Genomic DNA, 49,143 nt, shown 5'->3' with positions numbered 1-49,143 from the left:
CGGCCCATCGTGGGCTTGCCTGCGAAGCGGCCGGCACAGGCCGCAAGACCCTTGATCGTTTCAGTGCTTTCGCCACTGCCATTCAAGGGTTATTCTTGAGCTCACATCCATTGCCGTCGGGCGGCTAAAAACGACCTTGAACGCACCCATAGAACCCCATCGTTTCATCCTCGAACCTTTCGAGGCCCACCGTTTCGCCAACTTGTGCGGCCAGTTCGACGAGCACCTGCGCCTGATCGAACAACGCCTGGCCATCGAGATCCGCAACCGCGGCAATCAGTTCGAACTGATCGGCGAGCCCAAGACCACTTCCGCTGCCGAACAGCTGCTGCGCCGCCTCTATCGCGAGGCCAAGGCCACTGACCTGTCGCCGGAAACCGTCCACCTGTACCTGCAGGAGTCGACCGTCGAGAACATCGACAACCCGGCGGTCAACGAGGTCAGCGTCTCGTTGCGCACGCGCAAGGGCAATATTCGCCCGCGCGGCGTCAACCAGCAGCGCTACGTCAAGGAAATCCTGGCCAACGACATCAACTTCGGCGTTGGCCCGGCCGGTACTGGCAAGACTTACCTGGCCGTGGCCTGCGCCGTGGACGCCCTGGAGCGCGAACAGGTGCGCCGCATCCTGCTGGTGCGCCCGGCGGTCGAGGCGGGCGAGAAGCTCGGCTTCCTGCCCGGCGACCTGGCACAGAAAATCGACCCGTACCTGCGCCCGCTGTATGACGCGCTCTACGAAATGCTGGGCTTCGAGCACGTGGCCAAGCTGATCGAGCGCCAGGTGATCGAGATCGCCCCGCTGGCCTACATGCGTGGCCGCACCCTGAACAACAGCTTCATCATCCTCGACGAGAGCCAGAACACCACGCTCGAGCAGATGAAGATGTTCCTTACCCGCATCGGCTTCGGCTCGACTGCGGTGATCACCGGTGACATCACCCAGGTCGACCTGCCGCGTGGCACCAAGTCGGGCCTGGCGCATGTGATCGAAGTGCTCAGGGACGTTCCGGGTATCAGCTTTACCCATTTCCAACCCAAAGATGTGGTTCGTCACCCATTGGTGCAACGCATCGTCGAGGCCTACGACCGCTTCGAAGGCCGTCAGGCCCAGCCAGAGGCACCCGGCAAAGATGCTTGAACTCGACCTGCAACGGGCCACGGACGCCGCCGCCCCTGATGATGCCGCCTTCCGCCGCTGGTGCGAGCTGGCCCTTCGCCAGCGCACAGCCGACTCGGAAGTGACCATCCGCCTGGTCGATGAAACCGAAGGCCGCGAGCTGAACCACACCTACCGGCACAAGGACTACGCGACCAACGTGTTGTCGTTCCCCGCCGACGTGCCCGATGACCTGCTCGATATCCCATTGCTGGGCGACCTGGTGATCTGCGTGGCGGTGGTCGAGCGCGAAGCCGCCGAACAGGGCAAGGCCCTGGAGGCGCATTGGGCGCACCTGGTAATCCACGGCTGCCTGCATCTGCTCGGTTACGACCACATCGACGATGAAGAAGCCGAGGAAATGGAAGCCCTGGAACGAGAATTGCTGGCAGAACTGGGCCACCCGGACCCCTATGCCGACGACGAAACCGATTCAATCACACACTGACACTGCAAGGATCACGAGTAACCGCCATGAGCGAAGATCGATCGAGCAACGGGCAAAAGTCCTGGTTGGGTAAACTGACCCAGGCTTTTGCCCATGAGCCGAAAAACCGCCAGGAGCTCCTTGAGCTGCTGCGCGAAGCCCATCAGAACAAGCTGCTCGACAGCGAAGCGCTGACCATCGTCGAAGGCGCCATCCAGGTCGCTGACCTGCAGGTGCGCGACATCATGGTGCCGCGCTCGCAAATGATCAGCATCAAGGCCAGCCAGTCGCCTCGCGAGTTCCTGCCGGCGGTGATCGACGCCGCGCACTCGCGCTACCCGGTGATCGGCGAAAGCCATGACGATGTGCTGGGCATCCTGCTCGCCAAGGACCTGCTGCCGCTGATCCTCAAGGAGAACGGCGACAGCTTCAACATCAAGGACCTGCTGCGCCCGGCCACCTTCGTGCCCGAATCCAAGCGCCTGAACGTGCTGTTGCGCGAGTTCCGTGCCAACCATAACCACATGGCCGTGGTCATCGACGAATACGGCGGTGTGGCGGGCCTGGTGACCATCGAAGACGTGCTGGAACAGATCGTCGGCGACATCGAAGACGAGCATGACGTCGAGGAAGACAGCTACATCAAGCCGCTGCCCAGCGGCGACTTCCTGGTCAAGGCACTGACGCCGATCGAGAACTTCAACGAGTTCTTCGACAGCAGCTTCTCCGATGACGAATTCGACACCGTTGGCGGCCTGGTGATGAGCGCGTTCGGGCACCTGCCCAAGCGTAACGAAACCACCGAGATCGGCGCCTACAAGTTCCGCATTCTCAATGCCGACAGCCGGCGGGTACACTTGCTGCGCCTGACACCGATCACCCGCTAAGGACAATCATGCGTTGGATCACCCGCCCCGGCTGGCCCGGTAACCTGCTGGCCATGGCGGCCGGCGCTTCCACCCTCCTGGCCCTGGCGCCATTCGACATCTGGCCGCTGGCCCTTTTGTCCATCGCCCTGCTCTACCTTGGCCTGCGCGAGCTCAGCCCGCGCCAGGCCATGGGCCGTGGCTGGTGTTTCGGATTCGGCCTGTACGGCGCCGGCACCTGGTGGATCTACGTCAGCATGACCACCTACGGCGGCGCCTCGCCGCTGCTGGCGATCCTGCTGCTGTTGGCGTTCTTCGCCGCCCTGGCCTGGTTCTTCGCCCTGCCCGCGTGGCTGTGGGCGCGCTGGCTGCGGCGCAATGAGGCGCCACTGGCTGATGCCTTGTGCTTCGCGGCCCTGTGGCTGCTGCAGGAGGCCTTCCGCGGCTGGTTCCTCACCGGCTTCCCTTGGCTTTATGCGGGCTACAGCCAGCTCGACGGCCCGCTGGCGGGCCTTGCGCCGCTGGGGGGTGTATGGCTGATCTCGTTCACCCTGGCGCTTAGCGCCGCCTTGCTGTGCAACTTGCCCCGCCTGCGTGCCCGGCCCTCGTTCCTGGCCGTCGCCGGCGTGCTGCTACTGGCTCCCTGGCTACTGGGCATGGCACTCAAGGGCCACGCCTGGACCAAGCCTGCCGGCGAGCCGTTGAAGGTGGCCGCCATCCAAGGCAACGTCGCCCAGGACCTGAAGTGGGACCCGGCCCACATCGACGCCCAGCTGGCGCTGTACCGTGACATGAGCTTCACCTCAAAGCCGGTAGACCTGCTGATCTGGCCCGAAACTGCGGTACCGGTGCTCAAGGACCAGGCCCAGGGCTACATCGACGTGATGGGGCGCTTTGCCGCCGAGCGCCATTCGGCGCTGATCACCGGCGTGCCGGTGCGTGAGGTGGTGCACCACCAGCGCCGCTACTACAACGGCATCACCGTGACCGGCGAAGGTGACGGCACCTACCTCAAGCAGAAGCTGGTGCCCTTCGGCGAGTACGTGCCCTTGCAGGACATGCTGCGCGGCGTGATCGAGTTCTTCAACCTGCCCATGTCGGACTTCGCCCGGGGCCCGGAAGACCAGCCGTTGCTGCAGGCCAAGGGTTACCAGATCGCACCCTACATCTGCTATGAAGTGGTCTACCCCGAGTTTGCCGCCAGCCTGGCAGCGCGCAGCGACCTGCTGCTGACGATCAGCAACGACACCTGGTTCGGCACCTCGATCGGCCCGCTGCAGCACCTGCAGATGGCACAGATGCGCGCACTGGAAGCCGGCCGCTGGATGATCCGCGCCACCAACAACGGTGTGACCGCGCTGATCGACCCGTTTGGGCGCATTACCACACAGATCCCGCAGTTCCAGCCGGCGGTGCTGTATGGCGAGGTGGTGCCGATGCAGCAGCTGACGCCTTATCTGCAGTGGCGTTCGTGGCCGCTGGCGATTGTCTGTGTGCTGTTGCTCGGGTGGGCGTTGCTGGCAGGGCGGATTGCCAAGACTGTTTGACTGCGCCTTCCTTTAATGACCGGCACCGTCTTTGTAGGAGCGGCCTTGCCGGGGCGCCGGACCGGTCGGAAAGGGCTGCGTAGCGGCCCCAGCGATCTTTTTTGCGCCACAGAACCTGGGGCCGCTACGCAGCCTTTCGCGACGCAAGGCCGCTCCTACAAAGACCGGGCAGCTCCGAGATCAGTAGAACAACCGATACCCCACCAACCCCACCGCTTCATTAAGCAACTGCCCGCTCTGCCACATCGCCCGGCTTTCCGGCAGCAACCCGGCAAACGGGCGGGCATGCTCGCGCCCGAGGAAGCCCATCGGTGCCGGCACCACGTCGAAACCTGCCTGCTCGAAGCTCCAGCGCGAACGCTGCATATGCCAGGCCTGCGTCACCACGACCACCCGGCGAATACCCAGCGGCTGCAGAATGTCCGCCGTGAACCGGGCATTTTCCCAGGTGGTGCGGCTGGCCTGCTCTTGCCATTTCACCTCGACCGCAAAATCCTCACGCAAGCGATCGGCCATCAACCGCGCTTCACTGGGCGGCGTGCCATAGTGCAAGCCACCACTGGTCAGCACCGGCAAACCCGAGGCCTTGGCCAACCGTGCGGCAAAGCGCATGCGCTCAAGGGCCGTTGCGGTGGGCTGGTCATCGCCACCCCAGGACGGGTCACCGCGCTCGCGCCCTGCGCCCAGCACGACAATGGCATCCGCCCTGCCGGCAAGGCCCGCCCATTCGCTGACCGCCAGCGGCGGCTCGGTCTCCAGCAGGCGCGCCGATTCCTGCACGGCAAGCGGCAGGCTCATCAGCCACAAACCGCCAAGGCCCACAGCGAAGCACAGCCCGGCCAGCCGTGGGCGCCGCTTGCGCAGCCACCACGCCGCCAACAGCAGCAGCAAGAGGACGCCAGGCGGCATCAGCCATTGTTTGATGAAGAATCGGATCGGCATCGGCCACACCTCCATGGAAGGCGTGCAGCCTAAGAGGATCGACGCCGGGCAACAAGTGTGCGGCCGGCGACGATCGTGAGAAGTGTATTGAAGAACCGGCGCGCGATGGCCTGCGGCTGGCGTCCTGAACGGCTAACGATGTGGCAGCGTCCTGGATCTCGCCGTGCTGGCGGGGCGTTTCTTGTCCTTGAGCCAGATGATCTTGGCCGTTGTCGGCTCCGCTTGCGGGTAACTGCCGGCACAGGCATTTTGGCGCTCCGGGAGGGTGTCCAGGTACGCCTTGATCACTTCGAACTCTGCGTGGCTAAGGCCACGCAACTCCAGCTCGGCTGGCATCTCGTCGCGCAATCTTACCGATGTCCTGGCAACTTCCAGCGCCAGGCCAAGGCGGTCGATCAGGCGTTCGTAAAGCTCCGGTTTGATTGCGGGTAGCTGCGTCTCTCCCATCCGTTCACCTCATTGAAGGTCAGAATATCTCCCCCCACACCTGAGCTTAGCGTCACTCTAAAAAGCAGCCGCTTGCCGCGACCAGCGGCCATTAGCAATCAAGGTTTCCCACGATGCGCGGCGCTGCTGTATGCTACGGCGTTCACTCTAAACGACACCGGAGTACCGGTTGCAGCGAGGTTCCGCTGCCTGGAACAAGGTCTCTTCTCTCTCAGCCAAAAGTAGCCATGCACGAACAATACACGCCCCGTGATATCGAAGCCGCCGCCCAGAACTTCTGGGACGAGCAACAATCGTTCGCTGTTACCGAACAGCCAGGCAAAGACACTTACTATTGCCTATCGATGTTCCCGTACCCGAGCGGCAAGCTACACATGGGCCACGTGCGCAACTACACCATCGGTGACGTGATTGCCCGCTACCAGCGCATGCTGGGCAAAAACGTCCTGCAGCCGATGGGCTGGGACGCCTTCGGCATGCCCGCGGAAAACGCGGCGATGAAAAACAACGTCGCCCCGGCCAAGTGGACATACGAAAACATCGATTACATGAAGACCCAGCTCAAGAGCCTGGGCCTGGCCATCGACTGGGCACGTGAAGTCACCACCTGCAAGCCGGACTACTACCGCTGGGAACAGTGGCTGTTCACCCGCCTGTTCGAAAAAGGCGTCATCTACCGCAAGAACGGTACCGTCAACTGGGACCCGGCCGACCAGACCGTGCTCGCCAACGAGCAGGTCATCGACGGCCGCGGCTGGCGTTCGGGCGCGCTGATCGAAAAGCGCGAAATCCCGATGTACTACTTCCGCATCACCGACTATGCAGACGAGCTGCTGGAAAGCCTCGACGAGTTGCCGGGCTGGCCTGAACAGGTCAAGACCATGCAGCGCAACTGGATCGGCAAGTCGCGCGGCATGGAAGTGCAGTTCCCGTTCGACCAGGCCAGCATCGGCCACGAAGGCACCCTCAAGGTCTTCACCACCCGCCCCGACACACTGATGGGCGCCACCTACGTCGCGGTCGCCGCCGAACACCCGCTGGCCACCCAGGCCGCCCAGGGCAACCCGGTGCTGCAGGCGTTCATCGACGCGTGCAAGAGCGGTAGCGTCGCCGAGGCCGACATGGCCACCCAGGAGAAGAAGGGCATGCCCACTTCCCTGTTCGTCGACCACCCGCTGACCGGCGAGAAGCTGCCGGTATGGGTCGCCAACTACGTGTTGATGCATTACGGCGATGGCGCCGTGATGGCCGTGCCGGCCCACGACGAGCGCGACTTCGAGTTCGCCCATAAGTACAACCTGCCGGTCAAGGCCGTGGTGCGCACCAGCGCTGGCGATGACGTCGGCAACGAGTGGCTGGCCGCCTATGGCGAGCATGGCCAGCTGATCAACTCCGGCGAGTTCGACGGCCTGGACTTCGCCGGCGCCTTCGACGCCATCGAGGCCGCCCTGATCCACAAGGACCTCGGCAAGTCGCGTACCCAGTTCCGCCTGCGCGACTGGGGCATCAGCCGTCAGCGCTACTGGGGCTGCCCGATCCCGATCATCCACTGCCCGTCCTGCGGCGACGTGCCGGTACCGGAAGACCAGCTGCCGGTCACCCTGCCGGAGAACGTGGTACCGGACGGCGCCGGCTCGCCACTGGCGCGCCTGCCAGAATTCTACGAATGCACCTGCCCGAAATGCGGCACGGCGGCCAAGCGCGAAACCGACACCATGGACACCTTCGTCGAGTCGTCCTGGTACTTCGCCCGCTACGCCTCGCCAAACTACGATCAGGGCCTGGTCGACCCGAAAGCGGCCAACCACTGGCTGCCGGTCGACCAGTACATCGGCGGCATCGAGCACGCGATCCTGCACCTGCTGTACGCGCGCTTCTTCCACAAGCTGATGCGTGACGAAGGCCTGGTCACCTCGAACGAACCGTTCAAGAACCTGCTGACCCAGGGCATGGTGGTCGCCGAGACCTACTACCGCGTCGCCAGCAACGGCGGCAAGGACTGGTTCAACCCGGCCGACGTCGAAATCGAGCGGGACGCCAAGGCCAAGATCATTGGTGCGCGCCTGAAGACCGACGGCCTGCCGGTTGAAATCGGCGGCACCGAGAAGATGTCGAAGTCGAAGAACAATGGCGTCGACCCGCAATCGATGATCGAAGCCTACGGCGCCGACACCTGCCGCCTGTTCATGATGTTCGCCTCGCCACCTGACATGAGCCTGGAGTGGTCCGACTCCGGCGTCGAAGGTGCAAGCCGCTTCCTGCGCCGTGTCTGGCGCCTGGCCCAGGGCCACGTCAACCAGGGCCTGCCGGGCACGCTGGATGTAGCCGCGCTGGACGACGCGCAAAAAACCATCCGTCGCGCCATCCATGCCGCCATCAAGCAGGCCAGCACCGACGTGGGCCAGCACCACAAGTTCAACACCGCCATCGCCCAGGTGATGACCGTGATGAACGTGCTGGAAAAGGCCCCGCAAGCCACCGAACAGGACCGCGCCCTGCTGCAGGAAGGCCTGGAAGCCGTGACGCTGCTGCTGGCACCGATCACCCCGCACATCTCCCACGAGCTGTGGAAGGCGCTGGGCCACGACCAGGCGGTCATCGATGCTGGCTGGCCAGCGGTCGACGAGAGCGCGCTGGTGCAGGACAGCATCGTCCTGGTGGTACAGGTCAACGGCAAGCTGCGTGGCCAGGTCGAAATGCCGGCCGCCGCCAGCCGCGAGGAAATCGAAGCCGCCGCCCGCAGCAACGAGAATGTCCTGCGCTTCATCGATGGCCTGACCATCCGCAAGGTCATCGTGGTGCCGGGCAAGCTGGTCAACATCGTCGCCAATTGATGGCACGCCCGCCCGCAGCCACTGCGGGCGGGCGGTACAGGCCCAAGAGGGAGCAACAACATGATCAAACGCAATCTGCTGGTAATCGGCCTGGCCGTTTTGCTCAGCGCCTGCGGTTTCCAACTGCGCGGCACCGGCTCCACCGAGCTGAGCGTCAAGGAGATGGACGTCAGCGCACGTAATGCCTATGGCGAAACCGTGACCGAACTGCGCCAGGTGCTGGAGCGCAGCGGCGTCAACGTGCACGCCGGCGCACCGTATCGCCTGGTCCTGACCAACGAGCAGGAAAACCAGCGCGCCGCGACCTACAGCGGTGGCAGCCGCTCGGCCGAGTACGAGCTGACCACGGTGCTGAACTACAGCATCCAGGGCCTGAACAACCTGGAACTGCTCAGCGACAAGCTGGAAGTGCGCAAAATCTACGTGCGTGACGCCTCCAACATCACCGGTTCCGAGCAGGAAGCCAACCGGGCACGTGAAGAAATGCGCCGCGACCTGGTCAACGCCATGGTTGTACGCCTGCAAATGCTGACCCCGGCCCAACTGGACGAGCTGCAGGTCAAAGCCGACGAACGCGCCAAAGCCGAAGCCGACGCGCTGGAAGCGGCCCGCAGCCAGCAGGCTGAAACGCCGCAGCAGTCGCCACTGGAAGTTCCGGGCAACTGAGCCCGCGCGGGGCACCCCGGTGCCCCGCCTGTTTCCGATGAAACTCGCCCCCGCCCAACTCAACAAGCACCTGCAAGGCGCTCTGGCACCGGTCTACGTGGTCAGTGGCGACGACCCGTTGCTGTGCCAGGAAGCCGCCGACGCCATCCGTGGCGCCGCACGCCAGCAGGGTTTCGACGAACGCCAGGTGTTCAGCGCCGACGCCAATTTCGACTGGGGCACCCTGCTTCAGGCCGGTGCCAGCCTTTCCCTGTTCGCCCAGCGCCGCCTGCTGGAACTGCGCCTGCCCTCTGGCAAACCCGGGGACAAGGGCGCTGCCGCGTTGATGGAATACTGCGCCAACCCGGCCGAGGACACCCTGCTGCTGATCAGCCTGCCCAAGCTCGACGGCAGCGCGCAGAAGACCAAATGGGGCAAGGCCCTGATCGAAGGCGCCCACTGCCAGTTCATCCAGATCTGGCCGGTAGATGCCCACCAGCTACCCCAGTGGATCAACCAGCGGCTGTCGCAGGCGGGCCTTTCGGCGCAGCGTGATGCGGTCGACCTGATTGCCGCACGCGTCGAAGGCAACCTGCTGGCCGCCGCCCAGGAAATCGAAAAGCTCAAGCTGCTGGCCGAGGGTAACCAGATCACCGTGGAGACGGTGCAGTCGGCAGTCGCCGACAGCGCCCGCTTCGATGTCTTCGGGCTGGTCGATGCCATTCTCAATGGCGAAGCCGCGCATGCCCTGCGCATGCTCGAAGGGCTGCGCGGTGAAGGCGTGGAGCCACCGGTGATTCTGTGGGCGCTGGCCCGCGAGCTGCGGCAACTGGCCGGGCTGGCTCAGCAGTTCAGCCAGGGCGTACCGCTGGACAAAGCCTTCAGCCAAGCACGACCACCGGTGTGGGATAAACGCCGCCCGCTAGTCAGCAAAGCACTGCAGCGCCTTTCCGCGCAGCGTTGGGCCCAGCTGTTGCAGGATGCCCAGCGTATCGATGCGCAGATCAAGGGGCAGGCCGAGGGGTCGCCTTGGACGGGGCTGGCGCGGCTTTCGTTGTTGATGGCGGGGCAGCGATTGGTGCTTCCTTCGCAATAGCCGGGCGCGCTGCGCGCGCCTTTCGCGACTCAAGGCCGCTCCTACGAGCATCACGTTGCCTCCCATAAACACAATCAATTGGCCCGTAGTAGCCCAGGGGCCTACAGTGCGCCCCGAAAGCCACCCATCGGGAACCTGCACCATGAGCAAAAAGCCGAAAAAGCACGGCCCCAACAAGGCCAAGTCAATCGTCGCCCAGCCCCTGTTCCGCTGCCGCCAGGAACAACCAGACAAGGGCAAAGGCAGCTACCGCCGCGAAGCCTTCCAATCGAGAGATTGGGAGGCTTCTTACTTTTTGGCCGCATGAAAGCATCGAAAGCGCAGGCATGGTATGGTCGGCACCTGACCTGAAATTCTGGATCTGTGCATGCTCTTCAGTCTTCTCCCCCGTTGGAAATCCCGTCAGCTGATCGCGGCCTCCAGCTTCATCCTGCTCGTCGCCTGTGCGGAAAAACCCACCGCCGCCGATGCCTTGCCGCTGGCCCCTGCCCAGCCCGCTCCAGTGGTGAACCTGCCCGGTACAACGCCCGACGCCAGCACTGAGATCCAACCCCTGCAAACCTTCGCGCAATGGCAGGCTGGCTTCCGCCAACAAGCGCTGCAGGCCGGTATTTCGCCGAACACCTTCGACCGTGCATTCCTCGGTGTTACCCCCGACCTGGACGTGATCAAGGCCGACCGCAGCCAGCCTGAGTTCAGCCGGCCGGTGTGGGAGTACCTTGAAGGCGCCCTGTCGCCACTGCGTGTGCGCAACGGCAAGAAACTGCTGGAGCAGAATGCAGAGCTGCTGACCCGCCTCGAACAGCGCTATGGCGTGGATCGCCAGGTGCTGGTTTCGGTCTGGGGCATGGAAAGCAACTTCGGCCAGTTCCAGGGCAGCAAGTCGGTCATTCGCTCGCTGGCGACCCTGGCCTACGAAGGCCGCCGCCCGCAGTTCGCCCAGGACCAGCTGATTGCCGCCCTGCAGATCCTGCAGAACGGTGACATCCAGCCGGAGGCCATGCGCGGTTCGTGGGCCGGTGCAATGGGCCAGACCCAGTTCATTCCGACCACCTACAACACCCATGCAGTGGATTTCGACGGCGATGGCCGCCGGGACATCTGGAACAGCACCCCGGACGCCCTGGCTTCGACCGCGCACTACCTGCAGAGCTCCGGCTGGAAGCGTGGCCAACCCTGGGGCTTTGAAGTGCAGGTGCCGGCAGGTTTCGACTTCTGGCTGGCCGACGGTTCGCTGCGCAAGCCGGTGGGCGAGTGGTTGCAACTGGGCGTGACACTGCCAGCCGGCACCCAGCTGCCGGCCAACAGCAATCAGCTGTCCGCCGCCCTGCTGCTGCCTGCGGGCGCTCGCGGCCCGGCGTTCCTGGTACTGGACAACTTCCGCGCGATCCTCAAGTACAACAACTCATCGTCCTATGCCCTGGCAGTGAGCCTGCTGGGTGATCGGTTCTCGGGCTGGGGGTTCATTGCCGGCAGCTGGCCGAAAGAGGACCTGCCCCTGAGCCGCAGCGAACGCATGGAGCTGCAGCACCTGCTCAATGCCAGCGGGCATGACGCGGGCAATGCCGACGGCATCATTGGCGCCAATACCCGCAAGGCCATTCGCACCGCCCAGCAGGGGTTGGGTTGGCCGGCGGATGGGTATCCGACGCACAAGCTGCTTGAGAGCTTGCGTCAGCGTTGAGGCAGTTGGGGCTGCGGCGCAGCCCCATCAAGCCCTGAACAGATCCTGCTGCAACACCAGGCTCATCTTCTCGCTGTCCAGCACCACCTCGGCCCCCAGCGGCAAGCACACATTCGGATCGCAATGCCCACTGCGCCACCCGGCTAGCACCGGCACACCCAGCGGCCCGAAAATGTCCTGCAGCAACGGCGTCATGGCCGCCACGGTAATACCGGCGAAATCCCCCACCAGCACCCCCTTCACCCCCGCAAGCTTGCCCGCCAGGCGTAACTGGGTCAGCAAACGATCCACGCGAAACAGCGGCTCGTTGACGTCTTCGATGAACAAGATGCAGCCCTGCGTATCGATCTGGGCCACAGTGCCCAGGGTCGCACCCAGTATCGACAGGTTGCCGCCCAGCAAACGCCCGCTGGCAACACCCGGCACCACGCAGCTCAAGGCAAAGTCTGGCGGATGAGCGATCGCATCCCCCGCCCCTACCTGCCCCATCAACTGGGCCACCAGCGACGATTCGGTCGGTTGTTGCTTGGCGCCCAGCAGGTCGGCATTGAGCATCGCCCCATGGAAGCTAATCAACCCGGTCTTGCGGTAGATGGCCGTGTGCAGCGCGGTGATGTCGCTGTAGCCGATCAGCGGCTTGGGATTACGCCGAATGAGCTCAAAATCGAGCCTATCGAGCAAACGCATGCTGCCGTACCCCCCGCGCATGCACACAATCGCATCGATGGCCGGGTCGGCGAAGGCATCGTGTAGGTCCTGCAGACGTTGCTGATCGGTGCCTGCGAGGTAGCCCTGGGCCTGTTCCACCCCCGGGTAGATGCGGCAACGGTAGCCACGTTCGGCAAACCATTGGCTAGCTTTTTGCGCATCCAGCCGTGCCGGCCCGGCCGGGGCGACGATGGCAAAGCAGGCGTTTTCCCGCAAGGCGGCGGGCAGGCGGGATTCAAAGGTTTCGGCGCAATTCATCGCAACTCCTTGCAGCGCATGGCACAAAAACAAAAATGCCGATGCCGCCTTTCGGCGCGCATCGGCATGTGTGGCTCAGACCAGGCTCAGAGCTTGATCTTGGCTTCGTGAGCCTGCTGGTCGGCATGGTACGAAGAACGCACCAGCGGGCCGGAGGCGACGTTCTTGAAGCCCATCTTGTAGCCTTCCTCGGCGAACCAGGCGAAGGTGTCGGGGTGCACGAAACGCTGCACCGGCAAGTGGCTGCGCGAGGGCTGCAGGTACTGGCCGAGGGTCAGCATGTCGATCTCATGCTCGCGCATGCGCTGCATCACTTCGATGACTTCTTCGTCGGTCTCGCCCAGGCCGAGCATCAGGCCCGATTTGGTCGGCACGTGCGGCACCATCTGCTTGAACTTCTGCAGCAGGTCCAGCGACCAGTCGTAGTCCGAACCGGGACGCGCTGCCTTGTATAGGCGCGGTACGGTTTCCAGGTTGTGGTTGAACACGTCCGGCGGCTCTTGCGCGGTGATCTGCAGGGCGACATCCATACGGCCACGGTAGTCCGGGACCAGGGTTTCCAGCTGCACGCCCGGCGACAAGGCGCGGATCTCGCGAATGCAGTCGGCGAAGTGCTGGGCACCACCGTCACGCAGGTCGTCGCGGTCCACCGAGGTGATCACCACGTACTTCAGGCGCAGGTCGGCGATGGCGACCGCGAGGTTTTTCGGCTCATCGACATCCAGTGCCTTCGGCCGGCCGTGGCCAACGTCGCAGAATGGGCAACGACGGGTGCAGATGTCACCCATGATCATGAAGGTCGCGGTACCGCCAGAGAAACACTCGCCCAGGTTCGGGCAGGAGGCCTCTTCGCAGACGCTGTGCAGCTTGTGCTTGCGCAGCAGTTGCTTGATGCGGTCTACCTCGGGCGAAACCGGGATGCGCACGCGGATCCAGTCGGGCTTCTTCGGCAGCTCATCGGTGGGGATGATCTTCACCGGGATGCGCGCCACCTTGTCGGCGCCACGCAGTTTGACCCCAGCTTCCACCTTCTTCGGCGCAGGGCGCGGGGTGGCATCCAGGGTAGGTATCAGGTTCGGCACGGCTTCTTGCACAGTTGTCATATTCAGTCGATTCCGCCCGTGAGGGTCGTCTGCTCAGCGTAGTCGAGGTGCTTGACCAGCTGTCCGCGCAGCCTTGTCCTGACCTCGTTGAGTTCGATCGGGCCTGCCTGATCGCGTAGCTGGGTCATGGCCAGCCCCGCATAGCCGCAGGGGTTGATTCGGCGGAATGGCGCAAGGTCCATGTCCACGTTCAGGGCAAGGCCGTGGAAAGAACGGCCGTTGCGGATTCGCAGGCCGAGGGAGGCGATCTTCGCTCCATCGACATAGACACCCGGGGCGTCGGGCTTGGCCGCGGCCTGGACATCGTAACTGGCAAGCAGGTCGATCAGGGCCTGCTCGATGCGGCTGACCAACTCACGTACACCAAACCCCAGCCGCCGTACATCCAGCAGCAGGTAGGCCACCAGCTGACCGGGGCCATGGTAGGTCACCTGGCCACCGCGGTCGGTCTGCACCACCGGGATATCGCCCGGGATCAGCAGGTGCTCGGCCTTGCCAGCCTGGCCCTGGGTAAAGACCGAAGGGTGTTCGACCAGCCAGATTTCGTCCTGGCTGTCGGGCCCACGCTGCTCGGTAAAGCGACGCATGGCTTCCAGCACCGGTTCATAGGGCTGCAGGCCGAGATCGCGAAAACCGAGACAGGCGGACATCAGAGCACCATTTTCACGATGCCGGTAGCACGCAGGGCGCTATTGATATCGTGCAGCTGATCCTCGCTGGTGGCAACGATGTGCAGTTGCACCGTGGTGTACTTGCCTTCCTTGCTCTGGCGCTCGGCCAAGGTCTGCATGTCGACCTCAGCATATTTCTTCAAGATCTCGATGACCGTGTCCTTGAAATTGACCACGGTGTCACCGATCACCTTGATCGGGTAATCGGCGCAGGGGAATTCGATCTTGTGCGACTTGACGTCAGGTTCGCTCATGGCGGAAACGGCCTCGTAAGCCGTGGCAACAACAACGCTCCCGCATGCACAGCGGGAGCGTGGCAGGTCACGTTATCAGTTGAACAACCCGTAGAAGAATAGACGGATGCTATCCCACATACGGCGGAAGAAACCACCTTCCTCGACGCCATCGAGGGCGATCAGGTCGGCGCTGTGAACCACGTTCTCGTCCAGTTTGACTTCTACTTTGCCGATCACGTCACCTTTGGCGATCGGCGCGGTGAGCTGCGGGTTCATGGTCATCGAAGCTTGCAAGCGCTTCAATTGGCCTTTAGGCATAGTCATGGTCAGGTCGTTGGCCAGGCCAGCCTTGACTTGGCTGGTGGCGCCCTTCCAGACCGGAGCCTGCGTCAGCTCGGTGCCCTTCTGGTAGAAGGTCTGGGTTTCGAAGAAGCGGAAGCCGTAGGTCAGCAGCTTCTGGGTCTCGGCGGCACGGGACTGCTCGCTGTTGGTGCCGAACACCACGGCGATCAGGCGCTGGCCGTCACGTACGGCCGAAGCCACCATGCAGTAGCCAGCTTCGTCGGTGTGGCCGGTCTTCAGGCCATCGACGGTCTTGTCGCGCCACAGCAACAGGTTGCGGTTGGGCTGCTTGATGTTGTTCCAGAAGAACTCTTTCTGCGAGTAGATCGCATAGTGGGCCGGGTCGACGTCGATGATCGCACGCGCCAGCAGGGCCATGTCATGCGCCGAGGAGTAGTGCTCCGTGTTCGGCAGGCCGGTCGGGTTCATGAAGTGGCTGTTGGACATGCCGAGGTCGGCAGCTGTCTTGTTCATCATGTCGGCGAAGGCGTCTTCGCTGCCGGCAATGTGTTCGGCCAGGGCGACCGAAGCATCGTTACCCGACTGGATGATGATGCCGTGCAGCAGGTCGCTGACCGTGACCTGGCTGCCGACCTTGATGAACATGCGCGAACCGCCGGTACGCCAGGCGTTTTCGCTGACGGTAACCGGATCGTTTTCACCGATCTGGCCACGGCGAATGTCCAGGGTGGCGATGTAGGCGGTCATCAGCTTGGTCAGGCTGGCCGGCGGCAGACGCTCGTCACCGTTGTTCTCGACCAGCACGTTGCCGCTGGACGCGTCCATGAGTACGTAGGACTTGGCTGCCAGTTGCGGTGGTGCCGGCATCATTTGCTCTGCCGCGAAAGCAGCAGGCGTGATCATCAGCAGTACGGGCAGGCAAAGTCGTTTGGCAAGGTTGGTGATGTTCATCCGTCTCTCGAAAATCGCTAATGGTCTGAGATGTTCCCTGGGCCACATCGTGTACCCAGCGCCAGTCAGTCTAGTTTTAAGGCCTTGGGCCGTGCCCACGAAGTGCGGCTTTATGTCGCTGCGGGCAAAAACGGCCATTGTACATGCGCGCGCCCGGCAATTCATGACAAAACCGACAGCAAGAGTCTCAAGCTTCAGCTGCAAGCCAAAAGGCAAAGCGGGCGCGCGCAGGCTCTTCTTGCAGCTTGCAGCTTGCAGCTCGTTGCTTGTAGCTGAGGTCAGTCTGTGACCAGCTTGGCCTGCCCCAAGTTCGCCAGGCGAATGCTGTCTTGCGCCTGCTGGATCTCACCTTGGCTGCCGATCGGCCCCAGACGCACGCGGTGCAGCGTCTGCTGGTTACGCACGATGGAGCTGATGAACACCGGCGCGCTGACCATGGTGCTCAGCTTCGAACGCAACAACTCGGCGGCGTCCGGGTTGGCGAAGGCGCCCACCTGCAGGAAGCTGCCGCCGTTGCCCGCCGGCACATTGTTGCCGCCGACTTGCACGGGCACGACAGGCGCCGCATGCTGTTGCGCTGGTGGGGTCCACTGCTCGACGCGGCCGGTGCTGGCCGGGATCGACTGGGTCTGCGCGACCTGAGGCTCCTTCAGCACCAACGGTGGCTGCTGGCCACGCTGGGCCCACCATTGTTGCGGGTCGATACCCTCGACACGCACATGCGCGGTGCCGATTTCGGCGTAGCCGAGCTTTTTCGCCGCCGCGTACGACAAGTCGATGATGCGGTCGGAATAGAACGGGCCACGGTCGTTGACCCGCAAGACCACGCTGCGGCCGTTGGCCAGGTTGGTCACCCGCACGTAGGCCGGCAGCGGCAAGGTCTTGTGCGCGGCGCTCATGCCGTACAGGTCATAGAGCTCGCCGTTGGCGGTGTTCTGCCCGTGGAACTTGGTGCCATACCACGACGCGGTACCCTCGGCGCGGTAGTTGCGCGACTCCTGCATCGGGTAGTAGGTCTTGCCCAGCACCGTGTACGGGTTGGCCTTGTAGTTGCCAGTGTGCACCGTCGGCGTGGCGTCGGGGATCTTGTTCACATCCACGTCCCACCACGGCGCACCGTCCTTGTGGGCACGGTTGATGTCCAGCCCGGGCTGCGTGCGCACGGTGTTACCGCTGCTCTGCGGGGTCGGGCGGCTGGAAGAACAGCTGGCCAGGGCCACGCCGACGGCGAGGCAAGTCAGCAGCTTGAAAGCGTTGGTAGAGATGATTGCGCGCATTACTTGACGCCCCGTGCTTGGACCAGCTGTTCCGAAAGCTGATGCACCGCCATGGCATACATCACGCTGCGGTTGTAGCGAGTGATTGCGTAGAAGTTCTTCAGGCCCATCCAGTACTCGGGGCCGTTTTCGCCCTCCAGGCGGAAGGCGGTAACCGGCAGATCATCGCGCAGCGCATCATGACTTGACCAGCCCAGCGCCCGCAACTCTCCGACCGTCTTCACTGGCTCGATACCGGTGGTCAGGCCTTCGTCGGCCCGCTCGCCCTGCACCATGGCACGGCTGACCACGCCCTCGCCGGCCACCCAGCCATGGCGCTTGAAGTAGCTGGCGACACTGCCGATGGCATCGTCCGGGTTGTTCCAGATATTGATGTGGCCATCGCCGTCGAAGTCCACGGCATAGTTGCGGAAACTGCTCGGCATAAACTGCGGCAGGCCCATGGCACCGGCGTAGGAACCCTTGAGCGTGAGCGGGTCAAGCTGCTCTTCGCGGGCCAGCAGCAGGAACTCGCGCAACTCCTTGCGGAAGAATTCGGCCCGCGGCGGGTAGTCGAAGCCCAGCGTCGACAGGGCGTCGATCACCCGGTAATTGCCGGTATTGCGGCCAAAGAAGGTCTCTACGCCGATGATCGAGACGATGACTTGCGCCGGCACCCCGAATTCCTGCTCGGCACGGGCCAGCACCGCTTCGTGCTGGCGCCAGAAGTCCACACCGCGGGCGATGCGCGCGTCGGTGATGAACATCGGCCGGTAGTCCTTCCACGGTTTGACCCGTTCGGCCGGCCGCGAGATGGCATCGAGGATCGACTGCTTACGCTGCACTTCGCGGAACACGCCGGTCAGCTGCTCACTGGCAAAGCCATAGTCACGGGCCATTTCGCCAACGAACTCGGCCACCTGGGGCGAGCCATCGTAGTCGCCGGCATGGGCCAGCTGGACAGCGCCGAACAGGCCCACCGCACCGATCCACGGCGTACAACGGGCAGCCCAGTTACGCACTGCTTGCATTAAATTCTTCACCTTATTCAAACCTGTGCGATCCATTTACGGTGCGTATGGATCGACATCAGAACGCCAAACGCTGACAGCAGCGTCACCAACGAAGTTCCGCCATAGCTGATGAAGGGCAGCGGCACGCCCACCACGGGCAGAAGGCCGCTGACCATACCGATATTGACGAACACGTATACAAAGAAAGTCATCGTCAGGCTGCCCGCCAGCAGCTTGCCGAACAGGGTCTGCGCCTGGGCCGTGATCATCAGCCCGCGGCCGATCAGCAGCAGGTAGACGATCAGCAGCAGGCAGATGCCGACCAGGCCGAACTCCTCACCCAGCACCGCAATGATGAAGTCGGTGTGGCTCTCGGGCAAAAAGTCCAGGTGCGACTGGGTGCCCAGCAGCCAGCCCTTGCCAAATACGCCGCCCGAGCCGATCGCGGCCTTGGACTGAATGATGTTCCAGCCGGTGCCCAGCGGGTCGCTTTCCGGGTCGAGGAAGGTCAGCACGCGCTGCTTCTGGTAGTCGTGCATGACGAAGAACCACATGGCAACCGCCACTGGCACCGCGGCGGCCACCACGCTGACGATCCAGCGCCAGCGCAGCCCACCCATGAACAGCACGAAGGCACCGGAGGCGAGAATCAGCAGCGCCGTGCCCAAGTCAGGCTGGCGGACGATCAGAATGAACGGCACGCCGATCAGCACCAGGCTGATCGCCACATGCTTGAGGTGCGGCGGCAAGGTGCGCTTGGACAGGTACCAGGCGATGGTCGCCGGCATGATGATCTTCATGAACTCCGAGGGCTGGAAGCGGATCACCCCCGGGATGTTGATCCAGCGCGTCGCACCCATGGCGTTGTGGCCCATGACGTCCACGACCACCAGCAACAGTACCCCCGTCAGGTAGGCCAACGGCACCCAGCGCGCCATGAAACGCGGCTCCAGCTGGGCGATGACGAACATCGACACCAGGCCGATACCGAACGAGGTGGCCTGCTTGAGCAGCAGGTCCCAGTTCTTGCCACTGGCCGAATAGAGTACGAACAGGCTGCCGGCCGCGAGGGCCAGCAGAATGACCAGCAACGGGCCGTCGATATGAATGCGCTGCAGAAAACTGGCGCGCCGACGCATCACATCCTCGCTGGAGAGCATGCGATCGAAATTGTTCATCACAGGGCCGATTCCTGGGTAACGGTGGCGGGAGCGAACTCGGTCTTGAGCCGGCCGTGCTCGTCGAGCAACCAGGCGTCCATGATCTGGCGCACCACCGGTGCGGCGACGCCAGAGCCGGACTCGCCGTTCTCGACCATCACCGAAATCACGATCTTCGGGTCATCGGCCGGTGCAAAGGCGACGAACAGGGCGTGGTCGCGGTGGCGTTCCTGAAGTTTGTTGCGGTCGTATTTTTCGCCTTGCTTGATCGCCACCACCTGGGCGGTACCGCTCTTGCCGGCGATGCGGTACTGGGCGCCAGCGGCAGCCTTGCGGGCGGTACCCCGGGCACCGTGCATCACCTGCTCCATGCCATGGGTAACCTTGGCCCAGTCCGACTTGTCCCGCAGGATGATGTTTTCCATGGGGTTGTCGTCCACCGGCGGCTGGCCTTCGATGGTCTTGGCCAGGTGCGGGCGATTCCACACGCCTTTGTTGGCGATCAACGCGGTGGCCTGGGCAAGCTGCAGCGGCGTGGCCTGCATGTAGCCCTGGCCGATACCGAGAATCAGGGTTTCGCCGGGGAACCAGGCCTGGCGGCGGGTGGCGCGCTTCCACTCACGCGACGGCATGAGCCCGGAAGATTCTTCGAACATGTCGAGGGATACCTTCTGACCAATGCCGAACTTGTTCATGTAGGTGGACAGGCGGTCGATGCCCATCTTGTGGGCAAGGTCGTAGAAGTAGGTGTCGTTGGAGCGCATGATCGCGGTATCCAGGTCGACCCAGCCATCGCCAGAGCGGTTCCAGTTACGGTATTTGTGATCGTAGTTGGGCAACTGGTAATAGCCTGGGTCGAACACCCGGCTGCCGGCATTGACCACGCCACTGTCCAGGCCGGCGATGGCCACCGCCGGCTTGATGGTCGAGCCGGGTGGGTACAGCCCGCGCAACACGCGATTGAACAGCGGCCGGTCGATCGAATCACGCAGCTCGGCATAGGCCTTGAAGCTGATGCCGGTGACGAACAGGTTGGGGTCGAAGCTCGGCTGGCTGACCATCGCCAGCACCTCACCCGTACGTGGATCGAGCGCAACTACCGCGCCACGCCGGCCGCCCAGGGCCGCTTCGGCGGCCTCCTGCAGCTTGATATCCAGGCTCAGGACGATGTCCTTGCCCGGCTTCGGGTCGGTACGCTTGAGCACCCGCAGCACCCGACCGCGGGCGTTGGTCTCGACTTCTTCGTAACCGACCTGACCGTGCAGGGCATCTTCGTAGAAGCGCTCGATACCGGTCTTGCCGATATGGTGCGTGCCGCTGTAATTCACCGGATCCAGGGTTTTCAGCTCTTTCTCGTTGATGCGCCCGACATACCCCACCGAGTGCGCGAAGTGCGCACCCTGCGGGTAGTGCCGCACCAACTGCGCGACCACTTCCACGCCCGGCAGGCGGAACTGGTTCACTGCCACCCGCGCAATCTGCTCTTCGTTGAGCTCGAACAGGATGGGCACCGGCTCGAACGGCCGGCGGCCTTGGCGCATGCGTTTTTCGAAGAGGGCGCGGTCGTCCGCTGTCAGCTCCAGCACTTCGACAATGTTGTCCAGCACCACCTGCCAGTCCCCTGCGCGTTCACGGGTCATGGACAGGCTGAAACTGGGCCGGTTATCGGCGATGATCACCCCGTTGCGGTCGAAGATCAGCCCGCGGGTCGGCGGGATCGGCTGCACATGCACCCGGTTGTTCTCCGACAGCGTCGAGTGGTAGTCGTACTGGATGATCTGCAGGTAATACAGCCGCGCGATCAAAACGCAGATAAGCAGCATGATCGCCACCGCGCCGACCACGACGCGGTTACGCACCAGGCGGGCGTCTTTCTCGTGGTCCTTGAGACGGATCGGCTGCGACATCGGACTGCTTACAGGCTCATTTGTGGTAAGGGTGCCCGGACAACACGGTCCAGGCGCGGTAGATCTGCTCGCCGATGAGTATCCTTACCAACGGGTGCGGCAACGTCAGCGGCGACAGCGACCAGCGTTGCTCGGCGCGCGCGCAGACCTCAGGCGCCAGCCCTTCCGGGCCGCCAACCATCAAATTCACCGTGCGCGCATCCAGGCGCCAGCGGTCCAGCTCGGTCGCCAGTTGCTCGGTACTCCAGGGCTTGCCATGGACCTCGAGGGTGACGATGCGTTCCCCAGGCTGCACCTTGCTCAGCATGGCCTCGCCCTCCTGACGGATCAGGCGAGCGACGTCGGCATTCTTGCCACGGGTATTCAGCGGGATTTCCACCAGCTCGAGCGACAGCTCCGGGGGCAGGCGCTTGGCATATTCATGCCAACCGTCCTCGACCCACTTGGGCATGCGCGAGCCGACCGCGATCAGGCGCAGACGCACGACGCTTCCTTATTCCCGGTCTTTGAGCTTGTCGGAGTACTCGTGGGCGTGCTCCGGGTTGTGGTGCTTGCCATCGGCAGCACGGCTCAGCTCGGCACCCTTCCACAGGCGCTCCAGGTCGTAGAACTGGCGGGCAGCGGCGGTCATCATGTGCACAATGACATCGTTCAGGTCGAGCAGCACCCAGTCGCTGTCGCCCTTGCCTTCTTCGCCCAGCGGCTGAACGCCCTTACTCTTGACCGCTTCGCGGACCTTTTCCAGCATCGCACTGATCTGGCGGTTGGAGGTACCGGTGGCAATGATCATGTAATCGGTCAGGCTGTGTTTTTCGCTGACGTCGATGACCTGGATGTCCTGGGCCTTGACGTCTTCCAGCGCGGTAATGGTCAGTTGGACCAGTTCTTCGCCGTGAATTTTCTGCTTGTTCATATAAAACTCGTTCAACTTGTTGGATGAGGTGCCGGAGCACCGTCAGTTAGGCACACGATACAGTTCGTGCGCCTCGATGTAGGCCAGTACGGCGTCCGGCACCAGGAACCTCACCGACTTGCCGCTGGCCAGCAGCTGTCGGATCTGTGTAGCCGACACCGCAAGCGGGGTCTGCCAGACGAACGAAATATTTCCCGCCGGGCCGGACATGGCGGTGGGATCGCTCTCGGAGCGCGCAGCCAGCAGGTTGCGCAGCTCGTCAGGGGGTTCTACGTCGGCATCCGGGCGTTGCAGCACCAGGATGTGACAGTGTTGCAGCAGTTCTTCCCAGCGGTGCCAGCCTGGCAAGCCACAAAAGGCATCCCAGCCCAGCACCAGGAACAACTGGTCGTGCGTGCCCAGTTCGGCGCGGATCGACTCCAGTGTGTCGATGGTGTAAGACGGCTTGTCGCGCGCGAGCTCGCGGGCGTCCACACTCAGGCGCTCGACACCCTGCACGGCGCTTTGCACCATCGCCAGGCGGTCCTGCGCGGCCACTTGCGGCGTGTCGCGGTGCGGCGGCCGGGCGTTGGGCAGCAGGCGCAACTCGTCCAACGCCATGAGCTCGGCCACTTCCAGCGCGCTGCGCAAGTGGCCGATGTGCACGGGGTCGAAGGTGCCGCCTAGAATGCCGATGCGCCGGACTGCCTGGGCCTTGCTCAACTCAGCAGGACTCCTGGCCGCGCAGCTGGCCGTCGCCGATCACCACGTACTTCTCGCAGGTCAGCCCTTCCAGGCCGACCGGGCCGCGGGCATGCAGCTTGTCGGTGGAAATACCGATCTCCGCACCCAGGCCGTACTCGAAACCGTCGGCAAAGCAGGTCGGGGTATTGAGCATCACCGACGCTGAGTCGACCTCGGCCATGAACTGGCGGGCCTGGCCCTGGTGCTCGGTGATGATTGAATCGGTGTGGTGCGAGCCATAGTGGTTGATGTGCTCGATGGCCTGGTCCAGGTCATCGACCACACGAATCGACAGGATCGCATCCAGGTACTCGGTGTGCCAGTCGTCTTCGCTGGCCGGCTTGGCGTCGATGAACGCACGCGTGCGCTCGCAGCCACGCAGTTCGACGCCCTTTTCCTGGAAACGGCGGGCCATTTCCGGCAGGAACCGTTCGGCTACGCGCTGGTCGACCAGCAGGGTTTCCATGGCGCCACAGATGCCGTAGCGGTAGGTCTTGGCGTTGAAGGCGACGCGCCAGGCCTTGTCCAGGTCGGCGTGCTCGCTGACATAGACATGGCAGATGCCGTCCAGGTGCTTGATCACCGGCACCCGCGCATCGCGGCTGATACGCTCGATCAGGCCACGGCCGCCGCGCGGCACGATGACATCGACGAACTCGGGCATGCTGATCAGCGCGCCCACGGCTTCGCGGTCGGTGGTCTCGACCACCTGCACCACTGCCGCCGGCAGGCCGGCCTCGGCCAGGCCGCGCTGGATGCAGGTGGCGATGGCACGGTTGGAGTGGATTGCTTCGGAGCCGCCACGCAGGATGGTCGCGTTGCCGGATTTAAGGCACAGGCTGGCAGCGTCGATGGTCACGTTCGGGCGTGATTCGTAGATGATCCCGATCACCCCCAGCGGAGCGCGCATCTTGCCGACCTGAATACCCGATGGGCGGTAGCTCATGTCGCGGATGGCACCGACCGGGTCCGCCAGGCTGGCCACCTGGCGCAAGCCGGTGATCATGCCGTCGATACGCGCCGGGGTCAGCGCCAGGCGGTCGAGCAGCGCTGGCTCCAGGCCATTGCCGCGGCCGGCGGCCAGGTCCAGCTCGTTGGCGGCGGTCAGCTCGGCGCGTGCGGCGTCCAAAGCGTCAGCGGCCGCTTGCAAGGCGCGGTTCTTCTGCGCGGTGCTGGCACGGCCGATCACCCGGGAAGCCTGGCGAGCAGCGCGACCCAAACGGGTCATGTAGTCAAGAACGGACTCAGTCATGGGTTCGGTGTCTTGGCGAAGGGGAAATCGGCTGATTATAACTGGCGCGCAGGTGTACGCCCAGCGGCGGCTGGCGGATGGTAGAAAATGGCTGTTCTCGGCTTGGTATTTTCAGTGCCTGTGAGGGCGAGCACCGCGCTTCCCAAGGCAAAAATCACCCTGGCGCGAAACATATCGATACCAATGAATCAGGGCACTGGTTCAGCCTCGATTAAGCCATTCATTGCTATTATCCCCGCCTTTCCACCGACGAACTGCCAGCATGCCAGCCCTGCCCGACAGCTTTTTCGACCGTGACGCCCAAACCCTGGCCAAGGCCCTGCTGGGCAAGGTCATCCGCCATCGCCAAGGCGACCTGTGGCTGGCGGCACGCATCATCGAGACCGAGGCGTACTACCTTACCGACAAAGGCAGCCATGCATCGCTCGGCTACACCGAAAAACGCAAGGCGCTGTTCCTCGACGGCGGGCACATCTATATGTACTACGCCCGCGGTGGCGACTCACTGAACTTCAGCGCCCAAGGCCCGGGCAACGCCGTGCTGATCAAATCCGCCTACCCTTGGCAGGATGCGATCTCAGGCGCCAACAGCCTGGCGCAGATGCAGTTGAACAACCCCGATGCCAGCGGCAACCTGCGCCCGGCCGAGCGCCTGTGCGCCGGCCAGACCCTGCTGTGCCGTGCACTGGGCTTGAAAGTGCCGCACTGGGACGCCCAACGGTTCGACCCCGAGCGGTTCTACGTCGACGATTGCGGCATCGCCGTACCACGGGTGATCCAGGCCGCCCGCCTGGGCATCCCACACGGGCGCGACGAACACCTGCCGTACCGCTTCGTCGACGCCGAATACGCCCGCGCCTGTACGCGGAACCCGTTGCGTCGCGGCCAAGTCGAAGGCCAAGACTTCTTCATACTCGAACAAGGAAGCTGACACATGGGCCAATGGCTCGACAGCCTGACCGGCTGGCTAAGCGCCAACCCACAGTGGCTTGGCCTGGCGATTTTCCTGGTGGCCTGCATTGAATGCCTGGCCATTGCCGGCATCATCGTGCCTGGCACGGTACTGCTGTTCGCGGTCGCCGTGCTGGCCGGCAGCGGCGCCTTCAGCCTGGGCGAAACCCTGCTGCTGGGCTTTCTCGGCGGTTTGCTGGGCGACGCGCTGTCATACACCGTCGGCAAGTATTTCCACCAGAACATCCGGCGCCTGCCGCTGCTGCGCCACCACCCGGAATGGATCGGCAGCGCCGAGGCCTACTTCCAGCGTTATGGCATCGCCAGCCTGCTGGTGGGGCGCTTCATCGGGCCGCTGCGGCCCATGCTGCCAATGGTCGCCGGCATGTTCGACATGCCGCTGCCGCGCTTCATCGCCGTCAGCCTGGTGGCCGGCGCCGGCTGGTCGGTCGCCTACCTGCTGCCAGGCTGGGCCACCGGCGCGGCCATGCGTCTGCCGCTACCGGAAGGCTTCTGGCTGGATGCAGGCATCATCGCCGGCACTCTGGCAGTCATCATCGGCCTTAGCCTGACCACCAGCATTCGTGACCAGCGCCATGGAACACGACTGATCGCCGGCATGAGCTTCGCAGCCCTGGCCGGGGTATTCCTGGGCTGGCCGTACCTGCACGAATTCGACCAGGGCGTGATGACACTGGTGCAGGAGCACCGCAGCCAGGCCGTTGACGGCGTTGTGGTGCTGGTGACCCGGCTAGGCGATTTTCGCACCCAGTTCTTTCTCGGCGGGCTGCTGACCGGCCTGCTGCTGCTCGCCCGGCAATGGCGCCACGCCCTGTTTGCCGGCGGCGCCTTGATGGGGACGGCGCTAGCCAACGGCACGCTGAAATGGCTGTTCGCCCGCGCGCGCCCCGAGGTGCTGACCGACCCGCTGACGAGTTACAGCATGCCCAGCGGCCACAGCTCGGCGTCGTTCGCGTTCTTTCTGGTGATGGCGGTGCTGGCCGGGCGCGGTCAACCGCCGCGGATGCGCCTGACCTGGGTGATGCTGGGGTGCATCCCCGCCCTGGCGATCGCCTTGTCGCGGGTATACCTGGGGGCGCACTGGCCGACCGACATTCTGGCCGGCGCCCTGCTGGCGTGCTGCGTCTGTGCGTTGAGCCTGACCTTGTCGCAGTACCGCCAACCGCTTACCGCACTGCCGCTGCGGGTGTGGTGGCTGGTGCTGCCGGCGTGTATTGCGTTGCTGGCGTTCTTTGCCATGCACGCATTGCCGCAGGCGCTGCTGCGCTATCAGTACTGAGGCCGACTGAAGCACCGCAGCATCAGGCAAACAACTCGCCCTGGATGCGCTCCAGCAGCCGCTGGATCTCTTCCAGGCGCAACTGCGGCGAATCGATCGCCAGCAAATCGAGCTTGTCCTCTTCCATGAACGGCAGCAGGTACGCCAACTGATTGGCCAACGCCTGCCGCCCGTCCACCGGTCGCGGCATGTCCAGCGCCTCGACCATCGGGTGCTCGCCCAAGGCCACCAGCAACGCCAGCAGATCTTCGTCCGGCTCGCCCACCGGGCTGTCCGCCAACTCCGGCAGCCATTGCACCTGGCCCACCAGCAACTGGTCCTTCTGCACCTCGGTCTGCTCCAGGCTGAAACGCCGCACACCTTCGACGCGGATCCCCAGCAGGCCGTTATCCTGCTGCACGAAGTCGCGGATCATCGCTTCGCAGCCGATCGAAGCCACCACCGGCGGCGCCTTGCCGACCTGCTCGCCTTCAAGGATGCACACCACACCAAAGCCCGCCCCCTGCTTCATGCAGCGGCTGATCATGTCCAGGTAACGCGCCTCGAAAATCTGCAAATCGAGAAAACAGCCGGGAAACAGCACGGTATTGAGGGGAAACAGCGGTAGCGTCATCACAACTCCTCAAGCCACCAGGCTGACCGCCAGCGGCAGGAACACCGCCGTGGCCACCCCCATCAGGCTCATCGCCAGCGCGGCAAAAGCGCCGCATTCATCACTCTCCTGCAAGGCTACCGAAGTGCCCACCGCATGCGCGGTAACGCCCAGCGACATACCACGCGCTTCAGGGCTGTGCACACCCAGCCGGGTCAGCAGCGCCGGGCCGAAGATTGCGCCAATCACCCCGGTGATCAACACGAACACCGCAGCCAGTGCGGCCACCCCGCCGATCTGCTCAGCCACCAGCATGGCGATCGGCGAAGTCACCGATTTTGGCGCCATGGTCATCAGGATCATGTGCTCGGCACCGAACCACCAGCCCAGCAGCAGGCAGCAGACGGTGGCGAACAGGCCCCCGACTACCAGCGTAGTAAATGTCGGCCAGAACAGTTGGCGGATCCGCCGCAGGTTGAGATAGAGCGGCACAGCCAGGGCCACGGTGGCAGGCCCCAGTAGCGTGTTCATGATTTCGGTGCTTTTGCGGTACTCGCTGTAGTCGATGCCACACACGAGCAGCACCCCGATCACCAGCAGCATCGAGACCAGCACCGGCTGCAGGAAGATCCAGCGGGTCTTCTCGTACGCCGCGAGCACCACCTGGTAAGCCCCCAGGGTAATGCCGATACCAAACAAGGGGTGGTGGATGACCGCGTCGAGCACGCCTTGCCAGTCGAGCATCATGGCTGCTCCTCGCGCTTGCCCTGGCGATGGATGAGCTTTTGCATCAGCACGCCGACGAATACCAAGGTCAGCAGGCACGAAATGAACAGCGCACCGGCGATCGCCCAGAAGTCGGCAGCAATATCCTTGGCATACACCATCACCCCCACCGCCGGAGGCACCAGCAACAGGGGCAGGTAACGCAGCAGGCTGCCGGCAGCCTCGTTGAGCGGCTTGCCCACCTCACCCCGGGCCATCAGGAAGGCCAGCAGCAACAGCAAGCCGATGATCGGCCCCGGTAAAAACGGCACAAACAGGTGATTGATCGCCGTACCCAGCAGTTGGAACAGCACCAGCCAGGTCAAACCACGCAACAGCATAAGCATCTCCCTCGGGCATGGCGGCCATTATAAGCACGCTGCAGCTATAAGCCGATATTCGCCGAAAAACGCATAACTTGACTGAAACGGTTCGCCGTGCTGATCTTGCACTTTCGTACCAAATGACAACCTGGAGAGTCGCGATGCCTTATGTACCGGTTACAGAGCTTTCGCAGTACGTTGGCAAGGAACTCGGACGTTCCGAATGGCTGACGATCGACCAGCAGCGCATCAACCTGTTTGCCGAGGCCACAGGCGATTTCCAGTTCATTCACGTCGACCCGGAAAAGGCGGCGAAAACACCCTTTGGCGGCACCATTGCCCATGGTTTTCTGACGTTGTCGCTGATCCCCAAGCTGATCGAGGACATCCTGGTCCTGCCACAAGGGCTGAAGATGGTGGTGAACTATGGGTTGGACAGCGTACGGTTCATCCAGCCAGTCAAGGTCGACAGCAAGGTGCGGCTGAAGGTGGACCTGGCTGAAGTGGTGGAGAAGAAGCCGGGGCAATGGTTGCTCAAGGCGATTGCAACGTTGGAAATCGAGGATGAAGACAAGCCTGCCTATATAGCTGAGTCGCTTTCGCTCTGTTTCGTCTAGGCACCACGATAACTGTGGGAGCAACTGTCTTGTGCTTGCTCTGCCATCGCCGGGGCCGCTCTGCGGCCCATTCGCGACACAAGGCCGCTCCTACAGGGTCCGCGCCTGGTCTTCTCTACAAACCCTGCGCACTCGCGTAAACTGCCAGCCTTCGCGCAGCCTCGGGCTGCCCCTGTCGATTTACCAAAGGTGCCCGCCATGCCCTGGCTGCAAGTACGCCTGGCCATCAGCCCGGAACAAGCCGAAACCTACGAAGACGCGCTGCTTGAAGTCGGCGCCGTCTCGGTCACGTTCGTGGACGCAGAAGACCAACCGATCTTCGAACCGGACCTCAACACCACGCCCCTGTGGTCGCACACCCATTTGCTGGCCCTGTTCGAGGCCGATGCCGAACCCGAGCAGGTGTTCGCCCACGTCCGCCTGCTGACCGGCGCCGAGCTGCCCGAGCACCAGGCCGAAGTGATCGAAGACCAGGACTGGGAGCGCAGCTGGATGGACAACTTCCAGCCGATGCGCTTCGGCCGCCGCCTGTGGATCGTGCCAAGCTGGCACGAAGCCCCGGAGAAGGACGCAGTCAACCTGCTGCTCGACCCGGGCCTGGCGTTTGGCACCGGCACGCACCCGACCACCGCCCTGTGCCTGGAATGGCTCGACGGCCAGCAACTCGAAGGCACCCACGTGCTGGACTTCGGCTGCGGCTCGGGAATTCTGGCCATCGCGGCGCTGCTGCTGGGCGCCCGCGAAGCGGTCGGCACCGACATCGACGTGCAGGCGCTGGAAGCCTCGCGCGACAACGCCGGGCGCAACGGCATCGCTGACGCACAGTTCCCCCTGTACCTGCCCGAGCACATGCCGGCCATGCAAGCCGACGTACTGGTCGCCAACATCCTGGCCGGCCCGCTGGTCGCGCTGGCGCCACAGTTGTCTGGCCTGGTTCGCCCTGGCGGCCTGCTGGCACTGTCGGGCATCCTTGCCGAGCAAGGCGAGGAAGTGGCCGCTGCATACGCCGCCGACTTCGAGCTGGACCCGATCGCCGTACGCGATGGTTGGGTGCGCATCAGTGGTCGCCGCCGTTAAGCGGGCCTAGAATAACCTCTGTACAACCCCGGATCGCCGCATGACCGACAGTTTCGTCACCCAGTGCCCGCATTGCCAGACCAGCTTTCGCGTCACCCATCACCAGTTGAGTGTGGCGCGCGGGGTGGTGCGTTGCGGCCATTGCCTGCAGGTGTTCAACGCCGCAAAGCAACTGCTGGAGCAGAACCGTACCGATGCCGCCAGCACCCCCGTGGTGCCGGCCGCGCCTGCCGAACCGGTCGCCGAGCCTGCGGTTACGCCCGATCCGCCCATCAGCGAGCGCCCACCCGCCATTGAGGAAGACTGGGTGCTCACCGCCCAGGCCCTCGATGAACTGGACCTGGACCAGGAGCTGGCCCGCCTTGAACGTCGCGGCGACCCTGCCGCCGCTCGCCCGGTCAAGCCGGACAACGGCTTGCAGGCCCGCCGTGACGAGCATCAGCCGGACACGCATGCCGACACCCTGTTCGGCAACGCCACCGACGACCGCTTCGAGCCGCAGCAGGCGCCCGCGCCTGCACCGGTGCTGCTGGAACAGGAACCTCTGGACCTGGAGCCGGCCCCGGGCGATCGCACCGAGCCTACCCTGGGCGGCCATCTGGACCTGGACATCGACGATGAACCGCCTGTACGCCGGGACATCGAGGCCGATGAGCACCATGCGTTCGTCAGCGAGCACTTCGCCGCCAGCGATGATGCTCCCCCTGAAAAGGGCCTGAGCGCCCGCGACGACGACGAACTGGACCTGCACCTGTCGGCCCGTCACGACGACCCTGACGCGCCGCTGCCCGGCGAACGCCTGGAGCCAGGCCTGTCCAGCAAACCCGAGCGTGCACCGCGCAAGGAGCCGCTGGTTGACGTGGTCGACGACCCGCTGCAGCTGGGCTGGGAAAAACCCCAGCCGAACTGGGGCAAGCGCCTGCTGTGGGGCTGCCTGACGCTGTTGGCCGCCGGCCTGCTGGCGTTCCAGTACGTCTGGTTCCACTTCGACGAGATGGCCCGCCAAGACCAGTACCGGCCGATCTTCCAGCAGTTGTGCCCGGTATTCGGCTGCCAGGTGCCGACCCGCGTCGACATCGCCCGCATCAAGAGCAGCAACCTGGTGGTGCGCAGCCATCCGGACTTCAAGGGTGCGCTGATCGTCGATGCGATCATCTACAACCGCGCGCCCTTCGCTCAGCCGTTCCCGCTGCTGGAGCTGCGCTTCGCCGACCTCAATGGCCAATTGATCGCCAGCCGGCGCTTCAAACCCAGCGAGTACCTCTCCGGCGAACTGGCCGGGCGTGGCGAAATGCCCAGCCAGACCCCAATCCACATCGCCCTGGACATCCTCGACCCGGGCCCCAAGGCCGTGAACTACAGCCTCAGCTTCCGCTCGCCGGAATAAGCGACAAGCGGCTAGCTGCAAGCCACAAGGCAAGAAGCCAGACCACGGCTGCTTTTGTCTTGCCGCTTGAAGCTTGCAGCTTGAAGCTCAAAGTCATAAGCCGACAACTGTTCAGATTTTATCCAAATCCATCTTTATCCGGTCACCGAGAGCGGGTATCATGCCCACCCTTTTTCGAACTCCAAGATTCGGCCCCACAACAGGGATCACCTATGTCGGCGGTACGCATCGGCCCATACACACTGCGCAACAACCTGATCCTCGCCCCCATGGCCGGGGTCACGGACCAGCCTTTCCGAACACTTTGCAAGCGCCTTGGCGCAGGCATGGTGGTGTCGGAGATGGTGTCCAGCGACATGAACCTGTGGAACAGCCGCAAGTCGAGCCTGCGCCGCATCCACGAAGGTGATCCCGAGCCACGCTCGGTACAGATCGCCGGTGGTGACGCACAGATGATGGCGGCGGCGGCAAAGGCCAACGTACAAGCGGGTGCCCAGATCATCGATATCAACATGGGCTGCCCGGCAAAAAAAGTCTGCAACAAAGCTGCAGGCTCTGCTTTATTGAGAGATGAAGCCTTGGTCAGCGAGATTCTCCACGCCGTGGTAGGCGCCGTGGACGTCCCGGTGACGCTGAAGATCCGCACTGGCTGGGATCGGGCGAACAAAAACGGCCTGAATGTGGCGAAGATCGCCGAGCAGGCCGGCATCCAGGCGCTGGCGGTGCATGGCCGCACACGCGCCGACCTGTACACCGGCGAAGCCGAATACGACACCATCGCTGCCATCAAGCAGGCGGTGTCTATCCCGGTATTTGCCAACGGCGATATCACTTCGCCAGAAAAGGCCCGGGCGGTACTGGACGCCACTGGCGTCGATGGGCTGTTGATCGGCCGCGCCGCCCAGGGGCGGCCATGGATCTTTCGCGAGATCGAGCATTACCTGCGTACTGGCGAACACTTGCCAGCCCCGCAGCTGGACGAAGTGGAACGCATCCTGCTGGAGCACCTGGCCGCGCTGCATGCCTTCTATGGCGATGTGATGGGCGTACGTATTGCCCGCAAGCACGTTGGCTGGTACCTGGCGACACGACCCGGCGGCAAGGAGTTTCGCTCCCGGTTCAATGCTTTGGAAGACACACAAGCGCAGTGCGCCAACGTTCGCGCGTTTTTCAGTGAACGTCGACAGAGCCTTGAGACAGAGGACGGACAAGGGGTGGCCGCATGACGATGATGACCGAGACATTTGTGAGTGGAACAACGCCCGTGAGCGACAACGCCAACCTGAAACAGCACCTCAACACGCCGAGCGAAGAGGGCCAGACCCTTCGCGACAGCGTCGAGAAGGCGCTGCACAACTACTTCGCCCACCTGGAAGGCGCGACCGTCACGGACGTGTACAACCTGGTGCTCTCCGAAGTCGAGGCGCCCCTGCTTGAAAGCGTGATGAACTACGTGAAGGGCAACCAGACCAAGGCCAGCGAGATGCTCGGGCTCAACCGAGGCACCCTGCGCAAGAAGCTCAAGCAGTACGACTTGTTGTAAGCCAGAATCCCAATCAGAAAAGGCGGCTCCTGCAAAGGGACGCCTTTTTTGCTGACTCCACCGCGTTATGGAATCCGAAATGACCGACCAGACTACCCGCCTGCCGATCCGCCGCGCCCTGATCAGCGTCTCCGACAAGACCGGTATCCTCGAATTCGCCCGTGAGCTGCAGCAGCTCGGTGTCGAGATCCTGTCCACCGGCGGCACCTACAAGCTGCTCAAGGATAACGGCGTGAACGCGGTGGAAGTGGCCGACTACACCGGCTTCGCCGAAATGATGGATGGCCGGGTCAAGACCCTGCACCCGAAAATCCACGGCGGCATTCTGGGCCGTCGCGGCGTCGACGACGCCATCATGAACGAGCACGGCATCAAGCCGATCGACCTGGTCGCCGTCAACCTGTACCCCTTCGAAGCGACCATCACCAAGCCAGGCTGCGACCTGCCGACCGCCATCGAGAACATCGACATCGGTGGCCCGACCATGGTCCGCTCGGCCGCCAAGAACCACAAGGATGTCGCCATCGTGGTCAACGCCAGCGACTACGCCAGCGTCCTCGACGGCCTGAAAGCCGGTGGCCTGACCTACGCCCAGCGCTTTGACCTGATGCTCAAGGCCTTCGAGCACACTGCCGCCTACGACGGCATGATCGCCAACTACATGGGCACCATCGACCAGGCCAAAGAAACCCTGTCGACGTCCGACCGCAGCGAATTCCCGCGCACCTTCAACAGCCAGTTCGTCAAGGCCCAGGAAATGCGCTACGGCGAGAACCCGCACCAGAGCGCAGCGTTCTATGTCGAAGCGCGCAAGGGTGAGGCGAGCATCTCCTCCGCCATCCAGCTGCAAGGCAAAGAGCTGTCGTTCAACAACGTGGCCGACACCGACGCCGCGCTGGAGTGCGTGAAGAGCTTCGTCAAGCCGGCCTGCGTCATCGTCAAGCACGCCAACCCGTGCGGCGTGGCTGTGGTACCGGAAGAAGAAGGCGGCATCCGCAAGGCCTACGACCTGGCCTACGCCACCGACACCGAGTCGGCCTTTGGCGGCATCATCGCCTTCAACCGCGAGCTGGACGGCGAAACCGCCAAGGCCATCGTCGAGCGCCAGTTCGTCGAAGTGATCATCGCCCCGAAAATTTCCCAGGCCGCCCGCGACGTGGTGGCTGCCAAGCAGAACGTGCGCCTGCTGGAGTGCGGCGAGTGGCCTGCCGAGCGTGCTGCCGGCTGGGACTTCAAGCGGGTCAACGGTGGTTTGCTGGTACAGAGCCGCGATATCGGCATGATCACCGCCGATGACCTGAAGATCGTCACCAAACGCGCACCGACCGAGCAAGAAGTCCATGACCTGGTGTTCGCCTGGAAAGTCGCCAAGTTCGTCAAGTCCAACGCCATCGTCTACGCCAAGCAGCGCCAGACCATCGGCGTCGGCGCCGGCCAGATGAGCCGCGTCAACTCCGCCCGCATTGCTGCAATCAAGGCCGAGCATGCTGGCCTGCAGGTACAAGGCGCGGTCATGGCATCGGATGCGTTCTTCCCGTTCCGTGACGGCATCGACAATGCAGCTAAAGTGGGTATCAGCGCCGTGATCCAGCCTGGTGGCTCGATGCGCGATGCCGAAGTCATCGCCGCAGCCGACGAAGCCGGCATTGCCATGGTGTTCACCGGTATGCGCCACTTCCGCCACTGATTTACGGCAATCGGCCGCACTGAAGCAGGCATCTGCTTCAGTGCGACCTCGTACAGCGTGAGGCTTTGCCTTGCGCCCGAAAGAATTCGAGGTTTTGACATGAAAGTTTTGATCATCGGCAGCGGCGGCCGTGAGCACGCCCTGGCCTGGAAAGTTGCCCAGGACCCACGCGTCGAGAAAGTCTTCGTTGCCCCAGGCAACGCTGGCACCGCCATTGAAGCCAAGTGCGAGAACGTCGCCATCGACGTGTGCGCCCTGGAGCAACTGGCCGACTTCGCCGAGAAGAACGTCGACCTGACCATCGTCGGCCCTGAAGCGCCACTGGTCATCGGTGTGGTCGACCTGTTCCGCAACCGTGGCCTGGACTGCTTCGGCCCCACCAAGGGCGCGGCCCAGCTGGAAGGCTCCAAGGCCTTCACCAAGGATTTCCTGGCGCGTCACAAGATCCCGACCGCCGACTACCAGAACTTCACCGAAATCGAGCCAGCCCTGGCCTACCTGCAGGAAAAGGGTGCGCCAATCGTGATCAAGGCCGACGGCCTGGCTGCGGGCAAAGGCGTGATCGTCGCCATGACCCTGCAGGAAGCCGAAGACGCCGTGCGTGACATGCTGGCTGGCAACGCCTTTGGCGACGCTGGCTCGCGTGTGGTGATCGAAGAGTTCCTGGACGGCGAGGAAGCCAGCTTCATCGTCATGGTCGACGGCCACAACGTGCTGCCAATGGCCACCAGCCAGGACCACAAGCGCGTCGGTGACGCCGACACCGGCCCGAACACCGGCGGCATGGGCGCCTACTCCCCTGCCCCGGTCGTTACCGCAGACGTGCACCAGCGCGTGATGGACCAGGTCATCTGGCCGACCGTGCGCGGCATGGCCGAGGAAGGCAACGTCTACACCGGCTTCCTCTACGCGGGCCTGATGATCGACAAGGCGGGCAACCCCAAGGTCATCGAGTTCAACTGCCGCTTCGGCGACCCGGAAACCCAGCCCGTCATGCTGCGCCTGGAATCGAGCCTGGTGCTGCTGATCGAGGCCGCTTTCGCCAAGGCCCTGGACAAGGTCGAAGCGCAGTGGAACCCACGGCCGAGCCTGGGCGTGGTACTGGCCGCCGGCGGCTACCCGGGCGACTACGCCAAGGGTGACGCAATCAGCGGCCTGGACGCGGCTGCCAAGCTCGAAGGCAAGGTGTTCCACGCTGGCACCGCCCTCAAAGATGGCCAGGTGGTGACCGCCGGCGGCCGTGTGCTCTGCGCCACCGCCCTGGGCGAGACCGTCGAAGCCGCTCAGCAACAGGCCTACCGCCTGGCAGAGCAGGTCAAATGGGACGGCAGCTTCTACCGCACCGACATCGGCTACCGGGCCATCGCCCGCGAGCGCGGTGAACACCAGCAGTAACCTTTACCGAAGCGCCGTGACGCCTTGCGCCCACGGCCTTCGGCTCGTCGACAGGGCTCTGTGTGGGCCTTGCCTTCGACTTGGCGCGCCGCGCATAGTTAGTATCCGGCACATCGGCTAAGAAGGGATTTCGTAGTGCGTCGGCTTCGGATTGCCACAGCTCTGATCGTCAGCTTGCTGACCTTGCTCTGCCTGCTCCCGGCTTCGGCCGAAGAAGGCGGAGGCTGGTCCGTGCTGCTCGACGAACAGGCCAACCTGCAATTGAGCGACGTGCGCTCCGATCGCTACCGCAACCAGTTCAGCCCCCTGCTGCTCGCCGACCTGGACGCGGCCCCCGCAGAACAAGCCCTGTGGCTGCACTATCGCCTGGAACCCGGCGATCAGGAGCAACTGCTGCGGGTCTTCGCCCCAGACCTGTCAGGCCTGGACCTCTACGCCCTCGAGGGCGACAAATTACTCCGTCAGCTGCACCACGGGCGCCAGGCCGGCAATGCCAGCCCGACCCTGCGCGGCAGCGACCATGTACTGCCCCTGCCCAACAGCAAGCAGCCGCTGGACATCTACCTGCGCCTGGTCTCCGAACATCAACTGCGCCCGGCCATCAGTCTGGAGCCCGCCGCCGTGGCCGCCTCGGACCAAAGCCGGCCACTGTTGTTCGGCATGCTCTTTGGCGGCCTGGTGATGCTGATCCTGCACAACCTGATCCGCTTCCTCTATAGCCGCTCCAGCACTACCCTGATTCTGGCCCTGTACCATGGGCTGATGTTGCTCAGCGGGTTGATCCTGCTCAACCTCAGCGGCCCTTGGTGGCATGTGTGGCACAGTGCGCAAACGCCCGCTGCCTACCTCACCCTGGTGCTCGCGGGCCTGGCGGGGCTGTATTTCACCCTGCATTTCTTCTCGCCGTGCAATTCGCCGCGGCTGAACCGCCTGCTACAAGGCGAGATGCTGGTGGCGGCAGTCAGCGGCCTGGTGCTGCTGTTCGTCGACACCTTGCCGCTCAACCTGATGACCTATGCGCTGCTGGCCCTGGGCAGCGTCAGCATGCTGCTGGTCAGCACCTTCCACTGGTACAAGGGCTATGCGCCAGCCCGTCTGTTCAGCCTCGCCATGGTGGTCTACAACCTTGGCGGGCTGGTACTGCTGCCTGCGCTGCTGGGCCTGACCCGCACCTCGACGCCCTGGCTGCTGTGCGTGCTCATGGGCCTGACCGTCGTCAGCGGCCTGCTGCTGAACCTGGCGGTCAGCGAACGCCTGCGGCGCATGAGCGAAGAGCGCTTCAGCGCCAGCCGCGCCTTGGCCGCCAGCGATGCCGAGATCAACGCCAAGGCCGAGTTTCTGGCCAAGATCAGCCACGAAATCCGCACGCCCATGAACGGCGTGCTGGGCATGACCGAGCTGCTGCTCGGCACGCCGTTGTCGGTCAAGCAGCGCGACTATGTGCAAACCATCCATAGCGCCGGCAACGAGCTGCTGACGCTGATCAACGAGATCCTCGACATCTCCAAGCTGGAGTCACGGCAGATCGAGCTGGACGATGTGCAGTTCGACCTCAACGCCCTGATCGAGGACTGCCTGAACATCTTCCGGGCCAAGGCCGAGCAGCAGAACATCGAGCTGATCAGCTTTACCCAGCCGCAAGTGCCACGGGTGATCAGTGGCGACCCGACACGCCTGCGCCAAGCGCTGTCGAGCCTGCTGGAAAATGCCCTGAAAAACACCGACCAGGGCGAGATCCTGCTGGTGGTGGCGCTCGACCAGCGCGGCGCGGCTCCGCGCTTGCGCATTGCCGTACAGGACAGCGGCGAACCGTTGCCCGCCGCCGAGCGCGAAGCGCTGCTGCAAGCCGAGCTGCACAGCCACCACTTTCTCTCCAGCAACAAGCTGGGCGGCCACCTCGGGCTGGTCATCGCCAAGCAGTTGATCGGCCTGATGCAGGGCGAATTCGGCATCAAGAGCAGCAGCGGCATGGGCAACACCCTGTGGCTGACCCTGCCACTGGACCCTTCGCGCCTTGAACAGCCACCGGCCGACCTCGACGGCCCGCTGCGCGACGCCCGGGTACTGGTGGTGGACGACAACGACACCTGCCGCAAGGTGCTGGTGCAGCAGTGCAGCGCCTGGGGCATGAATGTCAGCGCGGTGCCGTCAGGCAAGGAGGCGCTGGCCTTGCTGCGCACCAAGGCCCACTTGCGCGATTACTTCGATGCCGTGCTGCTGGACCAGAACATGCCCGGCATGACCGGCATGCAGCTGGCGGCCAAGATCAAGGAAGACCCCAGCCTCAACCACGACATCCTGGTGGTGATGCTCACCGGCATCAGCAATGCGCCGAGCAAGGTCATCGCGCGCAACGCCGGGGTCAAGCGGATTCTCGCCAAACCGGTGGCGGGCTATACACTCAAGACCACGCTGGCTGAAGAGCTGGCCCAGCGCGGCCGTGAGCAAGCGGTGCCCGTCAGCCCCCCGGGTACCCCGCAAGCATTGGACCTGCCCAGCGACTTCCGCGTGCTGGTCGCCGAGGACAACAGTATTTCCACCAAGGTCATCCGTGGCATGCTCGGCAAGCTCAACCTTGAGCCCGACACGGCCTGCAACGGTGAAGAGGCGTTGCAAGCGATGAAAGCGCAACGCTATGACCTGGTGCTGATGGACTGCGAGATGCCCGTGCTGGACGGCTTCTCGGCGACCCAGCAACTGCGCGCGTGGGAAGCCGCACAGCAGCGCCAGCGCACGCCAGTGGTGGCGCTGACTGCGCATATCCTCGCCGAGCACAAGGAGCGCGCCAAGCTGGCGGGCATGGATGGGCACATGGCCAAGCCGGTGGAGCTGTCGCAATTGCGCGAGCTGATCCAGTATTGGGCGAATCACCGGGAAGCCAAGACGGACCCTGCGCCTATCCCGTAACCCATGCCGATGAAGTGCCAACAGGCCTGCACCGCAGCCGAGGATCAACGCCCATGCTCCATGAGTTGTTCAGCGTCTACCTGAAGATGCTCGTGCTCTACAGCCCGTTCTTCGTGCTGTCCTGTTTCATCAGCCTGACCCGTGGCCACTCCAGCAAGGAACGCAAGCAGCTGGCCTGGAAGGTGGCCTTCGCCGCACTGGTCGCCAGCATTCTGCTGTACCTGTTCGGGCGGGCGATCTTCGGTATTTTCGGCATCACCGCCGACGCCTTCCGCATCGGTGCCGGCAGTGTGCTGTTCATCTCTGCGCTGGGCATGGCCCAGGGCAAACCCGCCGTGCAAGCCGACAACGTGCAGCAGGATGTGACCATCGTGCCGCTGACCATCCCGTTGACCGTCGGCCCCGGCACCATCGGTGCGCTGCTGGTGATGGGCGTGGGCCAGCCGCACTGGGACGACAAGTTGCTGGCCATCGTCAGTATCGCGCTGGCCAGCTTTACCGTGGGCCTGGTGCTGTACCTGTCGCACGGCATCGAGCGGCTGCTCGGTGACCAGGGCCTGCAGATCGTCAGCCGTCTGATGGGGCTGTTCGTCTGTGCCCTGGCGGCGCAGATCATTTTTACCGGGATCAAGGGTTACCTCATCGGCCCAGCTTGACCTGCTGCAACATCTGGCGGTTGTGCTCCGAGATCTGCAAGAGCACGCGTTGTCGATGCGCGTCGCGAAACACCGCCGGGTCGAATGTGATGGCCGCCACCCTTTCCGAGAGTGAATTGTCATCACGCTTGGTGCGCAGGCTGAGCACGCCACGGCTCGAGTGTGTGACGTCCACCTCCAGGTAATGGAGGATGAGCACGATGCAGCCATTGGCCTGGGTCACGCACGGCAACAGCTGCACATATCGCTTGCGTTCATGCTGGACGCGCGACTGAAACAGCTGCAGCCCCTGCATGTGCTCGGTCAGCGATTGCAGCGCCCACTGGGTGATGATCGACCCCGCCTGCCCGGCCTGGGCGATCATCTGAAAGACAGCAGGGTCAAACCCTTCCTCTGTCGCAGGCCGGGCCAACGCTTGCAGCTTGAGTTGATAATTGTCGAACCAGTGCATCGCTTCACCCGAGCGCTGGGCCTGGAGTACTTGCTGTTGCACCATCAAGTTGGCCAACTTGATGTCCTCCCGATCCTGAGCGGCCACATTAGCCAGGAACGACGCATTTCCGCCCAGGTTACTGTTGGCTGCCAGTTCCTTGCTGGTGATTTCATTCATGGCCTTGCCCTCCCGGTAAGTTCACCGCCAATCGATACTGCTCGCGCTTGCCGGACAACGTCTCATCGACAAGGTCGCGAACGCTATCGAACAGGCTTTCGTCCACCAGGTAAGTCGTCGTGTGCGCGCTGACCTTGCTCAACGCTGCGTGATCTACCCGCCAACCAGGCGCTTGGCATGACAGTGGCTCGCTGCTGCCGAACCACAACTCACTGCCGATGATCAACGGCCCGGGCAGCAGCAGGCGCAGCTCGGCATTGAACTGACAGCCGGTAATGCACGCTTGACACAGGGGCTGCAGCCGTTGCCGGTCCAAGGCATCGAGACCGGCAAGTGCGCGGCTGAGCGAAGCCTGCGAAGGCCCTGGCACATGCTTTGTGAGCCCCGTTTTCAACGCCTGCAAGGGTTCCAGCGACGCCTCAGTGGAACTCGGTAACGGGTGGCTGTACAGCGATGTGAAGGCACACCCCATCGAAGCCTGGATGGCCTGGTAGAGGCTCCGCCATTCAGTGATTTCTTTTATATCGGGCATCTCGCCAACGCTGCCCAGATAGGCCAGCAACTGCAGATCGAGGAGGTCATTGATCTGCCGACGGCCCAATGCATTACTCGCCAGCACCAGGCTATTGCCGTTGAGCCACAGTGAAAATTCATCCTGCATCATGTGCTCCTAGTGAGTGCGCACCGAGCTCAGGCTCGGCGCGTACCGGCTTAGGCCTTGAGCTTCAGGGAGAGCAACGTGCTGCGGGCATTGGCATGCACACGCTCGACCAGGATGTCCTTGTTGGCCTCGTACAACGAGCGATGGAATGTCAGCGCGGCAGAGGCGGTGGAGTTGGTGCTACCTGTGCTGCTCCATTGGAACAGCAAGTAGTTGCCGCCCCCCTTGGGAGTGGCATCGGTCTTCACGGCACTGAGCAACATCACCACTTCGCCATTGCCAGACTGGTGGCACTGCGCCACCGACAGGCCTGTGCGGTCTGTTTCACTTGCCCCATGGCTGACCAGCTCTACTGCGGCTTCGCTGTCTGCCAAGGTATTGACTACCGCCTTGCCCATGTCCAGGGCGGCGGCCCCAGCCCCGACGGCTCCTGCTGCAAAGCCGGCAGCGGCTTTCAGGCCCTTGCCTAAAAGGTTGCTCAGGTCGAGTTTGATGTCGCTTTCCGTGACCCTGATCAGCTCATAGCTGATCGGCAGCCAGCCGCACTGCTGCATCACTTCTATATACATTCCGAACCACTGCTCGGTCTCACTAACCGGGTGATGCTCGGCAGTGGCAGCTTGGTTGGCGAATACGTGGCATTCCTTGGCGGCGTTGATGTTTTCCGAGCTCATGTTGTCAGGGAAGACGAACACGTTGTTGCCCGGCAGCACATCGACGCGCTGGTTGTCGTCGGCAGTTGTCATGGCGAATACTCCGTTGGTGAATGAAAGAGCTGAAGCCTGAGGCTTCAGCGCTCGAATCTACCGACGACTTGCGTGCAAAACTGCCGTGAAGACCTTCCCCGCTGGGGATGAGGGCCTTACGCTACAACCGGATACCAGCGCGGGGTGTACACCCACTCTTTGCCTTCAGCCCACTGGAACCGGCAGGTTGTCGACGACCCCACCAGCACCATGGTGCGCATGTCGACCATTTCTGGCATCAGCTCGGCCAAGGAGACGACCTTGAGCGTCTGCCCAGGCCTACCGATATCGCGACCAAGGACTACAGGCGTTTGCCCTTCGCGGTGTCGGCGGACGATGTCCAGTGCCAACCCCAATTGCTTAGGCCGGGCCTTGGAAATCGGGTTGTAAAAGGCCATTACCAGGTCCGCCTGGGCGGCCAGGTCCAGACGTTTTTCAATGATCGACCACGGCTTGAGGTTGTCCGACAGCGACATCACGCAGAAGTCGTGCCCCAGCGGTGCACCCGCCTGAGCGGCAGTGGCCAGCGAGGCCGAAACCCCCGGCAGGATCTCGAGATCGACCCGATGCCAGGCCGGGTCACTGGATTCGTGCAGCGCTTCGAGCACCGCCGCGGCCATGGCGAACACGCCCGGGTCACCCGACGACACCACCACCACCGAACGCCCTTGGGCGGCCAGTTCGAAAGCATGCCGAGCGCGCTGCATCTCTTCGCGGTTGTCGGTGCAATGCTGCACCTGATCTGCGCGGAACGGCCCGGCCATGCGCACGTAGGTTTCGTAGCCGAGGATGTCCTCGGCGCGGGCCAGCTCGGCCTTGACCGCCGGCACCATCAGCTCGGCAGCGCCTGGGCCAAGGCCGATCACCGCCAGCCGACCACGGCGGCGGCCGACCTGCGCGGCATCCACCGGCGCCGGGGCCACAGCGATGACGGTATCCGCCTGCTCGATCAACTCGGCGCCGGGTAGCGCCTGGGCCAGCATGTCACGCAGGTCGCCAGGCTTGGCTGCAAAACGCAGCGCCACGCCAAGGGCCTGTGCAGCCTCGTGCAGGGCGGCATCGGCCATGGCGTGCTCGCCAGCCAACAGGCAGGCCAGCGATTGCTCGGCGATACCCGCCGCCTGCAGCGCGGCGCGGATGCCTTGCAGGTCAGCGGTATCGACGCCCACCACGACCGAACGCGGGTGGATCAACAGCTCATCACGGCTGCTCGGGCGTGCCTGATGGCCGACATGAATGGTGCGCCGGGCGCTCTCGCTCGCGGGCAGCTGCGCCTGCTCAAGCCAAGGTGCATCGCCTTCGACGCGCACCGCCTCGCCGGCCAGCAGGTCAGAGACAAAGCGCTTGCCTTGCTCGATGTCCGCCAGGGCATAGCCCTGTGGCGGGTTCAGCAGGCAGGTGCCAAAGCGCAGCTCGCCACTGGTGGTGATGGCCGCAGCCACGCCCAGTGCCTCGCCGATCTCACGCGCCATCACATTCACCCCACCCAGGCCACCGAGCAGCGGCACCACCGCACTGCCATCCTCGGCCACTGCCAGCACCGGCGGCTCGACGCCTTTTTCACTGAGCAGGCTGGCCAGGCTGCGGATGACGATACCTGCGGCGCACAGGGCGATGATCGGGGTGTCCTGCTGATACAGCGTGCGCAGGGTGTCGCCAAACGATGCGTAAAGCTGATCGGCGCCCTCGACCCGGCCACTCAGGCCATGGATCGAGGCCTGTGGATAACACTGCTGAATGCGCTGCGCCGTGGCCAGGCTGCCAGGGCCAAGCACGACGATTGCCGGTGCCTTGTGCATGCTCATCCCTGCCATTTTTCACCCGGTACGATGATCAGCGAGAAGTACGGCGACGACAGCGGGTCGACCTCCGCCAGCGGCACGATCTTCTGGTTGGCCATGGTTGCCCGTTCGACATACAGCGCACGCCCGTCCAGGCCCAGCTCGGCCAGCACCTCACGCACCTTGGGGAAGTTGCGGCCAAGCTTCATGATCACGGCAGCATCGGCATCGGCCAGGCGCCGCTTCAGCTCTTCGGCCGGCAGCACGCCCGACAGTACCGAAAGGCTCTGGTTACGGTAGACCAGCGGCGCGCCCAACACCGACGCCCCGCCGAGCATCGAGCACACGCCAGGGATCACTTCGGCCTCATAGCGCTGCGCCAGGCGGTCATGCAGGTACATGTAGGAGCCGTAGAAGAACGGATCGCCCTCGCAGATCACCGCCACGTCGCGGCCGGCATCCAGGTGCTCGGCAACCTGCACACTGGCTTCATCGTAGAAATCGCTGATCACCTGTTCATAGGACAGCGGCGCCGGCAGCGCTTCGGTGGTGACCGGGTAGACCAGCGGCAGCAGTGTCTGCTCGGCCTGCAGGTGCGCCTCGATGATGCCGAACGCGTTGCCGCGCTTGCCCTTGGCCACGAAGTAGCCGACAACCGGCGCCTCGCGCAGCAGGCGCAGGGCCTTGACGGTGATCAGTTCAGGGTCGCCGGGGCCTACGCCCAGGCCGAGCAGACGTCCACGTGGGGTCATCATTCCACCTCCGTGGCCAGGGCGTTGACCGCGGCAGCGGCCATCGCGCTGCCGCCCAGGCGGCCTTGCATGATCACGAACGGCACGCCGCGGCTGTCGGCGGCCAGCATGGCCTTGGATTCGGCCGCACCCACGAAGCCGACCGGGAAGCCGAGAATCAGCGCAGGCTTGGGCGCACCGGCGTCGAGCATTTCCAGCAGGTAGAACAGTGCGGTCGGGGCATTGCCGATCACCACCACGCTGCCTTCCAGGTGTGGGCGCCACAGCTCCAGGGCCACGGCAGAACGGGTATTGCCGGCGTCTTTGGCCAGGCCAGGTACACTCGGGTCACGCAGGGTGCAGATCACCGGGTTGTTCGCCGGCAGGCGCGCGCGGGTGATGCCTTCAGCGACCATGTGCGCATCGCACAGGATCGGCGCGCCGTTGGCCAGGGCCTCGCGCCCGGCGCGGCCAGCCCCTTCGGAGAACTGCAGGCCGTCGATGGCCTCGACCATGCCGCAGGCATGGATCACGCGCACGGCGAGCTTTTCGAGGTCTGCGGGTATCCGCTCGAGTCGGGCTTCCTCGCGGATGATCCGGAAGGAATTGCGATAGATCTCCTGACCATCGCGGATGTAGTCAATCATCAAGGTGCTCCGTCGGCAGGTCGAGCATGGCGCCTGCTTCGTTCAAGGTGAGGTCGATGGCGCGCAGGGCACCGAAGCCCGGCAGGCGCGCATCGCGCACATACAAGTCGTAACGGCCCGGTGAACGGGCCAGCAAAGTGGCCGGGGCAACATGGGCCACGGCGCAGGATCGGGGGCAACCGGACAGGTGGACGCTGCCGGGAACGCCTGGGCCGAGCAGCGCGGCCAGGGCAACGGCATCGGCCTTGGTCTCGCCGTGGGCCTTGGCGCATCCACTGCTGCCGGTGCACGCGGTGATGCGCGCCAGCGGCTCATCGCGGTGGCAAAGCAGGCCCAAGGCGGCCAACTGCGCCTGGGCCTGCTCGATGTGGGCCGGGTCGAGATTGGTCAGCACCAGGCTTTGCCAGGGGCTCAGGCGCAGGCTGCCGTCACCCAGGTGGCGGGCGATGTGCGCGGCACCGCGCAGCATCTCCGGCGTCAACCGGCCCTGGGGCGGGGCGACGCCCAGCGCACGGCCGTGGTTTTGTGGCAGTACCCCCAGCCATACGGGCTGGTTTCGTGCACGGCGCCATTGCAGCACGGCAGCATCGCGACGAATGTCCAGGCCGAGCCCTTCGACGAAAAACGCGGCCGAACAGCCTTCCAGCAATTGGCGCATACGCGATTGGTCCGCAGACGCCAGGTCAAGGAAACGCGCCAGCACCGCACGCACCAGGGCCAGGCCCTGCTCCAGCGGCACGGCACCGAGCACCTGGCCATCGGCCGGGCAGCCCGCCAGGCCAAACGCCAGCCACGTGCGCTGCTCAAGGTGCAGGGCCGAAAGCCATAGGTCATGGGGGTGTTCGAGCATGGCCAGGCTTTCGCCGGCGTCCAGCTGCACGGCGAACTTGGCCGACAATTGGTGAAAACGCGGTGTGCTTTCCAGCATGGCGAGGATCTGCCCCGCCAATGGCCGTGCGTCCAGCAACATGGCCGGATCATGCCCGGCCAGCGGGCTGAGCATCAGGTTGCGCACATCGTCACCGGCGGCATCGCGCGGGCCCAGGCCGGCAGCCAGCAGCCTGGCGACCAGGCCACTGTGGTCGCTGCCGATACCACGGATTTGCAGGTTGGCGCGGTTGGTCGCCTCGATCACGCCACCGGCGAAGCGCTCGGCGGCCTCGGCCACGGCATCGGCCTGATCGGCCAGCAGCAGGCCCCCGGGCAGCTTGACCCGGCAAATCCCGCCATCACGGGCACTGACGATGCGCCACAACCCCGGGCAGGCCGAGGGGCGAGGTGAAACATCGGGGGCTTGGGCCTGCGTCAAAGGGGTGTCCGGCAATCTGTGAAGTGCGCTTGAGTGTAGAAGGCGCGGTATTATGCCTGCTTTGTCCGGCGGCATGAAAAGCCGGTGGTCGAGCTTATCGTTTACCAGGGGCCGCTTCGCGCCCCAGAAATGGCGGATTGAAACACATGGCACCCTGGCTGACAGTAGTAGGCATCGGCGAAGACGGCTTCAACGGCCTGGGCAAGCAGGCCCGGCGCGCCCTGCTGGGCGCTTCGCGGATCTTCGGCAGCCCCCGCCAACTGGCCTTGCTGCCGCGCTGCGTGGTCGGCGAGCGGCTGAGCTGGCCCAGCCCGTTCTCCCTGGCGCCGGTACTGGCAGCGCGCAGTGCCCCTGTCTGCGTGTTGGCCAGCGGCGACCCGATGTTCTTCGGCGTCGGCGCCAGCCTGGCTCGCCAGGTGCCCGCCAGCGAGATGCGCGTGCTGTCGATGCCGTCTTCTTGCGCCCTCGCCGCCGCCCGCCTGGGCTGGCCGCTGCAGGAGGTGCAGGTGGTATCGGTGGTCGCCCGGCCGCTGGCGGCGCTCAATGCCCACCTGCACAGCGGTGCCCTCCTGCTGGTACTGAGCAATGACGGCGACAGCCCTGCCGCGATTGCCGCCCAGCTGTGCGCGCGTGGTTTCGGGCCAAGTCGCCTGCGCGTGTTCGAACACCTTGGCGGCGCCGATGAACGCGAACTGGCCGGCAGCGCCCAGGACTGGCCTCACACCCAGGTTGCAGCGCTGAACCTGGTGGCCATCGAGTGCCTCGCCGCGCCCGATGCACCACGCCTGCCACGGGTTGCCGGGCTGCCAGACACGGCTTTCCAGCATGACGGCCAACTGACCAAGCGCGATGTCCGCGCCATCACCCTGGCCCGCCTCGCCCCGCAGCCCGGCGAGCTGCTGTGGGACGTGGGCGCGGGCTGTGGCTCGATCGGCATCGAGTGGATGCGTGCCCACCCTGCCTGCCGTGCGTTGGCCATCGAGGCCGACGAAGGGCGCCAGGGGTTTATCGAACACAACCGCGATGCGCTGGGCGTACCTGGCCTGCAACTGGTACGCGGCAAGGCGCCAGCGGCATTGGCAGGCCTTGAGCAACCCGACGCGATCTTCATCGGTGGCGGGGTAACCCGTGAAGGCGTGCTGGAGCTGTGCTGGGAGCGTCTGCGCCCGGGTGGGCGACTGGTGGCCAACGCAGTCACCCTGCAAAGCGAGTTGGCCCTGGCGCATTTTCGCGAGCAGCACGGTGGCGAGCTGACCCGTATCCATGTTGCCCACGCGCAGCCGCTGGGGGCGTTCGACACCTGGCGCCAGGCCTTGCCGATCACCTTGCTGGACGTGGTGAAACCCTTCGATGCGTGAAGAAACCCACGAACAACCCGCGCCGCTGCGCAGCGGCCTGACCACCGGCAGCTGTGCCACCGCCACCAGCCTCGCAGCGGCGCGCCTGCTGCTGACAGGCGTTTGTGACGACGCAGTGAGCATCACCCTGCCCAAGGGCAAGGTGGTGCAGATGCGCCTGGAGTTCTGCCGTCGCGCAGGCCTGTGCGCCGAAGCCGGCACCCTCAAGGACGCCGGCGACGACCCGGACGTGACCCATGGCGCCCTGCTCTACAGCCAGGTCCGCTTGCTGGCCGAACCCGGCATCCGCTTTGTCGCCGGCCATGGCGTGGGGACCGTGACGCGCCCGGGGCTGGTACTGGCGGTGGGCGAGCCGGCGATCAACCCGGTGCCCCGGCGCATGATTGGCGAACACCTGCAAAGCCTGGCCGAGGCGTGTGCCTATCATGGCGGCTTCGAAGTGACGGTCAACGTGCAGGGCGGTGAATTGCTGGCGCTCAAGACCATGAACCCGCGCCTGGGCATCCTCGGCGGGCTGTCGATCCTGGGCACCAGCGGCATCGTCCGGCCGTTTTCCTGCGCGGCCTACATCGCCTCGATCCATCAAGGTATCGACGTGGCCCACACCAACGGCTACACGCACATTGCCGCCTGTACCGGCAACGCCAGCGAAGACACCATGCGCCGGGTCTACGGCCTGCCGGAAATCGCCCTGATAGAAATGGGCGACTTCGTCGGTGCCGTGCTCAAGCACCTGCGCAAGGTGCCGGTACCGCGCCTGAGCCTGTGCGGTGGCTTCGGCAAGATCAGCAAGCTGGCCGCCGGGCACATGGACCTGCACAGCCGCCATTCGAGCATCGACCTGCCGCAACTGGCCGGCTGGGCGGCGGCTGTCGGCGCCGATGCAAACCTTCAGGCCGCGATCATCGCCGCCAACACCAGCCAGCAAGCCCTGGCACTGGCCCATGCCGCCGGCATTGCCCTGGGCGACGCCGTCTGCGCGCATGCGCTGGCATTCGCCCGCAGCGTGGTGCCCGCGCAGGTCCAGGTCGAGGTGTTCGCCATCGACCGCCAAGGCGGTATCGTCGGCCAGGCGGGCGTGCAATGAGCGCGCGCATCCTGCTGCTGGGCGGCGTGACCGAGGCCCTGGCCATCGCCCGCCAGCTGGGCCCGCAGCATGTCTACAGCCTGGCAGGCATCGGCCGCGTGCCGCAGGACCTGCAATGCCAGGTGCGGGTTGGCGGCTTTGGCGGTGCCGAAGGCCTTGCCCGCTACCTGCGTGAGGCGGGTATCACCCTGTTGATCGATGCCACCCACCCCTATGCCGCGCAAATCAGCCACAACGCCGCCGTCGCGTCACGCACCGCAGGTGTTCCGTGCTGGGCGTTGCGCCGGCCTGCCTGGCAAGCGCAGCCGGGTGACGACTGGCGCGAGGTGCAAGACTGGGCGGGGCTGATCGACGCACTCGCGCCCTTCCGGCGGCCGCTGTTCACGCTGGGGCGCGAGCCGTTGCAACATCTGGCAGAGATACCGCCGGAACAGTTCTGGACATTGCGGGCCCTGGAAGCCTGCCCGGGTAACGACCGCTGCGAAGTGATTGGCGCGCGTGGGCCGTTTCGTATTGAAGAGGAGCGTGCGTTGTTCGCGCGGCGGCAGATTGATGTGCTGATCAGCAAGAACAGCGGCAGCCTGGCGACCGAGCCCAAGCTTGAAGTGGCACGGGAGCTAGGGGTGCCGGTGTTGATTCTGAAGCGGCCGGAGCTGCCTGGGGTGGATCGGGAGTATGGGGCGTGCGAAGCGTTGATGGCGGACTTGGACCGCGGGTAGGGACGAGGCGCATGGCGTGGGTTTTGTAGCGCCTTCGAGATCGAGCGCCGCCCGCGCGGCGCGTCGCGAGCAAGCTCGCTCCTACATTCGTTTCGTGCCAGTAATACCTGTACCATCGCACGCGACCGCCTTGTTTGTACGACGCGATATTGAGGCGGGCGCGAAAAGGGGCGCGCGCCAATGCCTCAGGAATAACTGG

The 49,143-nt window shown here is 64.2% G+C and carries 48 protein-coding genes; 23 read left to right on the top strand and 25 right to left on the bottom strand.

Features of this window, described 5'->3' with window-relative positions; translation table 11 throughout:
* Positions 1–136: 136 nt before the first annotated feature.
* Genes NP534_RS05890 through lnt form a run of 4 tightly spaced genes read left to right on the top strand, consistent with a single transcriptional unit; the run spans position 137 to position 3,993 of the window.
* Complete coding sequence (locus NP534_RS05890) at positions 137–1,135, top strand: PhoH family protein (RefSeq protein WP_274098106.1); 999 nt, start codon at positions 137–139, stop codon at positions 1,133–1,135.
* The gene (gene ybeY / locus NP534_RS05885; RefSeq protein ID WP_274098105.1) at positions 1,128–1,601 is read left to right on the top strand and encodes an rRNA maturation RNase YbeY; all 474 of its coding nucleotides are present in this window, start codon (positions 1,128–1,130) and stop codon (positions 1,599–1,601) included. Before NP534_RS05890 ends, ybeY begins: the two co-directional genes overlap by 8 nt.
* Positions 1,602–1,627: 26 nt before the next feature.
* Complete coding sequence (locus NP534_RS05880) at positions 1,628–2,467, top strand: HlyC/CorC family transporter (protein ID WP_033701704.1); 840 nt, start codon at positions 1,628–1,630, stop codon at positions 2,465–2,467.
* Positions 2,468–2,475: 8 nt separating this feature from the next.
* Positions 2,476–3,993: an apolipoprotein N-acyltransferase gene (lnt, locus tag NP534_RS05875; protein ID WP_047582391.1), complete on the top strand. Its 1,518-nt coding sequence runs from the start codon at positions 2,476–2,478 to the stop codon at positions 3,991–3,993.
* Positions 3,994–4,173: 180 nt separating this feature from the next.
* On the opposite strand, the gene NP534_RS05870 is transcribed toward lnt, so the two are convergent.
* Positions 4,174–4,935 (bottom strand): YdcF family protein, encoded by a 762-nt coding sequence (locus NP534_RS05870; RefSeq protein WP_274098104.1) that lies wholly within the window; start codon positions 4,933–4,935, stop codon positions 4,174–4,176.
* A gap of 132 nt (positions 4,936–5,067) precedes the next feature.
* The gene (locus NP534_RS05865) at positions 5,068–5,382 is read right to left on the bottom strand and encodes a hypothetical protein (protein WP_274098103.1); all 315 of its coding nucleotides are present in this window, start codon (positions 5,380–5,382) and stop codon (positions 5,068–5,070) included.
* Positions 5,383–5,609: 227 nt separating this feature from the next.
* Between NP534_RS05865 and leuS the strand changes: the two genes are divergently transcribed.
* From leuS to NP534_RS05840, 5 genes are all read left to right on the top strand, one after another.
* Positions 5,610–8,216, top strand: coding sequence for a leucine--tRNA ligase (leuS, locus tag NP534_RS05860; RefSeq protein ID WP_274098102.1), 2,607 nt, complete (start codon positions 5,610–5,612; stop codon positions 8,214–8,216).
* Between the two features lie 60 nt (positions 8,217–8,276).
* Complete coding sequence (locus tag NP534_RS05855) at positions 8,277–8,882, top strand: LPS-assembly lipoprotein LptE (RefSeq protein ID WP_033701709.1); 606 nt, start codon at positions 8,277–8,279, stop codon at positions 8,880–8,882.
* 37 nt (positions 8,883–8,919) lie between these two features.
* On the top strand, positions 8,920–9,957 hold the full coding sequence (gene holA / locus NP534_RS05850) for a DNA polymerase III subunit delta (RefSeq protein WP_274098101.1): 1,038 nt from the start codon (positions 8,920–8,922) through the stop codon (positions 9,955–9,957).
* Between the two features lie 142 nt (positions 9,958–10,099).
* Positions 10,100–10,264 carry an alternative ribosome rescue factor ArfA gene (gene arfA, locus NP534_RS05845; RefSeq protein WP_016501800.1) on the top strand — a complete coding sequence of 55 codons (165 nt, stop codon included), beginning with the start codon at positions 10,100–10,102 and terminating at the stop codon, positions 10,262–10,264.
* A gap of 60 nt (positions 10,265–10,324) precedes the next feature.
* Positions 10,325–11,641: a lytic murein transglycosylase gene (locus NP534_RS05840; RefSeq protein ID WP_274098100.1), complete on the top strand. Its 1,317-nt coding sequence runs from the start codon at positions 10,325–10,327 to the stop codon at positions 11,639–11,641.
* Between the two features lie 27 nt (positions 11,642–11,668).
* Here NP534_RS05840 and NP534_RS05835 read toward each other — a convergent pair whose 3' ends face one another.
* The 13 genes from NP534_RS05835 to NP534_RS05775 form a co-directional block, all read right to left on the bottom strand.
* Positions 11,669–12,607: a S66 peptidase family protein gene (locus NP534_RS05835; RefSeq protein ID WP_274098099.1), complete on the bottom strand. Its 939-nt coding sequence runs from the start codon at positions 12,605–12,607 to the stop codon at positions 11,669–11,671.
* An 86-nt stretch (positions 12,608–12,693) separates the two neighbouring features.
* Positions 12,694–13,710 (bottom strand): lipoyl synthase, encoded by a 1,017-nt coding sequence (gene lipA, locus NP534_RS05830; protein WP_274098098.1) that lies wholly within the window; start codon positions 13,708–13,710, stop codon positions 12,694–12,696.
* A 2-nt stretch (positions 13,711–13,712) separates the two neighbouring features.
* Positions 13,713–14,360, bottom strand: a complete 648-nt coding sequence (gene lipB / locus NP534_RS05825) for a lipoyl(octanoyl) transferase LipB (protein ID WP_033701715.1) — start codon at positions 14,358–14,360, stop codon at positions 13,713–13,715.
* Positions 14,360–14,635: a DUF493 domain-containing protein gene (locus NP534_RS05820; RefSeq protein ID WP_033701716.1), complete on the bottom strand. Its 276-nt coding sequence runs from the start codon at positions 14,633–14,635 to the stop codon at positions 14,360–14,362. Before NP534_RS05820 ends, lipB begins: the two co-directional genes overlap by 1 nt.
* A gap of 75 nt (positions 14,636–14,710) precedes the next feature.
* The gene (locus tag NP534_RS05815) at positions 14,711–15,871 is read right to left on the bottom strand and encodes a D-alanyl-D-alanine carboxypeptidase family protein (RefSeq protein ID WP_033701717.1); all 1,161 of its coding nucleotides are present in this window, start codon (positions 15,869–15,871) and stop codon (positions 14,711–14,713) included.
* A 278-nt stretch (positions 15,872–16,149) separates the two neighbouring features.
* A complete protein-coding gene (locus NP534_RS05810; protein WP_274098097.1) occupies positions 16,150–17,148 on the bottom strand; it encodes a septal ring lytic transglycosylase RlpA family protein in 999 nt (332 codons plus the stop codon).
* Positions 17,148–18,158: a lytic murein transglycosylase B gene (mltB, locus tag NP534_RS05805; RefSeq protein WP_274098096.1), complete on the bottom strand. Its 1,011-nt coding sequence runs from the start codon at positions 18,156–18,158 to the stop codon at positions 17,148–17,150. Before mltB ends, NP534_RS05810 begins: the two co-directional genes overlap by 1 nt.
* A 17-nt stretch (positions 18,159–18,175) precedes the next feature.
* A complete protein-coding gene (gene rodA, locus NP534_RS05800; protein WP_050506153.1) occupies positions 18,176–19,279 on the bottom strand; it encodes a rod shape-determining protein RodA in 1,104 nt (367 codons plus the stop codon).
* Between the two features lie 38 nt (positions 19,280–19,317).
* On the bottom strand, positions 19,318–21,207 hold the full coding sequence (gene mrdA, locus NP534_RS05795; protein ID WP_274098095.1) for a penicillin-binding protein 2: 1,890 nt from the start codon (positions 21,205–21,207) through the stop codon (positions 19,318–19,320).
* Positions 21,208–21,223: 16 nt separating this feature from the next.
* The gene (rlmH, locus tag NP534_RS05790; protein WP_023382530.1) at positions 21,224–21,691 is read right to left on the bottom strand and encodes a 23S rRNA (pseudouridine(1915)-N(3))-methyltransferase RlmH; all 468 of its coding nucleotides are present in this window, start codon (positions 21,689–21,691) and stop codon (positions 21,224–21,226) included.
* A gap of 9 nt (positions 21,692–21,700) precedes the next feature.
* Complete coding sequence (rsfS, locus tag NP534_RS05785; RefSeq protein WP_274098094.1) at positions 21,701–22,120, bottom strand: ribosome silencing factor; 420 nt, start codon at positions 22,118–22,120, stop codon at positions 21,701–21,703.
* 42 nt (positions 22,121–22,162) lie between these two features.
* Positions 22,163–22,822 (bottom strand): nicotinate-nucleotide adenylyltransferase, encoded by a 660-nt coding sequence (gene nadD / locus NP534_RS05780; protein WP_033701723.1) that lies wholly within the window; start codon positions 22,820–22,822, stop codon positions 22,163–22,165.
* Between the two features lies 1 nt (position 22,823).
* Positions 22,824–24,095, bottom strand: a complete 1,272-nt coding sequence (locus tag NP534_RS05775; RefSeq protein WP_274098093.1) for a glutamate-5-semialdehyde dehydrogenase — start codon at positions 24,093–24,095, stop codon at positions 22,824–22,826.
* 262 nt (positions 24,096–24,357) lie between these two features.
* On the opposite strand from NP534_RS05775, the gene NP534_RS05770 reads away from it, so the two are divergent.
* Both NP534_RS05770 and NP534_RS05765 read left to right on the top strand, forming a co-directional pair.
* Positions 24,358–25,026, top strand: coding sequence for a DNA-3-methyladenine glycosylase (locus NP534_RS05770; RefSeq protein ID WP_274098092.1), 669 nt, complete (start codon positions 24,358–24,360; stop codon positions 25,024–25,026).
* A gap of 3 nt (positions 25,027–25,029) precedes the next feature.
* Complete coding sequence (locus NP534_RS05765) at positions 25,030–26,346, top strand: bifunctional DedA family/phosphatase PAP2 family protein (protein ID WP_274098091.1); 1,317 nt, start codon at positions 25,030–25,032, stop codon at positions 26,344–26,346.
* A gap of 22 nt (positions 26,347–26,368) precedes the next feature.
* Here NP534_RS05765 and NP534_RS05760 read toward each other — a convergent pair whose 3' ends face one another.
* From NP534_RS05760 to NP534_RS05750, 3 genes are read right to left on the bottom strand one after another with little or no spacing between them, the layout of a single operon-like run.
* Positions 26,369–26,959: an LON peptidase substrate-binding domain-containing protein gene (locus tag NP534_RS05760; protein WP_033701727.1), complete on the bottom strand. Its 591-nt coding sequence runs from the start codon at positions 26,957–26,959 to the stop codon at positions 26,369–26,371.
* A gap of 9 nt (positions 26,960–26,968) precedes the next feature.
* The gene (locus NP534_RS05755; protein WP_274098090.1) at positions 26,969–27,685 is read right to left on the bottom strand and encodes an LrgB family protein; all 717 of its coding nucleotides are present in this window, start codon (positions 27,683–27,685) and stop codon (positions 26,969–26,971) included.
* Positions 27,682–28,044: a CidA/LrgA family protein gene (locus tag NP534_RS05750; RefSeq protein WP_033701729.1), complete on the bottom strand. Its 363-nt coding sequence runs from the start codon at positions 28,042–28,044 to the stop codon at positions 27,682–27,684. The genes NP534_RS05755 and NP534_RS05750 overlap by 4 nt, the downstream gene beginning before the upstream one ends.
* A gap of 143 nt (positions 28,045–28,187) precedes the next feature.
* On the opposite strand from NP534_RS05750, the gene NP534_RS05745 reads away from it, so the two are divergent.
* From NP534_RS05745 to NP534_RS05705, 9 genes are all read left to right on the top strand, one after another.
* Complete coding sequence (locus tag NP534_RS05745; RefSeq protein ID WP_274098089.1) at positions 28,188–28,643, top strand: MaoC family dehydratase; 456 nt, start codon at positions 28,188–28,190, stop codon at positions 28,641–28,643.
* 198 nt (positions 28,644–28,841) lie between these two features.
* Positions 28,842–29,720 carry a 50S ribosomal protein L11 methyltransferase gene (gene prmA / locus NP534_RS05740; protein WP_274098088.1) on the top strand — a complete coding sequence of 293 codons (879 nt, stop codon included), beginning with the start codon at positions 28,842–28,844 and terminating at the stop codon, positions 29,718–29,720.
* 40 nt (positions 29,721–29,760) lie between these two features.
* Positions 29,761–31,107 (top strand): DUF3426 domain-containing protein, encoded by a 1,347-nt coding sequence (locus tag NP534_RS05735; RefSeq protein ID WP_274098087.1) that lies wholly within the window; start codon positions 29,761–29,763, stop codon positions 31,105–31,107.
* 212 nt (positions 31,108–31,319) lie between these two features.
* Positions 31,320–32,333, top strand: coding sequence for a tRNA dihydrouridine synthase DusB (gene dusB, locus NP534_RS05730; RefSeq protein ID WP_033701734.1), 1,014 nt, complete (start codon positions 31,320–31,322; stop codon positions 32,331–32,333).
* Complete coding sequence (gene fis / locus NP534_RS05725) at positions 32,330–32,650, top strand: DNA-binding transcriptional regulator Fis (RefSeq protein ID WP_012274390.1); 321 nt, start codon at positions 32,330–32,332, stop codon at positions 32,648–32,650. The genes dusB and fis overlap by 4 nt, the downstream gene beginning before the upstream one ends.
* Positions 32,651–32,729: 79 nt before the next feature.
* A complete protein-coding gene (purH, locus tag NP534_RS05720; RefSeq protein WP_274098086.1) occupies positions 32,730–34,337 on the top strand; it encodes a bifunctional phosphoribosylaminoimidazolecarboxamide formyltransferase/IMP cyclohydrolase in 1,608 nt (535 codons plus the stop codon).
* A gap of 99 nt (positions 34,338–34,436) precedes the next feature.
* Entirely contained in the window at positions 34,437–35,732 is a 1,296-nt protein-coding gene (purD, locus tag NP534_RS05715) for a phosphoribosylamine--glycine ligase (protein ID WP_274098085.1), read from the top strand.
* Between the two features lie 135 nt (positions 35,733–35,867).
* A complete protein-coding gene (locus NP534_RS05710; protein ID WP_274098084.1) occupies positions 35,868–38,639 on the top strand; it encodes a hybrid sensor histidine kinase/response regulator in 2,772 nt (923 codons plus the stop codon).
* 53 nt (positions 38,640–38,692) lie between these two features.
* Entirely contained in the window at positions 38,693–39,295 is a 603-nt protein-coding gene (locus NP534_RS05705) for a MarC family protein (protein ID WP_274098083.1), read from the top strand.
* Here NP534_RS05705 and NP534_RS05700 read toward each other — a convergent pair.
* The 7 genes from NP534_RS05700 to cobG form a co-directional block, all read right to left on the bottom strand.
* Complete coding sequence (locus NP534_RS05700; protein ID WP_274098082.1) at positions 39,279–39,905, bottom strand: hypothetical protein; 627 nt, start codon at positions 39,903–39,905, stop codon at positions 39,279–39,281. The two genes, NP534_RS05705 and NP534_RS05700, sit on opposite strands and share 17 nt — an antisense overlap.
* Positions 39,898–40,566 (bottom strand): hypothetical protein, encoded by a 669-nt coding sequence (locus NP534_RS05695; protein ID WP_274098081.1) that lies wholly within the window; start codon positions 40,564–40,566, stop codon positions 39,898–39,900. Before NP534_RS05695 ends, NP534_RS05700 begins: the two co-directional genes overlap by 8 nt.
* Before the next feature lie 50 nt (positions 40,567–40,616).
* A complete protein-coding gene (locus tag NP534_RS05690) occupies positions 40,617–41,312 on the bottom strand; it encodes a hypothetical protein (RefSeq protein ID WP_274098080.1) in 696 nt (231 codons plus the stop codon).
* Positions 41,313–41,428: 116 nt separating this feature from the next.
* Positions 41,429–43,126, bottom strand: coding sequence for a precorrin-3B C(17)-methyltransferase (gene cobJ / locus NP534_RS05685; RefSeq protein WP_274098079.1), 1,698 nt, complete (start codon positions 43,124–43,126; stop codon positions 41,429–41,431).
* Positions 43,114–43,848, bottom strand: coding sequence for a precorrin-2 C(20)-methyltransferase (locus NP534_RS05680; protein ID WP_274098078.1), 735 nt, complete (start codon positions 43,846–43,848; stop codon positions 43,114–43,116). Before NP534_RS05680 ends, cobJ begins: the two co-directional genes overlap by 13 nt.
* A complete protein-coding gene (locus NP534_RS05675) occupies positions 43,845–44,471 on the bottom strand; it encodes a precorrin-8X methylmutase (protein ID WP_274098077.1) in 627 nt (208 codons plus the stop codon). Before NP534_RS05675 ends, NP534_RS05680 begins: the two co-directional genes overlap by 4 nt.
* Entirely contained in the window at positions 44,464–45,795 is a 1,332-nt protein-coding gene (gene cobG / locus NP534_RS05670) for a precorrin-3B synthase (protein WP_274098076.1), read from the bottom strand. The genes NP534_RS05675 and cobG overlap by 8 nt, the downstream gene beginning before the upstream one ends.
* 131 nt (positions 45,796–45,926) lie before the next feature.
* Between cobG and cbiE the strand changes: the two genes are divergently transcribed.
* From cbiE to NP534_RS05655, 3 genes are read left to right on the top strand one after another with little or no spacing between them, the layout of a single operon-like run.
* Complete coding sequence (cbiE, locus tag NP534_RS05665; protein WP_274098075.1) at positions 45,927–47,138, top strand: precorrin-6y C5,15-methyltransferase (decarboxylating) subunit CbiE; 1,212 nt, start codon at positions 45,927–45,929, stop codon at positions 47,136–47,138.
* The gene (locus NP534_RS05660) at positions 47,131–48,225 is read left to right on the top strand and encodes a cobalt-precorrin-5B (C(1))-methyltransferase (RefSeq protein WP_274098074.1); all 1,095 of its coding nucleotides are present in this window, start codon (positions 47,131–47,133) and stop codon (positions 48,223–48,225) included. Before cbiE ends, NP534_RS05660 begins: the two co-directional genes overlap by 8 nt.
* Positions 48,222–48,944 carry a cobalt-precorrin-6A reductase gene (locus NP534_RS05655; RefSeq protein WP_274098073.1) on the top strand — a complete coding sequence of 241 codons (723 nt, stop codon included), beginning with the start codon at positions 48,222–48,224 and terminating at the stop codon, positions 48,942–48,944. The genes NP534_RS05660 and NP534_RS05655 overlap by 4 nt, the downstream gene beginning before the upstream one ends.
* Positions 48,945–49,143: the final 199 nt, after the last annotated feature.

This window comes from Pseudomonas sp. 39004 (assembly GCF_028682155.1).
GTDB lineage: Bacteria > Pseudomonadota > Gammaproteobacteria > Pseudomonadales > Pseudomonadaceae > Aquipseudomonas > Aquipseudomonas capeferrum.
The sequence above is the reverse complement of the archived record's forward strand: the minus strand, read 5'-3'. Positions and strand labels throughout refer to the sequence as shown.

What these genes read in the sequence shown, in the direction of transcription:
- ybeY (WP_274098105.1), top strand. Translation starts at nt 1,128, where the DNA reads ATGCTTGAACTCGACCTGCAACGGGCCACGGACGCCGCCGCCCCTGAT.
- NP534_RS05880 (WP_033701704.1), top strand. Translation starts at nt 1,628, where the DNA reads ATGAGCGAAGATCGATCGAGCAACGGGCAAAAGTCCTGGTTGGGTAAA.
- lnt (WP_047582391.1), top strand. Translation starts at nt 2,476, where the DNA reads ATGCGTTGGATCACCCGCCCCGGCTGGCCCGGTAACCTGCTGGCCATG.
- NP534_RS05870 (WP_274098104.1), bottom strand. Translation starts at nt 4,935, where the DNA reads ATGCCGATCCGATTCTTCATCAAACAATGGCTGATGCCGCCTGGCGTC.
- NP534_RS05865 (WP_274098103.1), bottom strand. Translation starts at nt 5,382, where the DNA reads ATGGGAGAGACGCAGCTACCCGCAATCAAACCGGAGCTTTACGAACGC.
- leuS (WP_274098102.1), top strand. Translation starts at nt 5,610, where the DNA reads ATGCACGAACAATACACGCCCCGTGATATCGAAGCCGCCGCCCAGAAC.
- NP534_RS05855 (WP_033701709.1), top strand. Translation starts at nt 8,277, where the DNA reads ATGATCAAACGCAATCTGCTGGTAATCGGCCTGGCCGTTTTGCTCAGC.
- holA (WP_274098101.1), top strand. Translation starts at nt 8,920, where the DNA reads ATGAAACTCGCCCCCGCCCAACTCAACAAGCACCTGCAAGGCGCTCTG.
- arfA (WP_016501800.1), top strand. Translation starts at nt 10,100, where the DNA reads ATGAGCAAAAAGCCGAAAAAGCACGGCCCCAACAAGGCCAAGTCAATC.
- NP534_RS05840 (WP_274098100.1), top strand. Translation starts at nt 10,325, where the DNA reads ATGCTCTTCAGTCTTCTCCCCCGTTGGAAATCCCGTCAGCTGATCGCG.
- NP534_RS05835 (WP_274098099.1), bottom strand. Translation starts at nt 12,607, where the DNA reads ATGAATTGCGCCGAAACCTTTGAATCCCGCCTGCCCGCCGCCTTGCGG.
- lipA (WP_274098098.1), bottom strand. Translation starts at nt 13,710, where the DNA reads ATGACAACTGTGCAAGAAGCCGTGCCGAACCTGATACCTACCCTGGAT.
- lipB (WP_033701715.1), bottom strand. Translation starts at nt 14,360, where the DNA reads ATGTCCGCCTGTCTCGGTTTTCGCGATCTCGGCCTGCAGCCCTATGAA.
- NP534_RS05820 (WP_033701716.1), bottom strand. Translation starts at nt 14,635, where the DNA reads ATGAGCGAACCTGACGTCAAGTCGCACAAGATCGAATTCCCCTGCGCC.
- NP534_RS05815 (WP_033701717.1), bottom strand. Translation starts at nt 15,871, where the DNA reads ATGAACATCACCAACCTTGCCAAACGACTTTGCCTGCCCGTACTGCTG.
- NP534_RS05810 (WP_274098097.1), bottom strand. Translation starts at nt 17,148, where the DNA reads ATGCGCGCAATCATCTCTACCAACGCTTTCAAGCTGCTGACTTGCCTC.
- mltB (WP_274098096.1), bottom strand. Translation starts at nt 18,158, where the DNA reads ATGCAAGCAGTGCGTAACTGGGCTGCCCGTTGTACGCCGTGGATCGGT.
- rodA (WP_050506153.1), bottom strand. Translation starts at nt 19,279, where the DNA reads ATGCGTCGGCGCGCCAGTTTTCTGCAGCGCATTCATATCGACGGCCCG.
- mrdA (WP_274098095.1), bottom strand. Translation starts at nt 21,207, where the DNA reads ATGTCGCAGCCGATCCGTCTCAAGGACCACGAGAAAGACGCCCGCCTG.
- rsfS (WP_274098094.1), bottom strand. Translation starts at nt 22,120, where the DNA reads ATGAACAAGCAGAAAATTCACGGCGAAGAACTGGTCCAACTGACCATT.
- NP534_RS05775 (WP_274098093.1), bottom strand. Translation starts at nt 24,095, where the DNA reads ATGACTGAGTCCGTTCTTGACTACATGACCCGTTTGGGTCGCGCTGCT.
- NP534_RS05770 (WP_274098092.1), top strand. Translation starts at nt 24,358, where the DNA reads ATGCCAGCCCTGCCCGACAGCTTTTTCGACCGTGACGCCCAAACCCTG.
- NP534_RS05765 (WP_274098091.1), top strand. Translation starts at nt 25,030, where the DNA reads ATGGGCCAATGGCTCGACAGCCTGACCGGCTGGCTAAGCGCCAACCCA.
- NP534_RS05760 (WP_033701727.1), bottom strand. Translation starts at nt 26,959, where the DNA reads ATGACGCTACCGCTGTTTCCCCTCAATACCGTGCTGTTTCCCGGCTGT.
- NP534_RS05755 (WP_274098090.1), bottom strand. Translation starts at nt 27,685, where the DNA reads ATGATGCTCGACTGGCAAGGCGTGCTCGACGCGGTCATCCACCACCCC.
- NP534_RS05750 (WP_033701729.1), bottom strand. Translation starts at nt 28,044, where the DNA reads ATGCTGTTGCGTGGTTTGACCTGGCTGGTGCTGTTCCAACTGCTGGGT.
- NP534_RS05745 (WP_274098089.1), top strand. Translation starts at nt 28,188, where the DNA reads ATGCCTTATGTACCGGTTACAGAGCTTTCGCAGTACGTTGGCAAGGAA.
- prmA (WP_274098088.1), top strand. Translation starts at nt 28,842, where the DNA reads ATGCCCTGGCTGCAAGTACGCCTGGCCATCAGCCCGGAACAAGCCGAA.
- NP534_RS05735 (WP_274098087.1), top strand. Translation starts at nt 29,761, where the DNA reads ATGACCGACAGTTTCGTCACCCAGTGCCCGCATTGCCAGACCAGCTTT.
- dusB (WP_033701734.1), top strand. Translation starts at nt 31,320, where the DNA reads ATGTCGGCGGTACGCATCGGCCCATACACACTGCGCAACAACCTGATC.
- fis (WP_012274390.1), top strand. Translation starts at nt 32,330, where the DNA reads ATGACGATGATGACCGAGACATTTGTGAGTGGAACAACGCCCGTGAGC.
- purH (WP_274098086.1), top strand. Translation starts at nt 32,730, where the DNA reads ATGACCGACCAGACTACCCGCCTGCCGATCCGCCGCGCCCTGATCAGC.
- purD (WP_274098085.1), top strand. Translation starts at nt 34,437, where the DNA reads ATGAAAGTTTTGATCATCGGCAGCGGCGGCCGTGAGCACGCCCTGGCC.
- NP534_RS05705 (WP_274098083.1), top strand. Translation starts at nt 38,693, where the DNA reads ATGCTCCATGAGTTGTTCAGCGTCTACCTGAAGATGCTCGTGCTCTAC.
- NP534_RS05700 (WP_274098082.1), bottom strand. Translation starts at nt 39,905, where the DNA reads ATGAATGAAATCACCAGCAAGGAACTGGCAGCCAACAGTAACCTGGGC.
- NP534_RS05695 (WP_274098081.1), bottom strand. Translation starts at nt 40,566, where the DNA reads ATGCAGGATGAATTTTCACTGTGGCTCAACGGCAATAGCCTGGTGCTG.
- NP534_RS05690 (WP_274098080.1), bottom strand. Translation starts at nt 41,312, where the DNA reads ATGACAACTGCCGACGACAACCAGCGCGTCGATGTGCTGCCGGGCAAC.
- cobJ (WP_274098079.1), bottom strand. Translation starts at nt 43,126, where the DNA reads ATGGCAGGGATGAGCATGCACAAGGCACCGGCAATCGTCGTGCTTGGC.
- NP534_RS05680 (WP_274098078.1), bottom strand. Translation starts at nt 43,848, where the DNA reads ATGATGACCCCACGTGGACGTCTGCTCGGCCTGGGCGTAGGCCCCGGC.
- NP534_RS05675 (WP_274098077.1), bottom strand. Translation starts at nt 44,471, where the DNA reads ATGATTGACTACATCCGCGATGGTCAGGAGATCTATCGCAATTCCTTC.
- cbiE (WP_274098075.1), top strand. Translation starts at nt 45,927, where the DNA reads ATGGCACCCTGGCTGACAGTAGTAGGCATCGGCGAAGACGGCTTCAAC.
- NP534_RS05660 (WP_274098074.1), top strand. Translation starts at nt 47,131, where the DNA reads ATGCGTGAAGAAACCCACGAACAACCCGCGCCGCTGCGCAGCGGCCTG.
- NP534_RS05655 (WP_274098073.1), top strand. Translation starts at nt 48,222, where the DNA reads ATGAGCGCGCGCATCCTGCTGCTGGGCGGCGTGACCGAGGCCCTGGCC.